The sequence below is a fragment of the Streptomyces sp. NPDC008238 genome (genome assembly GCF_042956445.1).
In the GTDB taxonomy this organism is placed as follows: Bacteria; Actinomycetota; Actinomycetes; order Streptomycetales; family Streptomycetaceae; genus Actinacidiphila.
Genome location: NZ_JBIBGK010000037.1, coordinates 1 through 57,671, shown reverse-complemented (window position 1 = coordinate 57,671; position 57,671 = coordinate 1). Strand labels below are relative to the sequence as shown.

The window sequence follows — 57,671 nt, the reverse complement described above, 5'->3', positions numbered from 1 at the left end:
CGGATGGGAGCGGCCCTCGTCGGCCTCGGGGTGGCGGGACTGGCGATCAGCGCCGCGCAGCTCCCGCCGCTCAGCCTCACGCCGGAGGAGGAAGAGGAGCTGCGCCGGCAGGCGCAGAGCTCGTCGTCCGGCGGAGGGGGCGAAGGCGGCGACGGCGGCTGGGACGACGGGGACTGGGACGACGACGGCGGTGGCTGGAGCGACGACGACTTCGGCTGACCCGGCGGGCCGGACCCCGGCGGCCGGCGGGCGGACCCGCCCGGCACGCGTACGCGGCGACTGGAAAGGACTCTCGGATGGCACGCTTCTGCGTCTGCCTCGCGCCGGGGACCGGGCCCGGCGGTGACCGGCCCGGGCCGGCCGACGCCCACCTCACGGCCATGGGCGCCCCGCCCGTCGCGCCGGGGCTGGCCCTCGTGCACGACGAACCCGGGCGCGCGCAGGGGCCGTTCGACGCCCACGGGATGCGGGCCGTCGGCGAGGCCACCCTGCACAACCGCGCCGAACTCCTCGACGCCCTCGCCGCCGGCGGCGCACCCGCCCCGGCCGGCACGAGCGACGGCGAACTGCTGCTGCGCTGCTGGGCCCGGCTCGGCGAACGGGGCGTGGCGCTGGCCGAGGGCATGTTCGTGCTCGCGGTCCTCGACGGCGACGACCTCGTGCTGATCCGCGACCACGTCGGCGCGCGCACCGTGTTCTACGCCCGCGCCGCCGGGGTCTGGGCGGCCTCCACCTCCCTGCGGGCCCTGCGCCGCTGGCCGGCGCTGGGCACCCGGATGAACCTGTCCGCCGTCCGTTCGTTCCTCACCTTCGCCTATCTGCCGGGTGACGAGACCCTGCTGGAGGGCGTGCGCGAGGTGCTCCCCGGCCGGGTGCTGCGGCTGGCGGCCGACGGGACCGTGACCGAGACCGTGCACTGGGAGCCCCGGGAGACGCCCGGCGGATCCGGCGACCCCGTCCTCACGCTGCGCGCCCTCCTCGAGGACGCCACCGCGCGGCGGCTGCCCGAGGCGGAGTCCGTCGGCGTCCTGCTCTCCGGCGGGATCGACAGCTCGCTCGTCACGGCGCTCGCCGCGAAGCTGCACGGGCAGCCGGTCCGCACCTACTCCATCAGTTTCGGCGACGAACTCCCCAACGAGCTGGGCTACTCGGCACTCGTGGCCGCCCACTGCCAGACCCGCCACCGGGTGCTGACGGTCTCCGGCGAGGCGGTCGCCGCCCGTCTCGCCGGCACCGCGGCCCTGCTCGACAGCCCGGTCGGGGACCCGCTGACGGTGCCGAACCTGCTGCTGGCCGAGGCCGTCGCCGGGGACGGGCTGGAGGTCGTCCTGAACGGCGAGGGCGGCGACCCGGTGTTCGGCGGGCCGAAGAACCTCCCGATGCTGGTGCAGGAGATGCACGCCTGCGCCCCGGGAGCCCGCGACGAGCCCTGGTGGGAGGACCGGGCCACCGCCTACCTGCGGTCCTACCGCAAGTGCTGGACCGACCTCCCGGAGCTGCTGACCCCCGACGCGCTGTCCGCGCTGGAGTCCGCGCCGGCCCCGCAGCGCTTCGTCGAGCCCTACCTGACGGGCCCCGGCCGGATGACGCACCTGCTCAACCAGTTGCTCCACTGCAACCTGCGGACCAAGGGCGCGCACCACATCCTCACCAAGGTCGAGCGGCTCACCGCCGCGCAGGGGATCGAGGGCCGTGCGCCGCTCTTCGACCGGCGCGTGGTGGACCACGCCTTCGCCACCCCTCCCGGGCTCAAGCTGCGGGGCACGGCGGAGAAGTGGGTGCTCAAGGAGGCCGTACGGGACCTGCTGCCCGCCACCGTCGTGGACCGGCCCAAGAGCGGCATGCGGGTCCCGGTGCAGCAGTGGCTCGGCGGCCCGCTGCGCGAGCTGGGCGGCGACCTGCTGCTGGGCCGGGCCGCCCGTCAGCGCGGGTTGTTCCGCCCCGGCACCGTCCGGACCTGGCTGCGCGGGGAGGGCACGCTGCTCCCCCGGCAGGGCGGGAAGTTGTGGCTGGTGCTCACGCTGGAGCTGTGGCTCCGGGCGTACGACCTGTGAACGAATCCCCGATGGAGGCGACCACCCGGTGAACACCACCCTCATCGACCCCCGCACCGGCCGTGTCCGGGGCAGTTCAGCCGTGGCACGCGAGGGCGAGGTGCGGTCCGCGGTCGCGGCGGCCCGCGCGGCGCTGCCGGGCTGGCGCGGGCTCACCCCCAGGGAGCGGTCCCGGCGGCTGGAGCGGCTGGCGGCACTGGTGGAGGAGCACGCGGACTCCTACGTCGCCCGGGAGGCCGCGGGGACGGGGAAACCTCTCTCCGAGACGGCGGGAGAGGTGGAGCAGGTCGCCGACCTCTTCCGCTTCTTCGCCTCCGCCGTCCGCACCCAGTCGGCACCGGCCGCCGGACGGCTGGTCGCGGGGCACGAGAGCTGGGTGCGCCGGGAGCCGGTCGGCGTCGTCGGTGTCGTCGTGCCCTGGAACTACCCGCTGATGATGGCCGCCTGGCGCTGCGCGCCCGCTCTCGCCGCCGGCAACACGGTGGTGGCCAAGCCCGCGGAGACCACCCCCGACACCCTGGAGTTCCTGGCGGAGCACGCCGCCGAGGCGCTCGGCCCCGCCGTCCTCACGGCCGTCCCGGGCGACCGGCGGACCGGCCGGCTGCTGGTCGAGGCCGACGTCGACATGGTCGCGTTCACCGGCAGCGCCGCCGCCGGCGCCGACGTGGCGGCACGTGCCGCGGGACGCCGCGTCAGTCTCGAACTCGGTGGGAACGCCCCGGTCCTGGTCCTCTCCGACGCGCCTGAGGACACCTGGACGGAGCTGGCCCGGGCCTGCACCTACAACGCCGGGCAGAGCTGCGCGGCGCCGGCCCGGGTCATCACGCTGCGGGAGAACCACGAGGAGGCGGTGGAACGCCTGGCCGCCGCGATGGGGGAACGTCTGGCGGGCAGGGACTTCGGCCCGCTCAACAACCCCGACCAGACGGCCCGTTACGACGGCCTGGTCAAGGCCTCCGCCGCCGGGCGGAACGTCGCGGCGGGCGTCGCCCCGGGGCCCGGCGAGGAGAACGGCCTCTGGCGTCCCGCCCGGGTCCTCGCCGACCTCCCCGACGACGACCCGGCGGTGGTGGAGGAGGTCTTCGGCCCGCTGCTCACCGTGCAGCGGGCGGCGGACGTGGACGCGGCCCTGGCACTGGCCGGCGGTGTCCCGCAGGCCCTGGCGGCGTCCGTGTGGACCCGGGACCTGGCCACGGGCCTCGACCTCGCCGGGCGCCTGGACGCTGGCGAGGTCTGGCTCAACTGCCACCTCGTGCAGACCGCCGAACTCCCGCACGGCGGCCGTGGCGCCTCCGGCCACGGCACGGACCTGAGCACCCTGGCCCTGCACGAGTACCAGCGTCCCAAGGCCGTCACCGCTCGCCTGTACGGGGGGAGTTGACGCGACCCCACAGACCGCCGCGGCCCGGCACCCCGCCAAGGGGGGGGTGCCGGGCCGCTGCGCGTGTGCCCGGGACGGGCGGTGCGCGAGGTGTCAGCCCGCGGTCTTCAGGAAGGCCGTCAGGCTGTCCAGGAGCATCGTGGTGCCCTGCTCGGCGAGGTCCCGCTCGTCGGCGGTGTCGCAGGTCTGGGACACCACGATCCGCGTCCCGCCGTCACCTTGCCCGGCGAGCTCGACGGTCATGAGCACCGGCTCGCTCCTCCCGTGCACGTCCATGCCGTACACCAGACGCCGGTTCTCCTCGACCTCGACGTACGAGCCGGTCAGCGGGAACTCCCCGCCGTCCGGGGTGACCATCGTCGCCTTCCACGCCCCGCCCGGCCGCGCGTCCATCTCGACGGAACCGGGGGCTGCGTAGGACCACTGCTGGTACTCCTCCGCGGTGGTCCAGGCGCTCCACACCGCGGACACGGGGGCCTCCAGCGTGCGCTCCAACGTGTAGGAGAAGCCCTCGCCCGTCGTGTGTTCCGTGGTCATCGCGTGCTCCCTGTCTCGCTCTTGTCGGGTCGTCGCACGGTAGACGGGGGCCGGTCCCGTAACTCATCGGTCCTCCGCTACCTTTTTCACGCCACCCCGGCGGCTGTTCCTAGAAAAAGCCGAGCTTCTTCGGCGAGTAGGAGACCAGGAGGTTCTTGGTCTGCTGGTAGTGGTCGAGCATCATCTTGTGCGTCTCGCGGCCGATGCCCGACTGCTTGTAGCCGCCGAAGGCGGCGTGCGCCGGGTAGGCGTGGTAGCAGTTGGTCCAGACGCGGCCCGCCTGGATGGCGCGGCCGGCGCGGTAGGCGGTGCTGCCGTCGCGGGTCCAGACGCCGGCGCCGAGGCCGTAGAGGGTGTCGTTGGCGGTGGCGATGGCGTCGTCGAAGTCGCCGAAGGAGGTGACGGCGACGACGGGGCCGAAGATCTCCTCCTGGAAGACTCGCATGCGGTTGTCGCCCTCGAGGATGGTCGGGCGGACGTAGTAGCCGCCGGCCAGTTCGCCGCCGAGTTCGGCGCGTTCGCCGCCGGTGAGGACCTTGGCGCCCTCCTGCTGGCCGATGTCGAAGTAGGAGAGGATCTTCTCCAGCTGGTCGTTGGAGGCCTGGGCGCCGATCATGGTGGCGGTGTCCAGCGGGTGGCCCTGGACGATCTTCTCGGTGCGGGTGACGGCCGCCTCCAGGAAGGCGTTGTAGTGGCCGCCCTGGATCAGCGCCCGGGACGGGCAGGTGCAGACCTCGCCCTGGTTGAGGGCGAACATCGTGAAGCCCTCGAGCGCCTTGTCGTAGAAGTCGTCGTCGGCGGCGGAGACGTCGTCGAAGAAGATGTTGGGGCTCTTGCCGCCCAGCTCCAGGGTGACGGGCTTCAGGTTCTGCGAGGCGTACTGCATGATCAGCCGGCCGGTGGTGGTCTCACCGGTGAAGGCCACCTTGGCGACGCGAGGGCTGGAGGCGAGCGGCTTCCCGGCCTCGACGCCGAAGCCGTTGACGATGTTGACGACGCCGGGCGGCAGCAGGTCGGCGATCAGGCTCATCCAGACGTGGAGGGAGGCCGGGGTCTGCTCGGCGGGCTTGATGACGACGGCGTTGCCCGCGGCGAGGGCCGGGGCGAGCTTCCACGTCGCCATCAGGATCGGGAAGTTCCACGGGATGATCTGCGCGACGACGCCCAGGGGCTCGTGGAAGTGGTAGGCGACGGTGTCGTCGTCGATCTCGGCGAGGCTGCCCTCCTGCGCGCGGATGGCGCCGGCGAAGTAGCGGAAGTGGTCGATGGCCAGCGGGATGTCGGCGGCGAGGGTCTCCCGGACCGGCTTGCCGTTCTCCCAGCTCTCGGCGACGGCCAGTTCCTCCAGGTGCGCCTCCATGCGGTCCGCGATCCTGTTCAGGATGGTGGCCCGCTCGGTCACCGACGTACGGCCCCACGCCGGCGCGGCCGCGTGGGCGGCGTCGAGGGCCCGGTCGACGTCCTCGGCGGTGCCGCGGGCGACCTCGGTGAAGATCTCGCCGGTGACCGGGGTCGGGTTGCCGAAGTACTCGCCGCGGGCGGGCGGCACGTACTCGCCGCCGATCCAGTGGTCGTAGCGGGACTGGTACTGCACGATCGCGTCGTCGGAACCGGGGTTGGCGTACCGGGTCATGGGGCGGCCTCCCATTGCGAGCCGCCCGCTCCGTCGCGGACGGCGGTTGGGGGGACCGTAGGAGGCGCAAGGTTGCAACAGGGTTGCGGCGGAGCGCCACCACGGAACTACACTCGGCAGCACCCCACCCGGTGCCGCCGGGCACCGGTCCGTGCCAACCCGGGGGGCCGGCCATGACAGTCTCGTACGCGGCGTCCTACGCGGCCTGGCCGCCGGGGACCGATCCGGACCTCCTGCGGCGGGACGTGGCGCGCGCCCACGAGGAGTTCCTCTCGACGGGACGTCCGCCGCGGCCGGTCCGTGACGTCGTCCGTGACTCCTGGCAGCGTTCGCTCAGCCGCGGCGTGGACCCGGAGGCCGACGGCCCCCGCTCCCCCGGCCTCGGCGCCGCGGAGCTGCGGGACTACCGGCGGCAGCACCCGATGGCGGCGGTGCTGCCCGTGGTGCGCAGCCTGCTCGTCGAACCGGCCCAGGACAGCGACCAGTTGGTGGCGGTCGGCGACGAGCACGCGCGGCTGCTGTGGGTCGAGGGCACGCCGGGGCTGGCGGCGCGGGCCGAGCGGATCGGCTTCGTCGCGGGCGCCGAATGGGCGGAGGACGCGGCCGGCACCAACGCCCCCGGAACCGCGGTCGCCCTCGGCCGGCCCCTGCAGATCTACGCGGGCGAGCACTTCATCCGTCCGGTGCACCCGTGGAGCTGCTCCGCCGCCCCGGTCCGCGACCCGGACACCGGCGCGGTGATCGGCGTGATCGACCTGACCGGCGGCGACCACATCGCGGCGCCGCACGCCCTGGCCCTCGTACGGGCCACCGTGGCGGCGGCCGAGGCGGAACTGCGGCTGCTGCGGCTGCGCGGCGTGCTCCCGGCCGCCCCGGCGCAGGCGGCACCGGGGGCTTCGGCGGGAGGGGCCCGGCTGGAGGTGCTGGCGCGGGACCGTGCGCTGCTGACCTCCCCGTACGGGACGGTCGAACTGAGCCCGCGGCACTCGGAGATCGTCTTCCTGCTGGCCCGGCATCCGCGGGGGCTGGGCGCCGACGCGCTCGCCGCCCGGCTGCACGAGCACGAGTCCGCGCGGGTCACCATGCGGGCGGAGATGTCGCGGCTGCGCAGGCTGCTCGGCCCGCAGGTACTGGGCTCGCGCCCGTACCGGCTGCTGCTGCCGGCCGCCACGGACGCCGACGAGGTCCGCGCGCTGCTCTCCCGCGGCGCCCACCGCCGGGCCCTGGCCCGCTACCCCGGGGCGCTGCTGCCCGCCTCCGGCGCCCCCGCCATCGTCGACGCACGCGAGGAACTGCACTGCGCGCTGCGCCGCGCCCTGCGCGACCGCGGCGACGTCAGACTGCTCCTCGACTGGCTGGAGCGGCCCGGCAACCGCCACGACGTCGACCTCCTCCAGACCGCGCTGCGCACCCTGCCCCGCGAATCGCCCCGGCGTCCCGTGCTGCGCGCGCTCCTGGACCGCGCCCGGCTGTGACCTGCGGGAACCGCCCGGTACCCGTAGGGGCACACTGGTGGGGTGGATGATCCGAACATCGCGCACGTGAGCGCCGCGTCCCGGCTGGCCGACCCGGCCGAGGGCATCGGCATGGACGAACTGGGCCTGGCGGCCCGCAACCACGCGCTGCCCCTGGAGGCCCTGCGCTACGACGTCACCCCACCCGGCCTGCACTACGTGCTGGTCCACTTCGACATCCCGCCGGCCGACGCCGCGACGTGGCGGCTGACCGTCGGCGGCAAGGTCCGCACCCCGCTGGAACTGTCCGTGGACGACCTGCGCCGCTACCCGGCCGTCACGCACCGGGTCACCATGGAGTGCGCCGGCAACGGCCGGGCCGGGCTGACCCCGCGCCCGGTCAGCCAGCCCTGGCTGAACGAGGCGGTGGGCACCGCCGACTGGACGGGTGTGCCGCTGCGCGTCCTGCTGGACGAGGCGGGCGTGGCACCCGGCGCCGTCGAGGCGGTCTTCACCGGCGCCGACCACGGTGTGGAGCGGGGGGTCGAGCAGGACTACCAGCGCTCGCTCACGGTGGAGGCCGCCACCGCCGGGGACCCCGAGGTCCTGGTGGCGTACGCGATGAACGGCGCGCCCCTCCCGCCGCAGCACGGTCACCCCGTCCGCCTGGTCGTCCCCGGCTGGTACGGCATGGCGCACGTGAAGTGGCTGCGCGACATCACGCTCACGGACACCCCGTTCACCGGTTTCCAGCAGGCCGTGGCGTACCGCATCCGGCAGGAGCCCGACGAACCCGGCGAGCCGGTGACCCGCATCGCGCCGCGCGCGCTCATGGTGCCGCCCGGCTTCCCCGACTTCATGACGCGCACCCGCGTCGTCCGGCCGGGACCGCAGCGTCTGGAGGGCCGGGCGTGGTCGGGCCGCGCGCCGGTTGTCGGCGTCGAGACGAGCACGGACGGCGGCCGCACCTGGCACGCGGCCGAGATGGACGACGCGGGCCACCACCCCTGGGCGTGGCGGCACTGGCACACCACCTGGGACGCCACGCCCGGCCGGCACGTGCTCAGCGTCCGCGCCACCGACGCGGAGGGCCACACGCAGCCGCTGGAACAGCCCTGGAACCGCGGCGGCTTCGCGAACAACCTCGTCCAGCGCGTCCCGGTGGTCTGCCTGGCGGCCGGCGCCTGAGGTCCGCGCGCCGCGGGGTCACCCGTCGAAGGCGAGCCAGTCGACGGCGTCGTGGGGCAGGGGGCTGAGGGCATCGGGGCGGGACCCGGGTTGTCGTCAGCCATGCGTCATGGTCCCAGGAGGCCACCTCGGGCCGCGCCGGGGGTCCGCCCTCCGGGCGGTGGGGGCACCTCCCGGCCGAGTACGCCTAGCCCTGCGTTCGCGGCGCGCGGACCAGCAGGAACAGGGTGCGGCGACGGAGGGTGAAGCCGATCGACCCGTACAGCCGCAGCGCGTTGGTGTTGCTCGCGGCGGCGTGCAGCACCGGGGTGTCACCGCGCTCCTTGATGCCCGCGGCGACGGCGCTCACCAGGCGGGTCGCCAGGCCGCGGCCGCGGTGGGCGGGGTCGGTGCAGACGGCGCTGATCTCGGTCCAGCCCGGCGGCTGGATGCGCTCCCCGGCCATCGCGATCAGCCGCCCGCCCTCCCGGATCCCCAGGTACGTGCCGAGTTCGAGGGTGTTCGGCAGGAAGGGCCCGGGCCGGGTCCGGGACACCAGGTCCATCACGTCGTCGACGTCGCCGGGGCCGAGCCGTACGGCCTCCGGGGCGTGCTCGGCGCGGAGCGCGGTGTCGACCATCTGCACACCCTCACCGCCCTCCACGACCTCCCAGTCGTCGGGGACCACCGGTGAGCCGGTGACCAGGGCGGTGCCGCCGGGCCCGAGCAGCTCGGCCAGGTCGTCCCAGGCGGCGCGGTCGGCCGGGTCGGCCAGGCCCGCGAAGAGGGACACGTCGGTCCGGTAGCGGGCGGCGCGGCCGTGGACCTCGGCGAAGCGGGAGTGCGGGCCGGTGAGCGCGGCCCACACGGGGTTGTCCAGGTGGGCGGCCGCGGCACCGTGGGGGGCGGGCTCGGCGGGCTGGGCGTGATCAACGGTGGTGGACATGGGTGGTGCGGTTCTCCGTCCATCGTGGGACCGGCGCTGTCGGGTGGGTCAACACCGTCGGCCCCGCCCGCAATCCCGGCCGGGCCGATCTCCCGCCCCCGGTGCTGCCGGTCGCGGAGCCCCGGCCGGGTTGCGCGGCACGGGCGGCGTAATAGCGTGGCCGGGAGGCGGGGGGCTCGCGCTACGAGGGAGATGGCGCATGGCCACACTGGTCGCCGTCAGCGTCGGTATGCCGAAGAACGTGCAGTGGCACGGCCGGACGACGTACACGGGCGTCTGGAAGGAACCCGTTTCGGGCCCCCGCATGGTCCGGCGGCTCAACATCGACGGCGACGGGCAGGGCGACCTCGGCGGGCACGGCGGCGAGCAGCGGGCGGTGCTGGTGTACCAGCTGGACTCGTACCGCCACTGGCGGAAGGAACTCGGCCGGGACGACCTGTCCTTCGGCCAGTTCGGCGAGAACTTCACCGTGGACGGGCTGCCCGACGACGAGGTGTGCATCGGCGACCGGTACCGCATCGGCGGCGCCGTCTTCGAGGTCACGCAGCCGCGGGTGACCTGCTACCGGGTCGGGATGCGCATGGCGGAGCCCAGGATGGCCGCGCTGCTGGTGGCCCACCGGCGCCCCGGCTTCTACCTCCGCGTCCTGGAGGAGGGCGAGGTCACCGCGGGCGACGAGATCGTCAAGCTCGGGACGGGGCCGGAGGCCATGACGGTCGCCGACATCGACGCCCTGCTGTACCTGCCCGGGCACCCTCGGGAGCAGGTCGAACGCGCCCTGCGCATCCCCGCGCTCAGCCCGGGGTGGCAGGCCTCGATGCGGGCGCTGCTCGACAGCCCGGCGGGCGACGGCGGCGGCCCGGCGGGGAACCCCGGCCTGACCGGGGCGGCGGCCCCTCCCCCGGCGTGGCCGGGCTTCCGCCCGCTGCGGGTGGCCCGGGTCCGGGACGAGAGCAGCAGCATCTTCTCCCTCACGCTGGCCGCGCAGGACGGCAGCCCGCTGCCGGCCGGGATGCCGGGGCAGTTCCTCACCGTACGGATGCGGCCCGACCCCGAGGGGCCGCCGCTGATCCGCACGTACTCCCTGTCGGGGCGGCCGGGCACGGCAGAGTACCGGATCAGCGTCAAGCAGGAGCCGCACGGCGCGGGCAGCGGCTTCCTGCGGCGGCACGTGCGGGAGGGCGACCTGCTGGACGTCGCCGCGCCGCGCGGCACCTTCGTCCTCGGCGAGGGCGACACGCCGGTGGTGCTGCTGTCCGCGGGGGTGGGCGCGACGCCGGTGATGGCGATGCTGTACGCGCTGGCCGACGCCTGCGGGCGGCGCGAGGTGTGGTGGCTGCACGTGGCGCGCGACGGCGAGAACCATCCGTTCGCGGCGGAGTCCCGGGCCCTGGTGGGGAAGCTGGCGGGCGCGCACGCCTACATCGCGTACAGCAGGCCGCGTGAGGGCGACCGCGCGGGCGCGGACTACACCGGGGCGGGCCGGCTCGACGCGGCGCGCATCGCGGCGCTGGAGCTGCCGCCGGACGCCGACGCGTACGTCTGCGGACCGCAGGCCTTCATGGACGACATGGCGGAGGCGCTGACCGCGGGGGGACTGTCCGCGGACCGCGTGCACACCGAGACCTTCGGCGCGCTGTCCTCGATCAACCCGGGCGTGGTCGATGCGACGGCCCGGCCCCCGCACGCGCCCACCGCCCCGCCCGGCGAGCCGACCGGGCCCTCGGTGTCCTTCGCCCGCAGCGGCCTCAGCGTCCCCTGGCACCCGGCGTACGGCACGCTCCTCGAACTCGCCGAGGCGTGCGACGTACCGACCCGCTGGTCGTGCCGCACCGGCGTCTGCCACACCTGCGAGACCCCGGTCCTGACCGGGGGTGTCGCGTACGCCCCGGAGCCCGTCGACGAACCCGCCGCGGGCAACGCCCTCATCTGCTGCTCGCAACCGCGCACGGACCTGGTCCTGGACCTGTAGGCCCCTGACACAGTGGTGCGGCCCCGGCCGGGGCCGCACGACCTCCTGGGGCATGGCCGCGTGACCGGCCTCAGAACCAGCGGGTCGGCCTCGCCGAACCGTCCGGTCTCGCCCATGGGCTGCTCGTGTGGGGCCGGGCCTGGCTGGGGCCGGTCCTCGTCCTCGACTGCAGGCCCGCCGCCGCACGCCGTCACGCCCGGGAGCAGGTGGTGGCCACGATGCAGGCGCGCCCGACCCGCGCCGCAGACCGGACCGCGGCCGACGGCCCCGCGGTCAGCCGCGGACGGCGGGCTGCGGGAGGTCCTGGGTCTCCAGGGACATGAGCTGGTCCGCGGTCGGGTCGTCGAGTTCGGCGACGCGCTGCGCCTGGCGTTCGGTCATCTCCTGGAACATCTGGCGTGCGGAGCGGCCGTTGCCGAAGCCCTCGCCGCGCGGGAGCAGCTCGAAGAGGCGGGTGAGCTCCTCGCGGGCGGTGGGGGTGAGTTCGTACTGGTGCTCCGTGGCCTGGTACTCGACGATCGAGACCAGTTCGTCGGCCGCGTAGTCCTCGAAGAGCAGCGTGCGGCCGAAGCGGGAGGACAGGCCCGGGTTGGAGCTGATGAAGCGGTCCATGTCGCCGGGGTAGCCGGCGGCGATCACAACGACGTCGTCGCGGTGGTCCTCCATCAGCTTGACCAGGGTGGCGACGGCCTCCGTGCCGAAGTCGTTGCCGGCTCCGACGGGGGCCAGGGTGTAGGCCTCGTCGATGAAGAGCACACCGCCGAGGGCCCGGTTGAACGCGGCGGTGGTCTTCGGGCCGGTGTGGCCGACGTACTCGCCGACCAGGGCCGTACGGTCGACCTCCACCAGGTGGCCCTCGCGCAGCAGTCCGAGGGCCTTCAGGAGCCGGCCGTAGAGGCGGGCCACGGTGGTCTTGCCGGTGCCGGGGTTGCCCGCGAAGATCAGGTGCCGGCTGAGCGGCGGGGCGGGCAGCCCGGCCTCCTCGCGGCGACGGACGGTCTGCATCAGCTTCACCAGCGAGCCGACGTCGTGCTTGACGCGGTCGAGGCCGACGAGGGCGTTCAGCTCGCCCAGCAGGTCCTCCAGGCTCTCCTCGGGCACGTCCTGCTCGTCGCCGCCGGCCGCGGGGCGCGTCGTCGCGGGCGGTGCGGCGGGGGCGCCCGGTGCGGCGGGCACCGCCGGGGTGGCCGCGGGTTCGCCGAAGGTCAGCGGCACGCCGTCGGCGGTGCAGTCGTCGAGCTCCGGCGCGGCGCCCTCGTCGGTGCCGAGCGCGTCCGCGCAGGCGCGGATCCGGCAGTGCCGGAAGACGGGGTCCGCGCCCGTGCCCACGTGGAGCGCGGGGAAGCCGGAGCCGGAGACCTCCAGGGAGGTGAAGGTGCCGGCGGCGCCCTCGGCGAGGAAGACGCCGTTCTTGGCGGGCCGGTCGATGCGCAGGTCCGCGACCGTGGAGCGGGCGCCGGTCCACACGACGACGCCGGAGCCGGCGCAGTCCTCGAGCGAGCCGCCGTTGAGGGTGGCCTCGGCGCCCTTGTCGACGACGACACCCGCCGCGCCGCTCCCGGTGATCCGGATGCCGGTGAGGACCGCGGTGCCGCCGGTCGCGACCTGCACCCCGATGTCCTTGGTCCCGGTGACCGTGGTGTGCTCGACGCGGCTCTCGGACGTCGAGCCGACGCCGATGCCCGTTGCCACGTCGTCGATGCGGCAGCCGGTGACCGTCGCCACGGCCTGCTCGGCCACGGCGACGCCGGTCATGGCGACGTTCCTGATCCCGCAGTCGGCCAGTTCGAGGCGGGCCTCGCCCGCCGCGTGGACGCCGTGCTCGGCTCCGTCACGGACGAGGCAGTCGGTCAGCCGGCCGGTGGCGGTGCCGGAGAGGTGGACGGCGCTGAAGGCGCTGCGATCGATCCGGCAGTCCGCGAGCCGGGCCTGCGCGGCGCCCGTGATCAGCAGCCCGTTGGCGCCGGCGTCCGCGACGGCGCAGCCGTGGGCGTTCAGCACCCCGTTGTCCTGGACGACGACACCGCTGGCCGACGCCCCGCGGATCCGGCAGTCGGTGAGCTCGGCGCGCGCCGTGCCGGTGACGTGCACACCGGCCGCGCCGGGCGACTCGATCCGCAGTTCGCCGGCCGTGGCCTCGGCGGCCTCCTCCAGCAGCAGCCCGGCCCGGCCGGTGCCGGTCAGCGTGGAGTCGGCGAGCTTCAGGCGCGCGCTGCCGCGCAGCCGGACACCGGAGCCGGTCGTACGGTCCAGGCGCAGGCGGGCCGCGTCCAGCCGGGCCTTGCCGGAGAGGACGACGCCCGTGCCGTCGACCCCCGTGATACTGGTGTCCTCGGCCCGGGCGCGGACCGCGCCGGCCAGGTGCAGGCCGGCCAGCCGGGCCCGCTCGAGGCGGCACCGCCGCAGGATCAGGGCGGTCGTCCCGCTCTCCTCGTCCTCCGGGCCGCGGGCCTGGACCCGGCCGCCCTCGACGGCGCAGTCCTCCAGCACCAGTCCGGCGCCCGGCGAGACGGCGATCGCGGGGGCCCCGTCGTCGGCGCCCCACACGGTGACGCCGTGCACGGCGCAGTCCGGCCCGTCGACGGTCAGCGCGGGCCGGTCCCCCGGCGGAGCGGCCAGCACGACGCTCCCCCGGCCGTGCTCCGCCGTGAGCACGACGGCGCGGTCCAGCACCACGGCCTCGGTCCAGGTGCCCGGGGCGATCACCACCACGTCGCCGGGGGCGGCGGCGCGCACCGCGTCGGCGATCCGGTGGAAGGTCCCCCGGCCACCCTGTCCTTTCGGTGCCACGGTGTGACGCGTCATGTTCCGGATCCTCTACTGCTTCTGCTCGGTGCCGGCCGGTGGTGCCTGGTACCAGGACGGGTTGATGCTCGCACGGTACGCACCGGTCAGGTAAACCGACTGGATCGACTTCTCGAAGATCTTGAAGGGTAGCTGGATCCAGAAGTCCGCGAAGCCCTGGCGATGGAAGAGCCGGCTTCCGCCGCCCAGCACCACCACGTTCTTCACCAGAGCGGTGGAGGCCGAGGTGGTCAGCGCCGCGGTGGCGTTGATGCCGCCGTCCAGGAAGGCGTCCGCGCCGCTGAGCTTGACCGTGGCGCCGTTGGCGTCGCTCACACCCCACACGGCGGCGTTCATGGCGCCGTTGACCCAGCCCGAGATCACGCTGGTGCCCGCGCTGAAGGCGAAGTCGTAGATGCCGCCGCGCCAGCGGGTGGGCGTCTCGTTCCCGGCCCACTCGTTGGTCCAGGTCTTGTCGTGGTTGAACGGCCGGCGCTGCGGGTGCTTGCCGCCGTCGACGTTGGCCAGGGTCGTCTTGAGGTTGCCGAGGTTCCGGAGCCCGGGAATCCGGTTCTCGTGCACCGCGATGCCGAGACCGGTCTTGACGCCCGAGGACACGGCGGCGTTGGCGAACGCCTTCAGCACGTCGTCCCCGTTGAACTTCTTGTGCTGGGCGGCGTCGACGATCGCGTTCACCACCAGGTTGGCGGCGAACTCCAGGACGAACTCCTGGCCGAACTCCACGGCGGCCTTGTAGGCCACGGTCCGCCAGTACGGTTCGTACCGGGCCTCGCGCAGCGCCGCACCAGCGCCGTCGGGGACCACCGTGCCGGACCACGGCATGCGCTGCGCCTCACGGACCCGGCGCCCCCAGCCGCGGATCTCGGTCAGCGCCCCGCGGTAGTCGTACTCGTTGCCGACCAGTCTCATCTGGTCGAACGGGCCCCGGCGCTCCCAGACCAGACCGCTGTCGGTGCGCTGGGCGACGAGCGCGCCGTCGGCGTCGTAGCGGTTCCACTGGCCGCGCCAGGCGTCGGTCTCCAGGTAGCCGCTGACGGTGCCGTCGGCGTCCCTCACGGCCTTGCGCTCGCGGACGACGGACTCGTGGTCGAACTCCTTCCAGACCGAGTGCGGGGTCGCTGCCGCCGGGTCGTACTCGCGCACCCGCAGCGGGCCGCCGAGGCCCACGGGGACCTCGCGGAGCCTGACGGTGGCGCCTTGGGTGCCGGGCAGCGGCCGCAGCTCGTCACGGAAGTGCCGCGCGCCGCGCGACCACTGGTCCTGCCACGACGTGCCGCTCCACCAGCTGCGCACCTGCCGGCCGGGCCCGGGGTCGATCGCGCGCCCGGTGCGGTCGTACGCGGCCGTCAGCCAGCGGTTGTCGTCGGCCGGGTCCCGCCAGGCCTGCACGTAGCGGCCCTTGTCGAGCATGCGGCGCTCGCGGACCAGCCGGCCGCCCGCGTCGCGGTCGCGGAAGGAGTCGTCCCAGGACAGCTTCGGGTCGCTGGAGCCGCGGAAGAACGTGCGGGTGCCGGAGGCGCCGAGCGGGGTGCCCTCGGCGTCCACCTCGCGCCACGTCCACCTCGCGGAGTCCGTCTTCCCCACACCCTCGATGAAGCTGTTCAGGGTGCCGTCGGGGTTCGGCTGCCGCATCCCGGTCAGGTTGCCGTGCGCGTCACGGGTGACCCACGTGCCGTGGCCGGGGGCGGCGTCCACGGCCCGCGGGGTGGTGTACTCGCGCACCACCCCGCCGGGGAGGCCCTCGCGGACAACCTGGACGCCCGCGGCGTCGCTGAACTCGTCCCGCCACAGCAGGCCCGTGGCCGCCGGGTCCTGCGGCACGCGGTAACCCCGCAACTGCCCGGCCTCCCACGGCTGGTGCCCCGCGGCCGCGGGTGCGTGGCCGGGACGTCCGGCGTGGTCGCCGACCTTTAGGGTCGTGCCGTCGTGCAGCTTGGTCGTCAGGCGCGCGAAGCGGCCGTCCGCGGTCAGGTCGAGGACTCCGCCGTCGAGGCCGACGTAGCGCACGCCCGAGGTGACCTCACCGGTCGCGGTGCCGATCGGCCGCTTCTGCCAGGTGAACAGCTGGTGGGCGTTGTCGCCCAGCACATGGGCGTACCCGCCCTCCGCGTTCCGCGCACCAGGCAGCCACGCCTTGCGGACCCAGACGGGCGGCCGCTGCTCGCGCCACCGCTCGGTGACCAGCAGGTGGCCGTCGACGACCTCGGCCCTGCCGACCTCCTTGCCGTGCGGGGACTGGCGCTGCCAGGTCCCGTCGGTCCGCCACCCGCCGGGCGCGGCGGCGTCCTGCACGATCTTGTGCTCCTCGTACTGCCCCGCGTGCTCCGGCAGCCGGCCCATGCCCCACTTGCGCTGCACGACGGTCCGCCCGTCGTCGGCGAGGTCGGTCCAGCCGGAGTCGAACCGGTCCGGGGTGCGCGGGCCCTCGGCGAGCTCCTTGCCGGCGCCGTCGAAGCGGTGCCAGCGCAGGTCGCCGTTCCGGTTCCGCAGCGCCAGCGTGTGGCCCGTGCCGTTGGTGTGCTTCTGCAGACCGGCCTGGTACTCGTGGACGACGTCGCCGCGTCCGTCGAGGTCGCGCCAGCCGGTGCCCGCCGTGTCGTACTCACGGATCCCCGAGCCGGAGAGGGCGGCCTCGTCGCCCCAGCGCGCCCAGCTCGTACGGGGGTTGGTACGGCCGAACGCGATGGTGTCGGTGCGGCGGAAGGAGTCGAGGAGCCCGCCGCCGGGCAGCACCCGGCGTTCGAAGACGGGAACCGGAGCCCCCGTCGCGCTGAGCAGCACCACCCTGCCGTTCGCGACGCCCGTCAGATCCGCCGTGCCGTGGTGGAAGACGCCCCGGGGGGCGCCGTCGGGGCCCCCGGTGCGGGCCCACGTGCCGCTCCGGTGGTCCAGGACGTACTGGTACGGGGCCGTCCTGCCCTTGTCGAGGACGTTGAAGCCCTGTCGGACGACAACGCCGTCCGGGTCCAGCTCCAGGAACTCCCCGCGGCGCGGGCCGCCGGGCAGCGTGCACTCGATCCGCACGCCGCCCGCCGGCTGCGTGGTGGCGTCCCAGTGCCGGATGGTGTTGCCCGCGGGGTCCTCCAGCCAGTGCGCGCCGTTCGGCTCGTCCGCGCTGGGCGCCCGCGTGACGAGGACGCGCCCGCCCGCCTCGTCCGGCAGCGGGGTGCCGTGGGCGGTCAGGGCGTCGGCCGCGTCGTGGCGGGCGAAGGAACCGTGTGCCGCGGTGACCTGCCGGCCGCCGCCGGGCAGCGGGGTGACCTCCTGGACCAGTTCCCCGGTCGTGCCGTGGAACACCTGGTGGCCGTTGCCGGGCCGGGCGATCTCGATGTGGCCGTTCCCGTGGACCGTGACGGCCCGCTGGGCGTCGGGCGCGAACGCGTCGTCCAGCCAGCGCTGTCCCCCGCCCGCGGCGCGGTCCAGGTGGCCCGCCGGTACGCCGCCGCGGCCGGTCAGGCGCAGGCCGTCGCCGGTGATGGCGCCGTCGGGGGCGAACGTCCGGTAGCCGGTGGCGTGGGTCACGCGGAAACCGCCGTTGCCCGGCAGTGCCTGGACGCCCTCGGGCAGGGCGGCGCCCGTGGCGTCGGTGAGCCGGTGGCCGTTCGCCGCGTCCGGGACGACGAAGCGGTCGCCGCGCGTACCGGCCACCGGGTCGGCGAGTGCCGTCCCGGTCTCGACGTGCCGGCCCTGGTCGTCGTGGAGCACGGACCGGCCCGTGGTGTCGTCGAACGTACGGAGCCGGCCACCGCCGACGTCCGTCACGCGCTCGGTGAGCGGCCGGCCCAGGCCGTCCGTGAGACGCAGCCCGCCGGCGCCGTCCGCGACCGCGACCCTGGCCCCGCGGACCCCGTCCGCCGGGTCCGCGAGGGCGGTCCCGGCGTCCTGCCGGCGGCCGTCCGGGGTGTATCGGGACGTCGCGCCGGTCCCGTCGTCGATGATCCGGAAACCGGCGTCCCCGGGAAGGACGGTGACGTCGCCGCGCTGCGGGACGCCGTGGGCGTTCGTCAGCGTGTGGGTGCCCGCACCGTCGCGGGCCAGGAACAGGTCACCGCGTCCGCCGTCCGCGCCGGTGAGCGACAGCCCGGTCTCCTGGAGCCGTCCGGCCCCGTCGTGGCGTACGGACGCACCACTGACGTCGTCCGTGATCCGGAAACCGGCGCCGTCCTCCAGGGGGGTCACCATGCGGGGCACGTCGCGCCCCTGGACGTCGGTGACGCGGGTGGTGCCGTCCTCACGCACCAGCACCAGGTCTCCCTCGGCCGGCGTCCCGTCCGCCCCGCGCAGCCGCAGGCCTCCGTCGACGGGGTGGCCGCCGGTGCGGTGACGCGTGGTCTCGCCGGTACGGGTGTCGGTGACGCGGACCGTCCCGTCCTCCAGCGGTTCCGCGAGGTGGTGCTCGGCGTCCGGGCCGGTGAGGCGGGTCGCCGCGGGGCGGCCGTGGCCGTTGAGATCGGTGTGCAGCCGCAGGCCGTTCGGGTCCCCGGCGGCGTTCCTGAGCGGCACCTCCTGGGCGGTCCTGATGCCTGACTCGTTGTACCGGACGACCGTGTCCGACGCGGTGTGCCGCACGTCGAACCCGCCGTCACGGAAGACGACCGTCCGGCCCTCGTCGGGCTCGAGCCCGCGACCGAGGACGCGGTGGGTCACGCTGCCGTCGTCGGCCGCGGTGCGCTCGATGACCAGTCCGTTGGCGCCCTCGACGCCGGAGTCGCTCAACTCGACGCGGGTGACGCTCCCTCCGGTGCCCTCGGGCAGGTCGCTCAGCTTCCCGGCGCCGGGGGTCGCGCCGCGCCCGACGGCGGCCTCCTCATGGACGTCCCGGATCCGGGTCTCGACCTGGTGCGGGTCGATCCCCTGCTCCCGCAGGCCGTCGATCGCGGACGTGACCCGGTCGCGGGCCGCCAGTGTGTCGGAGCGCAGCAGTTCCTCGATCGTGCTGATCCCCTGCGACGTGCTCGCCTCCCCGTGCGGCAGGGCGTCCTCCGCGGTGCCCAGGTCCTGCCGGGCCCGGGTCAGATCGGCCCAGCCCTCGCGGCGCGGATCGCCCTCGCGGCCGAGGAGTTCCTCCACCCGGCGGTAGTCCTCGGCCCAGGGCACGTCGTCGGCGCCGCGTCCCGCGGCGGCCGGGGCGGGGGCCGGCGCTGCCGGAACGTCGCTCCCCGCGAGCAGGCGCAGGGCGCCGGCCTGACGTTCGGTGCCGGTGAGCGCGTCCTGGAGCCGCACGCGGGTCGCCTGCGTGAGGTCGTCGCCCGCCAGGACGGCACGGACGCGGGTCGCCAGGTCGTCCAGGGCGGCCACGCCGCCGCCGTGGCCCGTACCGAACGCGGCGCGCTCCTGCAGCAACCGGTAGGCGCCGCTCTCGGCCCGCGCCTGGACCAGCGTGCGCTCGACGCCGACGGCACCCGGTGCGCCACGGTGGGCGGTGAGGAAGTCGTCTGCGGCCGCGGTCAGTTCGTCGAGCGCCGTGATCCGCCCGGCGAGGTCCGTTCCCTGCACGTCGTACAGCTCGGCCAGCCGACGTTCGACGGCGTCGATCGCCGTACCGGAGCCGGACGTCCGCGCCTTGAAGACGGCCGGGTCGAGCAGGTCGAGTTCGGCCGCGCCGCTGCCGCCGGGCGCGATCACGTCGTCCGAGGCGGCGGGGAGGTGCGGCACGTGGACGTGGTCGTGGCTCGCGACCTGGCCGTGGATGAGGTCCAGGTAACGCGGGCGCAGCCCGCCCTGCGACAGGCCCTCCGGGGCGGCGTTGTGGTAGTTGCCCATGAGACTGCCGTCGACCTCGGGCCGGTGCCCCGCCGTGGTGTCCCGGTATTCGTCCCGCAGACCCAGCTGATGACCCAACTCGTGCGCCAGATCCTGCTCCGTCGCATCGATCCGCCACTGATGCTGGTTCATCGCACCACGCGAACCACCCACGTTCACCGTGAGGTGCGCGTCGGACGCGTTCCCGGTGACCCGCTCCAACGTGACGTGCAGAACGCTTTCATCGCGCAACACCGCACCCGGACGGTTGAAGACCCGCTCCACACCCGACACCGCACGGTCCCACAACGCGTCCACCTCGGACGGCGACAACCCCTCCGCCGCCAACCGCACCCGCACCGTCAGATCCGTGACCGAGTGGTCGCCCAACTCGAACCGACGGACGTCATAACCAGCGCGGACCTCGTACCGCGGTGCATGAGCGCCCCCACCCCGCGGCGTCGACACCGGATCCACCCACGAATGCTTCACCGTGTTCGGCGCCACCGCACCACGCGCAGCGTCCCACTCAGCATCCAGCGTCAGATCCACCCGCCCCGCACCCGGAACCGCACCGTGGAAGAAGTCGTCCACCACACCGGCCGGTCCGTCCACCGCCCGCGCCGAGACACCAGCGGACTTGTCCTGCACCGGGAACGACTTGTCGCCCCGGAACTCCACCGTTATGACCTCGGAGGAGGAGGCATGGACGACGGCACGCTCCACGTCCCGCTGGAACAGGGCGACGGTGTCCGGCAGTTCGCCCGGCGGGAAACGGTTGTCGAGCGCCTTGATCAGGCTCTCCCTCGTGATGCCGAGCTCGTCCGCCAGGTTCTGGAGGTGACCGGCCCTGTTGTCCCAACCTGCCTTGGCGTTGCCCGGCCCCACATGGATCGAGTTGTCCGCCGTCAGAGCGGAGGGTCCGTGCTTGTCGATCAGGTCCTGCGCGGCCTTCGAGCGCGCGGTGAGATGGAAGTCCGACGCGTTGAGCGTGACCGACGTCCCGTCGAGCCTCCCGCTCGGGGTGACCATCACATTGAGGTGGACGGCCACCTGGACCGCCTTGTCCCCCTCGGTGACCGTCATCAGCACGGGCCGCGAGATGAGGTTCGTGCTCCCCGTGTCGCGGACCTTTCCGAACTCGAAGCCGGCGAGGGTGCGCCGGGAGCCGTCGACCGTGCCCGAACTCGTGATGCTGTCCAGGATCCGGACGGCGTCAGGGGTCAGCCGCCCGCCCGTACCGGCACCCGCGTGGGCGGCCGTGGACGTACTCGCACTCGGGGCGGACGGGGAGACGGACCGCGGCAGGGGGGCGATCCCGTCGACCGCGTCGACGCCGACGTGCGGCACGTGGACGTGGTCGTGACTGACCACCTGGCCGTGGATGAGGTCCAGGTAGCGGGGGCGCAGCCCGCCCTGCGACAGGCCCTCCGGGGCGGCGTTGTGGTAGTTGCCCATCAGACTGCCGTCGACCTCGGGCCGGTGCCCGGCCGTGGTGTCCCGGTACTCGTCCCGCAGACCCAGCTGATGGCCCAGCTCGTGCGCCAGATCCTGCTCGGTAGCGTCGATCCGCCACTGATGCTGGTTCATCGCACCACGCGAACCACCCACGTTCACGGTCAGATGCGCGTCGGAGGCATTCCCCGTGACCCGCTCCAACGTGACGTGCAGAACGCTCTCATCGCGCAGCACCGCACCCGGACGGTTGAAGACCCGCTCCACACCCGACACCGCACGGTCCCACAACGCGTCCACCTCAGACGGCGACAACCCGTCCGCCGCCAACCGCACCCGCACCGTCAGATCCGTGACCGAGCGGTCGCCCAACTCGAACCGACGCACGTCGTAACCCGCACGCACCTCGTACCGCGGTGCATGAGCGCCCCCACCCCGCGGCGTCGACACCGGATCCACCCACGAATGCTTCACCGTGTTCGGCGCCACCGCACCACGCGCAGCATCCCAACCCGCATCCAGCGTCAGATCCACCCGCCCCGCACCCGGAACCGCACCGTGCAGGACGTCGCCCGCCCCACCGGACAGGCCGGTGACGGCGGGGGCCGACACGCCCCCGGAGTCCCCCCGGACGGGGAACGACTTGTCACCCTGGAAGTGGACCCGCACGTCCTCCGCGCCGGAGCCGTGGACGACGGCACGCTCCACGTCGTCCTGGAAGCGGTGGATCGTCTCGACCAGTCCGCTCGGCGGGAACCGGTTGTCGAGTGCCTCGATGAGCTTCTGTTCCGAGACGCCGAGGGACTGCGCGAGGTTCCTGGTGTTGCCCGGCCTGCTGTTCCAGCCGGTCTTGGCGTTGCTCGGCCCCACGTGGATGGACTTCGACGCGGTGTCGCTGGACGGGCCGTGCAGGTCGATCAGGTTCTGGTCGGTGTGCGGTCTTGCGGTGAGGTGGAACTTGCTCCCGGTGATCGTGACTTCCGTGGTGTTCGCGAGCTTCCCGCCCGTCACCGTCACGTCGGCCTCGTTGCCCGAGCTGAGCATCACGTTCAGGTGGACGGCCACGTCCGCTTCCGTCCCGCCGTCCTTGACGGTGACCACGACCGGCCGTGACACGAGGTTCTTGCCGTCGTTGCTGCGGGTGCCCGCGCCGAACTCGAAGCCGCCGAGGGTGCGGCGTTCGTCGCCGTTGCGGCCGCCCGTGCCGACGACGACGTTCAGGATCTGGTCGTCGGTCAGTTTCGCGGTGCCCCCCGAGGCGGCCGGTGCCGCAGGGGAGACGAACGAGGCGTCGCTGGACCGCTCGACGCGCGCGGCCGTGTCCGTGAAGAGGTCCGCCCTGGGCACGCCGCCCTCGTCGAGGAGCGAGGCCGCCAAGCGGAGGTCCGCGTAGTTCTCGTGCAGTTCGTCGGCCGCGGAGCCGGGCTTGCCGCCGCCGGGGGCCGGAGGCGTGTCGGGGGTGCCCGGGTGGCCGCTCGCCGGGCCGGGCCCGTGCGCCGTCGAGGGCCCGGGAGCTCCGGTGCCGCCCGGGTGGGTGCCGCCGGCGGCAGGCGGTGCCGGGGGCGCGGGGTGCACTCCGGAGCCGGAGGCCGCGCCGGGACGCGCGTTGTGGACCTCGACCGTGAAGGACAGCCCCTTGTCCTTGGCGAACTGCTCGAGCTGCAGCTTCCGCGCCTGGAGCGCCGGGTCGAAACCGTCGTCCACGAGCACGACGCGATCCAGGTCGTCCCACTTCACGCCGCCGTGGAGCTGGGCCTCGAAGTACCTGCCCAGCCGGCGTTCCAGCGTTCCGGCGTCGCGGAAGCCGCGGAACGCGTCGTCGAACTGGAAGTCGGTCGCCTCGGCGAAGGCCAGCCGCACCAGGGGCTCGGGACCGTGGTTGAGCAGCGGCAGCATGTTGCCCCGGCCGGTGACGCTGCGGGCACCCTCGACGCCCTCGATGAAGCTGTCGGCGGGGGTGAACGTGGCCCGTTCCATCAGGTTGGGCTTGAGGTGGAAGACCGCCTGCCCGTACATCTTCACACCGCCGGGCCGGTACTTGGAGGTGAGGGCCGCGTAGTTGGGGAGGTCCGTGAGGTCGGCCGCGGTCGGGGCGAAGGACTTGCCGCCCTGGCCCGGGTAGATCCCGGAGGCGTCCGTCGTCCGCTTCACGGAGGCCGGCAGGCCGAGGGCCTCCTCCGTGTTGCCGCGGGTGACGTAGTACCCGGCGCCGGCGTTGTCGATCTCCCATGCGTTGCGGAGCAGTTGCTGGTCGGCGGTCATCGCGTCCAGCAGCGTCCCGCCGCCCGGCACCTGGTTGCCGAGCTTGAGGTTCACCGTGAGCGAGAGCTCGTCCTGAAGGTGCCGGTGGACCTTGGCGATGAGCTCACCGGCGTCCGCCCCGTCGAGCCGGTAGCCCTTCGCCCAGTCCCAGTCGCCGCCGCGCAGCTTGGTGGTCAGGGCGTCCGTGTCCGCCGCGAGCGTGCGCAGCGCCCGCCGCTCGGCCATCACGATCGCCGAGAGCTGCGGCATGCTCAGGTCGCGCAGTTCCGTGCGGCCCTCCAGGGCGTGGAACAGCGCGACGTTCTCCAGGAACGACTCCTGCTGCTGCGTCAGCACACGTGTCAGGTCGTCGTTGTGCTCCGCGCCGGCCAGGCCCTTGGTCAGCACGTCCTGGTGCGCCTTGAGGTCGCCCTCGTACGCCTCCTTGCCGTTGCCCTTGGGCCGGCCGTAGGCGGACTGCGGGTCGTCCAGCCAGTGGGCCACCGTCAGGTCCTGGCCGCTGGGCACGAGGGCGTGGCTGAGCTTGCCGCCCTCCAGCGGCGTCACGACGTGGGTCGCCGACGGGACGTGGTCGACGGACTGCACGACGCCCTCGGGCGCCGGCGGGACCGCGTCGCCGCGGCCCTTGAGGTGCAGCAGCGAGCGCAGGCCCTCCGGCAGGCGCGGCGCTCCGCCGCCGAGACCGTGGCCGGCGTAGGACTGCACCTCGGGGAGCGGCGCTCCGCCGGTGAGCTCGTCCCAGTGGGCCTCCGCCTGGGTCAGCGCGGCTTCGGCCTGCCGGACCTGTTCCCACGACTCGAGGTAGCGGACGCCGTCGACCTCGGCGGAGGTGCCGGCGCCGTCGACGTAGCGTGTCTGCAGGTCGTCGCGGATCGCGCGGGCGTTGATCAGGTCGCGGCGGGCGTCGGTGATGGCCGCCGCCGCGTCGATCTCCGACAGGTCGTCCCCGAAGTCCCCGCGGACGCCGTCGTGGTCCGGCCGGGCGCCGGAGGAGCCGGCGATGTCGGCCGGCGCCTTGCCCTTGCCCTTGTCCACGGCCGGGGTGTGCGGTTCCGCGCCGGTGCCGACGTGGACGTCGCCGCCGGCGCCGGGGTGGACGGGTGACGGGGGACCGGAGGGCAGGTCGTCGAGCGAGTGCCGGAACAGGCCCATGTCCTGCAGCATGTCGTCGATCTCGGCGAACATGTGCTGCACGTCGGAGGCGTACTGCACCGGGGACTGCGGCGGCAGGTGTCCCGCGGAGTCGCCCGCGCCCGAACCGCCCGCGGACGACCCGCCGGGGCTCGGCGCCGGCTCCGGCACGCTGTCCACGGAGCCCCGGCCGGCCCCCGGGAGGGAGTCGCCGGTGACGGACCCGGTCACCGAAGGGCCCGGCAGGTCGGACAGCCCCGGGCGGAGCGTGCCGTACGCCTCGCCCAGCTGCCGCGACAGCAGGCGTCCCGCGTCCTCGCCGGAGGTGAGGATCGTGTGGGTGATCATCTTCTCGAACTGGTCGAGGATCAGCAGGCGTTCCTTCTGCGGAGCCGTCGCCAGATTGCCGTCGATCAGGGGGCGCTGGTGGTCGAAGAGCACGAAGTGCTTCGCCTGGTCGGTGGCGCCCTCGAACCGGACATGGTCGCTGAGCCGCCAGTCCTCCACCTCGCCGAAGGCGTTCTGGTACCTGATGGTGTCGTCGGCGGTCAGCTTGGCCACGGGCGACGTGCCGTCGGCCCAGTGCCAGGCGCCGTCACGGCGCAGCATGGTGTCGACCAGGCGGTACGGGGCCGCCACCCACAGGTCCGCCACGGACTTCCCGAGCGCGGCGGAGACGAAGCCCTCGGCGAACCGGACGCAGTTGTAGCGGAACAGGTCGTACACGGCGCCGGAGTTGGCCATCGCGTAGCGGTACGCCTCGAACAGCTGCTCCGCGGTGATCCGGTAGGTGCCCAGCACACGGACGTGCCCGGAGAGGAGGTACTCGGCGTCGTTGACGATGGCGCCCGGGTTGCCGAAGAGGTTCCCGTCCTCGGGGTAGAAGCCGATCGTGAGCGGCTTGCGCTCGCCCGGCAGCATAACGGAGACCATGGCGTGGCCCACGTCGTCGGAGAACTCGCGCCAGGTCCGGCCTCCGGGGCTGGCCACGAGGGCCACCTCGATGTCCGCCGCGGGGTTGTCAAGGGCCCGTTCGATGTGCTGCCGCAGCGGGCGGATGAGGTCCACGAACTCCGAGAAGCCGTCCAGGTCCTCGGTGCCGTGCTCCCCGACCGGGGACCCGGGGACCGAGTCGTCGTCGAAGTCGAAGCGCGAACCCAGCGGTGCCCCGGTGTCGTCCGGGAGCACGTCGTCGAGCCCGTCGAGCAGGCCGCTCGCCGGCCGCGGCGGCCTCGGCGGGGCCGGCGGGGCGTGGTGCCCGCCCGGGGTGGGCGCGTCGTGCGTGTGGTCGCCGTCCCTGACGCCGCCGGGGAGGTGCCCGCGTTCCGGGCCGGCGAGGTGGACGGCGAGCTGGTCGGCCTGGGCGCGGATGTCGACCTTGGTGAAGGCGGCGCCGCGGAGGTCCTCCAGCACCTGGCGGGCGGCGGTGACGGCCTCCACCGTGACCGTGCCCGACCCCATCTTGCCCAGTTTCAGGTTGACCTCGTGGAGCAGGTCAGCCTCGCGGGAGAGCACGTGACCGCCGCCCGACGCCGAGGGCCGGACCGGTACCGGGTCCTGACGCAGCGGCACCGCGACGTTCCCGTCGCCGGTGACGGCCACCTTGTCGTGCGTGCCCGGGGCGACGACGACGTCGTCGGTGCTCTTCGCGGGCGCGCCGGCGAAGGCGTGGCCCGCGTCGGTGTCCACGGTCCTCCCGGCTCCGGGTGCGCCGGCGAAGGCGGGCCCGTCGACCGGCCGGGCGCCCCGGCCGTCGTCGAGGAGGTCGAAGGCGGAGCGGGCCGCGTCCTTGGGCGCGATCCCGTGCACGCCGGCCTTGGGCGCACCGGGAGCGGGAGCGCCGTGCGCGGAGGGGCCGGGCACGGTGTCGGTGACCACGGAACCGGGGCGGCCGCCGCCGGCCGGGCGCACGATCTCGTCGAGGGTCAGATGGGCCTGGTTCGCGCGGGCGGCGCCGGCGACGTTGTCGTCGAGCGAGGACCCGAAGTGCGTGGGCACCGGGTTGTTGGGCGTCCCCTTGGAGCCGCCGGCCAGCACGTCGAACGCGGACCCCCCGGCGCTGGTGCCGCTCTGGTGCCCGGGGACCCCGGTGAGGGGGCCGTGGGCGCCGGTCGTTCCGCCCGGGGCGGTCAGCAGGTCGTGCACCCCGGCACCGCTCGGTGGCGCCTGGACGCCGGTCAGCGCGGTGTGCGCGGCGCCCGTCCCGGCGCCCGGGGCACCGGGGGCGGCGAGCAGGTCGTGGACCGCCGTGGTGCCCGGGGCGGGGGCGGGCACGCCGGTGAGGGCGGTGTGCAGGGCGTTGGTCCCGCCGGGCGGTGCCGTCAGCACGCCGATCGTGCCCTGGGAGAGCAGGCTGCCGTTGCCGTGCGCGGCGAGAGCGGTGATGTCCACGCCTTCGTGCACGGCCGGGGTTCCCGCCGAGCCCGGCACGTACAGGCCGGAGGAGTGCGTCACGTGGCCGCCCGGGGCCGCCGCGCTCACGCCGAGTCCCTCGCTCATCTGACCGGGCGTCACGCCGAAGGCGTCGATCTTCATCCCGCTCAGCTGCGTACCGGCGATGTCGACCACGTCGTCCATGTGCCGGACGGCCCGGAAGCCCGCCGTCGAACCGTCGACCAGCGAGGTCGCCCCGTGCACCGAGACCGGGTTGAGCGTGCCGACCCGCAGCCCGCTCAGGTCGACGGTGTCGATCGGCGCCACGGAGAAGGAGGCGGGGCGGATGGACGTGTGGGTGTCGGCGAAGTTGCCGAAGCGTACGTCCGCCAGGTCCACCCGGGCCACGTTGATGTCGGCGTGCGCGACGTCGAAGTGCGGGGTGGCGCCGTGCGGGCCGATCGGGACGGCGCTCGCGGTGTGCGCCGCCGTGCCGCCCACCGGCAGGTCCCAGACGCCCCGGCCCATGACGCCGCGGTCCCAGAAGCCCATGCGCAGGGCGCCCTTCAGCCCGTACTCCGCGATGTCGGTGTGCGTCACGGGCAGGAGCAGGCGCGTCCACTTGCCGCCGGCCATCTGGCTGCTCCAGGTCTCCTGCGCGAAGAGCTGGAAGTTCTTCCACGCGCCCGGGGCGCCGGCCCGTACCGCCGTCGTCCAGCCGCGCACCACCACGGGGATGGAGCGGACGCCCTGGATGACGACGAGCCCGTTCTTGACGATCACCGACCCGCCGAGCGCGGGCAGGTTGTGGAAGTTCTGCATGACCCACAGGCCGCCCTGGCGCACCCAGGTGAGGCTCATCCGCGCGACGTCCCGGAGGCCCGTGAAGACGGTGGCGAACCGGAACCCGCTGATGATGTCCCGCAGGGACAGGATGCTGCCGCGGCCCCACTGGATGCCGGCGGTGACACCGCCCTTGATGAGCTTGCCGATGCTGAAGATCGGCAGCGCCTTGGTGGTGGGGGCGATGATGCCGAGCCCGGCGAGGAACAGGTCGAGGAAGCCGATGTCCCCGCGGGCGAAGTCGATGGCCGCCTTGACGAACAGCGTCATGTTGACGCCGAAGGCGAGCAGGGCGATCGGACCGCCGAAGATCAGCGCCGGCACGATGAGGATGATCGCCAGGATCTGGAACATCTCCCAGAAGACCTGGCAGTCCGAGATCGGCAGCCGGATGTCGGAGGCCTTGTTGATCACGCCGGCGACGGTGCTGCCGTGCTCACCGAGTTCCGCACCCGCGCTCTCGGCTGTGTGCCGGTGCACCTCCAGCTGCGGGTCGTCCTGCGGCAGGCCGCGGGCGGCCGACAGGGCGCCGTCGGCCTTGCCCTGGGCCTCCTCGACCCAGTTCGCCCAGTCGCCCAGGGTGCGGGAGACCTCCTCGAAGGAGTTGGCCACGTCGTTGATGTGGTTGCGCAGCCGGTCGTCGATCTTGCCGCGCAGGGCGTCCGCGGTCTGCCCGGCGAAGACGCTGCTGTCGGCGGTGTTCATCACCTGGTCGATGGCCGTCGCGATGAACCTCGCCTGCGAACCGATCGTGGACAGGTCCGTGACCAGCTGACGGATCTGGACCGGGTCCCCGGGGGTCGGGTCCCCGTGCAGACCGACCACGTTCCAGTCGCTCGGGCGAGGCATGTGGGGGATCCCTCCCAGTTCGGAGCGGAGGAGCCCGGCGGAGCTCTCCACGTGGACCACGCGCGAGGCTCACGCGTGGTTCATGTGACCTGCGTCAAACCTGCGCGCGGCGGTGAACCGGCGGGGGGCGTGGTGCGTGGTCGAGGTGACCGGATTCTCCAAGGACCGTCCGGAGGTCCCCCGTGCCCGAGATCAAAATCGACTACGACGTCCTCAACGACGCCAAGCAGCGCCTGGAAGCCCTGGCGGGCGAGATCGACCCGCTCATCAAGAAGGGCATCTTCGGACGGCTGAGCTCGGGCTACGGCGAGGCGCAGGCGGTCCTCGGCCATGAGGCCGTGGCCACCGCGATGTCCACCTTCCACACCAACGCCACGAGCACGATGGGGCGCGCGGACAAGGGCATCAAGGAGCTCGCCGCGGCCTTCGGTTCCGTGGGCGAGGCGTTCCGGGAGTTCGACTCCGAGCTGGGCGCCCAGGTCGGTGTGATGAGCGCCAACCTGCACGTGCAGAACTGGAAGCAGCAGAAGGCCCAGTGGGAGTACAAGCAGCAGCACCTGAAGGAGTGCGAGGGGCCCGGCGAGCTGCCGGACTTCTGCTCCGCCACGGACCCCGGTGACACCCCGCCCGACTTCCACCTGGACACCAACCGCGGTCACATCGACTCGCACGTGGAGGTCGACGCGGACGGCAAGGTCACCAAGGAGGTGACCACCGTCGAGTACGACGGCAAGAAGTACACCTCCACCACCAACTACAACGGCGACAGCTACACGACGGACACCACGTACCCGGACGGCAGCACCGCCCACACGGTGGCCAACATCAACGGCGACGGCAGCGGCACCATGACCGTCACCAACAGCGACGGCGGCCACACCGAGTACACGCGCGGCCCCAAGGGCTCCGACGGCAAGTCCCCGGAGTGGACGTACTCCGGCGGCGACAAGCCCGGCGGGGACCCCGACGACCCGAAGAACCCCAACAACCCGGACACTCATCCGCAGAACCCGGGTACCCACGGCGGAACCAACCCCAAGATCGCCTGATCGGGAGCACCCCCCCACAGGCTCATCAGAACAGAAAGGCGATGCAATGCCTGCGATTCACATCGTTCCCGAGGACGTCCGGCAGCGGGCGGCGGCGCACGCGTCCACCTGCACCGAGTGGATGGCCCGGCTCGAGGGCCTGAAGGGCCAGGTCGAGAGCATGCTCAACGACGAGCTGGTGCTGCCCCAGGCCAGCGGGGCCATCCGTGACGCCTACCAGCAGTTCACCGGCAGCCTCACCCAGGCCATCCACGGCCTGGAGAACTTCGGCGAGGCGTTCACCTCGATCGCCAAGGGCGCCGAGGACTTCGACACCCAGGTCGCGAGCAACTTCAAGAAGTAGCGGCCGCACGCGAAGGGCCGGGCGGGACATCGTTCCCCGCCCGGCCCTTCGTCGTGTCCGGGGCCCGTGCCGTGGTCCGCACCGCAGCGCGGACCACGGCGCGGGGATCACTCCGTGCGGAGCGAGGTCAGCGGCACCTGCAGCGCCATCACCTCGCTGCCCCGTCCGGCGGTCCAGCCGCGGCCCGCGTGGGGTGCCACCCGTGTGACGGCGTGCGGGAGCCGCACGCCGATCAGGTCTCCCTCGGTGATGCTCTTCGGCCCCAGCAGCAGACCGCGGCGGGCCTTGCGGGCACTGGACATCCAGCCGCTCATGCCGCCCTGGACGCCGTCGGCCGTCGCGGCGTAGACGAGACCGAGGCCCTGGTCGCGGCCGGACACCGTGATCTCCTTGAGGAGTTTGTCGGCGCCGGACATCGCCAGCAGGTCGGCGTCGTCGACCATCACCACCCGCGGTCCGGGCAGTTCGGCGAGCGCCGAGCGCACCGCCTCCTCGGTCGGCTCGCTGTCGGTGATCACCCGCACGGTGGTGTGCCGGCTGAGCCCCCGCAGCGGGGACTCACGCGGGGTGAGGACGACCAGTGAGGTGCCGCCGGCGAGCAGCGAGACCGCCAGCGAGGCCAGGGTGTTGCTGCGTCCGGAACCGGTGGGGCCGATGACGCCGAACACCGCGGACGCGCCGGCGAGGTCCACGCCGACCGGTTCGCCCTCGTCGCCGCCGATGCCGAGCAGACCCCACAGGGGACGCCGCTGCTCGGCGGGCACCTTGTCGTAGACGTCGGCGAACTCCGCCGACCGCGGCAGCGAGGCCACCGCGAAGGGGCGCCGCGCCTGCGGCACCCGCGCGTCGCGCTTGAGCGCGGCGGCACCGATCTTGCGGAGCGCCTCGACCTGCTCGGTGCCGCCGCCCGCCGCGAGCAGCGCGACCTGGGTCTCGGTACCGGTCAGCACGTGCCAGCCGCGGCCGGGCGGGATGTCCGCCGGCAGCTTGCCGGGCTTCATGCCGACGGCCTGGACGTCGGAGCGGTCGCCGGGCCGCAGCAGCAGCCGGTGGTCGTTGTGGGCCGCCATTCGGCCGCCCAGCAGGGCGCGTTCCGAGGTGCCGACGAAGTGGATGCCCGCTCCGGCGCCCTCGCGGACCAGGCGGACCATGTCCTGGTACATGTGGCTGTACTCGTGCTCGTCGAGCATGGCCGACAGGGCGTCCCAGCCGTCGACCAGCAGCAGGATGTGCGCGGGGCGCTCGGCCTTCGGCAGCACCTTGCGCAGTTCGCCGATGCCGGTGGCGTTGTGCTGCTGGGCCAGTTCCTGGCGGTTGACCAGCTCCTGGTTGAGGCGGCGCAGCAGGCGCTCCAGCCGTTCGGTGTCGTGCCGGGGGACGACGGCACCGCAGTGCGGGAGCGTCGTGAGCGCGGCCAGGCCGCCGCCCGCCGCGTCGATGCCGTAGAAGTGCACGTCGGCGCTGCTGTGGTGGCGGGCGGCGGAGCCGGCCAGGGTGCGCAGCACCTGGGTGCGGCCGGACCTGGGCGCGCCGACGACGTACAGGTGGCCGAAGCTGCTGAGGTCGGCGGCGGCGACGTGGCGCTGCTGCAGCTGCGGCACGTCCTCCAGGGCGTAGGGGATGAGCAGCCGTCCCTCGCGGACGGGGTTCATCGCGTCGAGGTCGTCGAGCAGGACCTTGCGCTCCAGCGCGGGCAGCCACGGGCTGGGCTGCGGGACGTAGTCCTCGAGCCGGTCCACCGCCCCGCGGATCTCGTCGACCAGGACCTGGAGGTCGGTGGGCGCGGGCGCCTGGGCGCTCTGGGTGAACACGACTTCGGACGCGGCCGGCGCCGCGGCCCGCCCGAGGGCGTCCCAGGACAGTTCCGCCGCCACGACGGGCTTGCGGGCGCCGCTGTCGGCCTCGGTCTCCTCGTCGGTCCTCGGCCGCGGCCGTTCGGCGCCCACCCAGGCGGTCTGGAAGGGCTCCGCGGACTTCGGGCCGCGCCGCACCAGGGCGCGGCCCGGGGTGCCGGCGGAGATGTCGACGGCGTCCGTGACGTCGATGACGTCCTGGCTCTCGGACTGGTCGGTGACGCGCAGCGCGATCCGCAGGTTGGTGTTGGCCCGGATGTCGGCGGTCACCACACCGGCGGGCCGCTGGGTGGCCAGGACGAGGTGGATGCCGAGCGACCGGCCGCGCTGGGCGATGCTGATGAGGCCCGGCACGAAGTCGGGTACCTCGCGCACCAGGGTGGCGAACTCGTCGATGACCAGCAGGAGCCGGGGAAGCGGCGCGAGCGTGGGGTCGGCGGCGCGCTTGGCCTGGTACTCGGGGAGGTCCTTGGAGTTGGCCGCGGCGAGGACGTGCTCCCGGCGCATCAGCTCGGCGCCCAGCGACTCCAGGGCCCGTTCGACGAGGTGGGCGTCGAGGTCGGTGACCATGCCGAGGGTGTGCGGGAGCTGCGCGCACTCCTTGAAGGCGCTGCCGCCCTTGTAGTCGACGAGGACGAAGGTCAGTTCGTCGGGCCGGTTGGCGGCGGCGAGGGAGGCGACGAAGGTCTGCAGCAGTTCGGACTTGCCGGAGCCGGTGGTCCCGGCGACGAGGCCGTGCGGACCGTCCTGGACGAGGTCGAGGGAGAACGGGCCCTCGAAGCCGCTGCCGAGCACGAAGGAGGTGGTGGAGGGCCGGGCCCGCCAGCCCGCCAGGAGCGTGTCGGCGCTGGGCGGTTCCTGGTTCAGCAGGTCGAGCAGCTTCACGCGCTGCGGCAGTCCCGCGTCGTGCTCGGGGCTGACGTCGCGGACCGGCGCCACCGCGCGGGCGACCTGCTCGCACCACTCGGGCGTGACCTGGTCGGCGCGGACCGCCGGGACGTCGGGCGTGCCGGGACGCTTGACGGTGAGCCGGCCGGCCTCGGCGAGCACCACTCCGGTGCTCTCCTCGGGCAGCAGCCGCTCCTGCTCGTCGAGGCAGACGCTGAAGACGCGCGTCGCCGGGCCCTCGGTGAGGACCTGGACCATGCCGGGCACGTCGCGCAGCCGCCGGGCGCCGTCGGCGATCACCAGGATGTCGGGGCCGACGACGGCCGCGTTGCGGTCGTGGCTCGTGGCCCGCTTGCGGACCTGGATCTGCGCGACCAGCTCCGAGACCCGGGCCGCGGTCGACTCGGGGTCGTTGCCGATGAGGACGAGCGGGCCGCCGGCCGCCGCGGGCCGCACGTGCGGGAGCCAGCGCACCCAGGCCCAGTCGTCGGCGCGTCCCGGTTCGGTGAGCAGCACGATCCGCAGGTCGCGGGGGCTGTGCAGCACCGCTGCCTGCACGGCCATCCAGCGGGCGAGCGGCTGCACCTGCGCCGCCGGTCCCGCCACGCCGACCACTCCGTGGCCGCTGAGGTCCACCGCGATGGGGGCGTCGGGGATGTTCCAGCGGATGGTGCGGTGGTTCTCGTCGCGGGCGGGGTCCTCGAGTTCGCGCAGCGAGGGCTGGTCGGCGGTGCCCAGCCGCAGGACGAGGTGGTCGGGGTCGTGGCGGCGCCGCTCCCACAGCCGGCTGCCCGGCCCGGTGGCCATCAGGGCGACGGCGGCGGGGTCGGGGCCGGTGACGTGGCGCACCCGGCGCTCGCGGGCGACGGCCTCGCGCACCCCGTCCTCGACCGCGACGCGCCGCCGGTTGTACTGGCGGTCCGCCTCCTCGTAGTCCTTGCGGGCGGTGCGGCGGCCCGTGACCCAGTTGGAGAGCATCATCATCGGGCCGAGCGCGATGAAGACGACGAAGTAGTACGACTTGAAGATGGCGACCATGAAGAAGCCCATGATCACCGGGGCGATCATCATGGCCGCGGGGAAGGGGCGCTTGCCCGGGGCCGAGGGCGGCGAAGGCAGCCGGACCCGCTCGCCGTCCAGGTGCGGGGCGATGCGCGGCGGGCGGTTGTAGTCGATGCCGAAGCCGTCCGCGGACGGGGTGACGGCGGCGTCCGCCTCGACCGGCGCGCTCATCCGCAGCAGGACGGAACCCGCGGTCAGGTCCTCGCCGGGCGGCCAGGGCACCGGCTGTCCCGGGGCGGCGGTCCGCTCGGTGGTGACCCCCTGCGGGCGGGTCCGGCGCAGCGCGGTGACGGCGTCGTCCGGCGGGGGCGCGGGGACCCGGCCGCGCACCTCGTCGCCGGGCGCGGTACGGGTGCGGTGCCAGTGCGCCGAGCCGTCGGCACCCACCGTCACCCACAGCCCGCCCTCGGGGACGCCGTAGCCTTCGAGGCGGATCGCGCACAGCGGTCCCGAACCGATCTCGTGGCTGCCGAAGCCGAGCAGCCAGGTGCGCCCGGCCTGCGGTCCGGAGACCACGTGGACCTCGGCGAGCACCGGCCCGGCGTCGGTCTCCGCGCCGACCCGCACCCGGTCGGGGTCCGTTCCGGCGGCGCCGAGGCCCAGGACGCCGCCTTCGCGCAGTCCGGCCGAGGCGACGGGCGCGTCCGGGTCGAGCCGGCGGCCGTCGAGGTAGAGGTCGCGGGCGCGCGTCCCGTCCACGGCCTCAGCGAGGTCCGCGACGGTGGTGCGCGGCGGCAGCCCTACGAGGTGGTCGCGGCGCGCACCGTCCGCGCCGTCGACGGTGGTGATGGTGAGGTTCACGGTCTTCCCAGTTCGGGCGTCACGAGGACGAGGAGCGTGCGGTGGCTGCGGAGACGCCCGCCGGTCCGAATGCGGCCGGCTCGGCGAGGTCGTCCTCGTCGCCGGGTTCCGCGGCGGCGGCGGTGGCGGGGGCCGTGGCGGGTTCGGGGCGGGGGGCGGTCGCGGAGACCGCCATGGCCGCGGACGGGAGCCCGGACTCGACGAGGTCGTCGTCGGCGGACAGGGTGTGGAGCGCCTTCGGCGGGTTGGGGCCGGCGCCCTCGTCGTCCCCGGGCACCGGCGGCAGGGCGTGCACCAGCCGGGCCACGGCGCGGGCCAGGGGCAGCGCGTCGACCGTGAGGGCGGGCGGGCCGCCGTGCAGGCGAAGGTGCCCGTCGCGGTCCGCCTCCAGGATCAGGGTGCTGTGGTGGGCCACGCCGAGGGTGAGCAGGCGCACGCCGGCCGGCCGGTTGCGGTCCGGCGCCTCGGCGCTCACGGCGTAGGCGGTGCCGGGCCGTTCGAAGACGTCGTCGGGCCCGTCGTGCCGGGGGTGCACCCCGGCGCCGACCACGACGCGGCCGGCGGGCAGGCGGGCGTCGAGCTGGGCGGCGAGGGCCTGGAGCACGGCGCGGGCGGTGCGCCGTTCACCGGTGACGGAGACCGCCGGGGGAACGGCCGTCAGGTCGAGCAGCACCGCGTCGGTGCCGGCCCTGCCGAGGCAGACCAGGACGGGGGCCTCGCGGCGCCCGGTCTCCGGTGCGGTGCCGAGGTCGGCGCGGCCGATCCACCACAGGCGCGGTTCGGCGGCGTCGCGGGCCCACGGTTCGGGCAGGACGCCCTCCCCGCCGTGGCCGTGGGCGACGTACACGCCGATGACGTCGGTGCCCAGGAGCGCCGCGTACGGCCGGGCGCCGGGGCGTTGGGCGGCGGCGCGGCGCAGCGCGGTCGCGGCGTCCGCCCACCCGGAGGGGTCGCGGAGCAGGCGGCCGAGCACCCGCAGGCCGCGGCGGTGCCGCAGCTGGGTGCGGACGGGTGTGGCGAAGGCGCGGGCGGCCGTCGTCAGTTCGCGGACGACGCGACGGCGCAGCGCGCCCCAGCCGCCCTTGCGGCGGACGATCCAGTGCGCCAGGACGACGACGAGGATCAGCAGGCCGACGAGTCCGATGAGCCGGGTCCAGCCGGTGGGGACGTTCACGCGGCCACTCCGTCCACGCCGCGGCGGGCGAGTTCGGCCCGCAGGGCCCGCACGCCGTGGTGGGTGCGGGACTTGACGGTGCCGCGCGGCACACCCATGTCGGCGGCGGCGTCGGCTCCGCTCTGGTCCATGACGTGGACGCGGACGACGGCCTCGCGGTGGGCCGGCGGGAGGGCGCTCAGCGCGGCGAGCAGCACGGAACGGTCCTCGACGAGGCCGGCGTGGTCCCCGGAGTGCTCGAGCGCGGTGCCCGCGAAGTCGGCGGCGGTGATGCCGACGGGCACGGCGCGGTCGCGGCGGCGGTGGTCGACCACGAGGTTGCGGGCGACCCGGAACAGCCACATGCGGACCGGCCGCTCGTGCACGTCCAGCCGTCCGGCGCGCTGCAGGGCGCGCAGCAGGGTCTCCTGCAGCACGTCCTCCGCGGCGTGCACGTCACGGCCCATGAGGCCGGTGACGAACCTCCGCAGGCTGTCCCGCTCGGCGATGATCAGGCTGGCGACAGCTCTGCGTTCGTCGGCGCCGCCGGTGTCGTGCCCGGCGAGGACGTCCGCCCCGCCTTCACGACAGTCGGACTCGTTCACACACATGGCGTAAAGATTAAGCTGCTGAACGAGATGCTCTGACCACAGTGTTGGCGCATATTCGATCATTCGCTGTCACACTTGGTGAAATCTTAAACTATTGTTCACCCTGCCGAAAGCAACGGGCGGACGCGCCCCCTACGCTTCCGCGCAGATTCCCGAGCCGACAGGAGACCACGTGCCTCCCCATCCCGATCCACGGGACCCCGAGGTTCTCGACGGGGCCGAGCCCCGTTTCGCGGACACCTTCGCCCGACGCCCCTCCCTGCCGCACCGGCGGCTGCTGCCGGACCGGCGGGCGTGGAGTGTGCTGGCGACCACGTCGGCCGTCATCGGCTGCGCGGTGCTGGTCGTGCCGCTGATGGCACGCATCGACCTGCTGCCCGACAAGGGCGGCAAGGGTGACCCGGTGGCGGTGGCCGAGCCCAGCACGTTGCAGAGCGGCGTCCTGCCGGCGTCGCCCGGCACGAACGGCACCAAGGCCTCGCCCGCCGCGGGCGGCAACGTCCCGCCGGCCTCCGGGTCGCAGGGCGGCCCGAACGGCGGCGGTTCGGCGGGCGGCACCGGCACCGGCGGCGGCGGTCTGCCGCCCGTGGGCGACGCCCCGGGCACCACCGGTGGCGGCGGAAGCGCCGGTGGCGGCGGGACCGGCGGCGGTGGCGGTTCGGCCACCGGCGGCTCCGGCAGCTCCGGGGGCTCCGGCGGTTCGTCCGGCTCCGGGTCGGGTTCGTCGGCGGGCAACCCGACGCCCTCCAAGACGCAGCAGACGGCCACCGTGCCCGGCGTGCGGATCCGCAGCGTGCAGAGCGGGCGCTGCGTCGCGGTCAGCGGCGCCAAGAACAGCACCGGGCGTGACGGCGCCCGGCTGCAGATCCAGGACTGCGACGGCGGCGCCTGGCAGAAGTGGGACTTCCGCTCCGACGGGACCGTCCGCGCCTTCGGCATGTGCATGGACCTGGCCGGCGCCTCGTTCACGGACGGCGCGGTCATCCAGCTGGCCCGCTGCAACGGCGGCTGGGCCCAGCAGTTCAGGCTGAACGGCTCGAACGACCTGACCAACAAGAACAAGTGCGTCGACGTGCTCGACAAGGGCACCTCCGCCGGCACCCCGCTCCAGTTGTGGACGTGCTACGGGACGCCGAACCAGAAGTGGGCCAAGGCCTGACGGTCCTCGTGTGATGCCGTCCCCGCCCCTCCCCGGGGCGGGGGCGGCATTCGCCTTCCGGCGTACGGACGGCGTCCCGGCCCGGCCTCAGCCGCGGTCGTCGGCGAGGACCACCGAACGCGTGAGGTGCCGGGGGGCGTCCGGGTCGAGGCCGCGGGCCGCGCCGAGGGCGGCGGCCAGCCGCTGGACGACGACCAGGTCGGCGAGCGGATCGCGCCCCAGGGCCACCAGCCGGCCGCCGGTGCGCGCGATCTCCCCCTCCAGTCCCGCCGGGAGGTCCCCCGGGTCGCCGAACCACCACGCCACCCGGCCGGGCCCCGTGACGCTGATCGGGCCGTGCCGGTACTCCATGACCGGGTACGCCTCCGTCCAGGCGCCGGCCGCCTCCCGCATCTTGAGCGCCGCCTCCTGTGCGACGCCGTAGGCCCAGCCTCGGCCGAGGAAGGTGAACTGCTCGGTCTCCAGCAGCCCGTCCGGCAGCGGCGCGGCGAGCGCGGCCTCCGCCTGGGCGGGCAGCCCGGCGAGTTCCTCCCCCAGCAGGGCGCGCAGCAGGACGAGTTCGGTGGTGGCGAAGCGGGTCTGGACGACCGAGGTCTCGTCCGCGAAGTCCAGCACCACCGCCGCGTCGGCCAGTTCCATCACGGGAGTGGCGGGATCGGCCGTGACGGCCACCGTCGGAACGGTGCCGCGCAGCCGGGCCAGCACCCCCAGCACCTCGGTCGTCGTGCCCGAGCGGGTGAGGGCGACGACCCGGTCGTAGGCCCGGCCGGCCGGCATCTCCGATGCGGCGAAGGCGTCCGTCTCCCCCTGGCCGGCGCTCTCACGCAGCACCGCGTAGGCGTGCGCCATGAACCACGAGGTGCCGCAGCCCACGACCGCGACCCGCTCGCCGGGCCGGGGCATCGCGGCCCGCCAGGGCGCCTCCGCGTCGCCCGCGAGGGCGATGGCGCGGCGCCAGCAGTCCGGCTGGGCCGCCGTCTCGGTCTCGGTCCTGCTCGGGTTCGCGTCCTGTGTCCGGATCTGGGTCCGGCTCTGGCTCTGGCTCTGGCTCATCGGTGGACTCCCCTCCCCGGCCGGCGGGCTGCCCTTGACACCGAGCACGTCCGGTCGAGCATCATGTGTGAAGTTGCTCGACTCTAGCAATTTTCCTGCAGAAAGTTGCATGCTGCTTCATGGGGTGGGCGGGACGACGGAAGGGGGAGGTGGCCCGTGCGACGGCAGGCCCGGTCAGGCGCGGACGACCTCCACGCCGGCCGCCGCGAAGGGCTCGACCAGCGCGGCCGGCGCACTCCCGTCCGTCACCAGGACGTCGACCTCCTCCACCGGGCAGATCCGGGCGAAGGCCCGCCGCCCCAACTTGGACGCGTCGGCGACCACCACCACCCGCTCGGCGCGCCGGGCGAGCGCCTGGTTGACGCTGGCCTCGCCCTCGTCCCGGGCCGCCGCGCCATGGGTGACGTCGAGGGCGTCCACGCCGAGGAACACCACGTCGAGGGTGAGCTGCGCGAGCAGTTCCGCGGCCAGCGGCCCGGTCAGCTCGTACGAGGCCGGGCGGGCGACACCGCCGGTCACCACCAGCTTCACGTGCCGCCGGACGGCCAGTTCCCCGGCGATGTTGAGCGCGTTGGTGACGACCGTGAGCGCGGTCTCGGCGCCGCTGTCGGCGAGGTCGGCGCGTGCGGCGAGGGCCCGGGCGACCTCCGTTGTCGTGGTGCCGCCGTTGAGCCCCACCACCGCGCCCGGCTTCACCAGGGCCGCGGCCGCCCGGGCGATGCGCTCCTTCTCCGGGGCGTTGCGGGCGGCCTTGTACCGCAGCGGCAGGTCGTAGGCGATCGCGTTGATCACCGCGCCGCCGTGGGTGCGGGTGACCATGTTCTGCCGGGCCAGTTCGTCCAGGTCGCGCCGGATCGTCGCGGCGGAGACCGCCAGTTCGGCGGCGGCGGGCTCGACCTCGACGCTCCCGTCCCGGGTCAGCATCTCCAGCAGCGCGCTCCATCGGGCCTGTGGTCCCGCCATCTCCTCGTCCCCTGTCCTCGGGTGGGCCGGCCCGGCCCGGCGCCCGCGTGTGGTCACGCGCCGTCACGCGTGTTTCTGCGGCTTTTCCAGGCGGAACCGTCACGTTCACGCATCATCATCCCATCCTCGAGAGGTCGCCACGTCATGCCGCTGGTCCCCACCGCCGAACTCGTCCGCGCGGCCTACGCCGACGGGTGCGGGATCGGTGCCTTCAACGTGATCACCCTGGAGCACGCGGAGGCGGTGGTCGCCGGCGCGGAGGCCGCCGGGCGGCCCGCGGTCTGCCAGATCAGCGAGAACGCCGTGCGCTTCCACGGCGGTGCGCTCGCCCCGATCGCCCGCGCGACGGCCGCGGTCGCCGAGTCCGCCGCGGTCCCCGTGGGCCTCCACCTCGACCACGTCACCGACGAGGACCTGCTGCGCCGCGCCGCGGACTGCGGGTTCGGCTCCGTGATGTACGACGGCTCGGCGCTCCCCCACGACCGCAACGTCGCCGCCACCCGCGCCGCCGCGGACCGGGCCCACGACCGCGGTCTGTGGCTGGAGGCCGAACTCGGCGAGATAGGCGGCAAGGACGGCGTGCACGCCCCGGGCGCCCGTACCGACCCCGCCGAGGCCGCCGCCTTTGTGGCCGCCACCGGGATCGACGCCCTCGCCGTGGCGGTCGGCAGCTCCCACGCCATGACGACCCGCACCGCACGGCTCGACCACGATCTGATCGCCCGTCTGCGCGGAGCGGTGCCCGTGCCCCTGGTCCTGCACGGCTCCACCGGGGTACCCGACGAGGAGCTGCGCCGCGCCGTCGCCGGGGGCATGGTCAAGATCAACATCGGCACGGCGCTGAACATCGCCTTCACCGGCGCGGTACGCGACTTCCTCGCGGCGGACTCCGCCACCGTCGACCCGCGCCGCTACCTCACCTCCGCGCGCACGCGCATGGCCGCGGCCGTGGAGAGCGCCCTGCGCGTCCTCGGCTGATCCTCGGTCGCGGGGCGCGGGCGCGGTCGGCGCGCGGGCCCGGTCAGCGCCGCCCCGCCGCCTGGAGCCGCCTCAGCGTCCACCCGCGCCCGCCCGGGTCGAGCGGGCGCGTCGCGGCGGTGAACAGCTCCGCCGCACGCCGGTAGGACAGCCGTCCGCGGCCGGTGCGGAACAGCGGCCCGTCGACGCGCCCCAGCACGAGCAGCGGCAGCAGCCGGGCCGAGCCGTCCCCCCAGCGCAGCGGCTCCCCCACGCGCTCGCGGGTGCGACGGCCGGGCAGGACGAGGTCGTCGACGTCGAGCGCCAGGAGCCGTTCGATGGGCGCCCCCGTCTCGTGGAGCAGGTGCCAGAAGGCCTGCTCGCGCAGTGGTGCCCTCAGCCGCAGAACCTCGCGCACCTGCTCGGCGTCGAGGCCGGCCTCGGCACGGCGCGGCTTCGGCACGGGCAGCGCCCGCAGGCCCTCCGTGGGGTCCGCGGACAGCCAGCCCGCCGCGCGCCACCACGCCACGGCGCTGCACAGGACGGAGAGTTCGCGGTTGGCCGTACGGGCGCCGACCGCCGCGGACCGTGCCGCGAAGGCGTCGCGGAGCCGCCCCGCGGTACCCGGTGCGTCGAGCAGGGCCAGCGGGACCGCCGGGGGTTCGGCGTTGCGGCGGCCGCCGCCGACCGGCGGGGGACGGTCGACGAGTCCCCAGGCCCAGGTGGCCAGCGCGATCCGGTAGACCCGCCGCGATCCCTCGCCGAGCCCGGAAGCGGCCAGGAAACGTTCGACGGCCACGGCGTACTCCACCGGCTGGGTCATAGGGCGTCCACCCCTCCCCCGTCGATCCTCCGCAACGGCTGAGCAACGGGCCGCCGCGATCGACCGCAGTAAATCACTCTTCACCCTGACCCGCAGCCATCATAAGTTGATTCGACCCGACTCAATAGTTTCCGCCACGGGCCTGGCGTGTCGCCGACCGCCCCCGGCACGCTGCGCCCATGGCACTCCCCCACCTCCCCGCGGTCCTGCGCGAACGCGACTTCCGTCGCTTCTTCATCGGCTACGCCACCTCGCTGTTCGGATCGTCGATGGCGTCCGTCGCACTGGCCTTCGCGGTCCTGGAGACCGGCGGCGGTGGCACCGAACTCGGCCTGGTCCTGGCGGCGCGGATCCTGCCCCTGGTGCTGGTGCTGCTCGCCGGCGGCGTCCTGACCGACCGCTGGGGCAGCCGGCGGGTGATGCTCGCCGCCGACGTCACGCGCTGCCTCACCCAGGCGGGCCTCGCCCTCGCCCTGCTGGGCGGCGCACCGCACATGGCGACGCTGATCGGGCTGGTCGTCGTCTGGGGCGCCGCCGAGGCGCTGTTCACCCCGGCGCTCGACGCGCTCGTCCCCCGCCTCGTACGGGGGGACGCACTCGCCGACGGCAACGCATTGCTGGGCGTGGCCCGGTCCGCGGCCTCGATCGCGGGACCGGCGCTCGCCGGCGTCCTCACGGCGGTCGCGGGCGCCTCCGCGGTCCTCGCCGTGGACGCCCTCAGCTACGGGGTGAGCGTCGTCGCGCTGCTCCTGTTGCCGCGGACCGTCCGGGCCGGTGGGCCCGCCGCGCCCTTCGTGGCGGAACTGCGCGAGGGCTGGACGGAGTTCCGCTCGCGGACCTGGCTGTGGGTCACCTCGGTCCACGTCTGCCTGTTCAACCTCCTGGTGTGGGCGCCGTTCCTCGTCCTCGGACCGCTCGTCGCCCAGCGGGAACTCGGCGGCCCGGGCTCCTGGGGCCTGATCATGGCCCTGTACGGGGCGGGCGCGGTTGCCGGCGGCACGGCGATGCTGGGGCGCCGGCCGCGCCGCCCGCTGTTCATGGGCACGGCCGCCACCCTCGGCTGGGCGATGCCGTCGGCCGCCCTCGCCAGCGGGCTGCCGCTGCCGTGGATCTGCGCCGCCGCACTGGCGGCCGGTGTCGGCTCGGCCGTGTGCGGCACCCTCTTCGCGACGGTCACCCAGTCGCAGGTGCCGCCCGGCGCCCTCGCCCGGGTCAGCGCGTACGGCGCCTTCGGGGCCTTCGCGCTCGGGCCGGTGGGACTGGCCGCCGCCGGTCCGGTGTCGGTCCTGTTCGGCGTCGCGGGGGTGCTGGGCTTCGGCGCGGTCTGGCAACTCGCGGCGGTGGCCGTGGTCCTGGCGCTTCCCGCCGTACGCTCCGCGCTGCCGCGACCGGAGACGGCGGCGGCCCCGGCCTGCGGCGGGAACCGGGACGCGGGCAGCCCCTCCCCCACGACGTGAAGCCCGCGGCGCGCCCGACGTGTCCGCGGGTCGCGTGCGTCGCGGCGACCCCGCACCCCGCCCGGCACGCGGCAGGTGACGGGGCGCCGGGCGTCAGCGGCCCGCGGACTGGCCGCCGTCGACCGGGAGCACCACACCGGTGACGAACGGCGCCCTCTCGAGGTAGAGGACGGCCTCCACGATGTCGTCGATCTCCCCCATGCGCCCCACCGGGTGCAGCCCGGCGAGCGCGTCGTGGCTCTCCACCGGGTGCATCGGGGTCTTGATCGTCCCCAGCGCCACCGCGTTCGCCCGGATGCCCCGGGTGGCGTACTCGGTCGCCAGCGCCTTCGTCGCGGACTGCAGACCGCCCTTCGTCAGCGACGCCAGCACCGACGTCACCTTCACGTCCGGCTGGTCCCCCAGACTGCTGGAGATCTGGACGACGTGTCCCCCGCCCTGCTCCAGCATCCGCTCGACGGCCCGTTGCGTGACGCGGAAGAACCCGTCCAGGTTCACCCGGAGCACCGCCCGGTAGTCGTCCTCGGTGTACTCGGTGAACGGCTTCGCGACGAAGATGCCCGCGTTGTTGACCAGCGTGTCCACCCGGCCGAAGCGCTCCACCGCCGTCGCGATCACCCGCTCGGCCGTCTCCCGTTCGGCGATGTCGCCCCGGACGGTCACCACTTCCGGGTCCGCGGACGCGCCGATGTTCCGCGAGGTGGCCACCACCGCGTACCCCAGCTTGCGGTACCCCTCGACCAGCCCGGCACCGATGCCCTGCGAGGCACCCGTGACGACGGCGACCCTCTGACCCTGAACGCTCATGGCCTGCTCCCGGTGGACTGCGGTGGGTGGACTTCACCGGCGGGACGGCCGACGGGTCAGCCGCGACCCTGACGGCCGGACGACCGGACGGCAATTCCGGCGGATCGGAGGAAATCTACCGCTTGTAGGGGTCCCCGTCGGGGAGCCAGGCGTCCGGACGGTGGATGCCGAGGTCGCCCACGCCCCCGGTGAGGGCGTCCACCACGGCCAGCACGGTCTCGCGGACCTCGTCGGCCCGCCAGACCAGCGACCAGGTCCAGTACACCTCGGGGGCCACCACCGGGCGCTTGACCAGGTCGGGCGGCAACGGACTGGTCTGGCCCTTGGGGCTGTTGAGGACCGGACCGCGGATGCGGCGGACGTGGTCGAAGAACCCGCTGCCGGTGACACCGCCGTCGGAGATCCGGACCGCGCGCGCCCCGCTGTCGGCGGCGAGCCGCTCGGCATAGAGGTTCCACGACAGCCAGGAGGTGGTGTCGTCGTCGAGGAGGAGGACGGTGTCCTCGGCGCGGACGGCACCGGTGTCGTCGCCGGTGGAGACCGCGTACAGGCGGTCCGCACCCAGGAGCCGGGACCGCAGTCCGTGCCGCTCCAGGTCCTCGGTCCGCACCCAGGTGACGGCGAGGTCCAGGCCGCCGTCGCCGACCCGGGCGGCCTGGGTGTGCGAGGGCGCGATCCACGCGTCGACGTGCAGCCGGGCCACCGCCGACGCGCGGGCCGCCAGGTCGGCGGGGAGCCAGTTGACGTAGCCGAGCCGCACCGCTTCCGAGCCGCCCAGTTGCTTCGCCCGCCGCCCCACGTCGTCGGCGCGCTCCAGCAGCGCCCTGACGTGCGGGAGCAGCGCCGAGCCGGCGGGCGTGAGCGACACCGAGCGGCGGTCACGGTCGAAGAGCCGGACCCCCAGATCGCGTTCGAGCGCCTTGATCTGCTGGGACAGGGAAGGCCCAGCGATCAGGAGCCGTTCGGCCGCCCTCCCGAAGTTCAGTTCCTCGGCGACGGCGACGAAGTACCGAAGTTGACGCAGCTCCACGCCGCCATGCTAGGGCCTGGTCGAGCGGATCTCCGCACCGCCGGGCCCGAGGGAGGCTCCGCCTCCCAGGAGGGAGGAAACGGGTCCTGGCCGGTGGACCGCCGCCGGACCCACCCTGGGGACCGGTCGGGGCTCCCGGCCCGGAAGCGGCGGAGCGAGCCGGTCGACCAGCTATAGTCGATCGGTCGTATACTGTTGCCATGGGACGCACGAGTGATGCCAGGGAGAAGATCATCACTGCCGCGCAGACGCTCATCGAGCAGCGCGGCTACTCGGCCCTGGGGGTGGCCGAGATCTGCAAGGCGGCCGCGGTGCCCAAGGGCAGTTTCTACTATTTCTTCGAGTCCAAGGAAGCCCTCGCGCTGACCGTCATCGACGAGCACTGGGCGGCGCAGAAGCGCGAGTGGACCCGCATCCTGGGCGCCGACGCGGCCCCTCTGGAGCGGCTGCGCCGGCTCTTCGAGGCGACCGAGGAGGTCCAGCACGCGGGCCAGGAGTCCTGCGGCACGGTGTCGGGGTGCATGTTCGGCAACCTGACGCTGGAGATGAGCAACCAGACGGAGTCCATCCGCCGGCGGCTGCAGGAGATCTTCGACACGCAGGTCGGCATGATCGACGAGCTTATCGGCGAGGCCCGTGAGCGGGGCGAGGTCACCGTCGCGGACACGCACGCGGCGGCGGTGTCGGTCGTCGCCCAGCTCGAGGGGCAGGTGCTGTTCGCCAAGCTCTACAACGACACCGGCCGCCTCAGCCCGCTCTGGACGAACTGCCTCGCCATCCTCGGCGTGCCCGCGCAAGCCGAGGCCGTGGCCGCTTCCTGACGGCCGCCGCACCGCGGGCCCGGGGCCCGCGGTGCGGCGCCCCGGGGGTCAGCGGCCCGGCAGCCGTTCGGTGATCTCCTGGAGCACCCACTCGTTGCCGTCGGGGTCGGCGAACGAGGCGAAGGAGCAGTAGCTGCGCCGCTGCGCGTCGGGACCCGGCACGCGTCCTTCCGTCCCGGCGCGGTGGAACACCCCTCCGGCGTCGTGGAACACCTCGCTGACCTCGACCCCCCGGCCCACCAGCTCCTCCCGGGCGGCCACGACGTCCTCCACGACCAGGTGCAGGCCGCGGGCCGAGCCCGGCTCGGTGCCGCTGACGCCGGTGCCGAAGATGACCGCGCAGGGCGAGCCGGGCGGGGTCACCTGGACCACACGGAAGTCGTCGCCGGTGGTGACGTCCGCGTCGAGGCGCCAGCCGAGGCCCACGTAGAAGTCCTCGGCCCGGTCGACGTCGGCGACGGGCACCACCACGACCTCGAGTTTCATGTCCACAGGGGTTGCTCCTTTCTCTGGCCCCGTCCGGCGCGCGGGCACGCCGGACGCCACGGTCCGCGGGATCCGTACCCCCGCGCCACCGCGGGCGGACGCCGCGGACCGCACCGCCACCGCGTTGGCGGTGCGGACGCCTCAGCGCGCGAGGAAGGGGAGCAGCGCCGCGGTCACGTCGGCGGGCGCCTCCAGGGCGACGAGGTGGGCCGCGGCCGGGAACTCGACCAGGGTGGCGCCGGGGATCGTCGCGGCGTAGCGGCGGGCGATGTCCCGGAAGTCGGGCAGGTCCAGGAGGCCGACACCGACCAGGGCCGGCACGGAGAGGACGGCGACGTCGCCGTCCGCGCGGCCGCGGGAGTGCGCCTCCACCGTGCCCTGGTGGGTCAGCGCGGTGCGCATCGGCCCGCGCACCCGGTCGGCCACCCCGGCGGGCACCTCGTCACGTCCCCGGGCCGGGCCGTACAGCAGCGTCTCCAGGTTGACGCGGACGGCGGCGTCCAGGTCACCCGCGGCGAGCGCCTCGCTCTCGGCCGCGTCGTAGGCGACCATCCGCGGCGACCAGTCGTACCCCGGCCACGGCGGGGCGAACACCGCCAGGGAGCGGACGCGCGCGGGATGGGTGAGCGCGAAGTCGATCGCCACGCGGCCGCCGAAGGAGGCGCCGACCACATGGGCCCGCTCGTGGCCGAAGTGGTCCAGGACCCGGCGCAGGTCGTCGTGCTCGCTGAACGGCGCCGCGGGTGGCGGGGACTGGCCGAAGCCGCGCGTGTCGTAGCGGATGACGGTGTGGTGTTCGGCGAGGCCTGGCACGACACCGTCCCACATCCGGTGGTCGGCGACGCCGGCGTGCACGAGGACGACGGGCGGGCCGTCACCGGTCACCGTGCAGGCGAGGCGGCCGAGTTCGTCGGCGAGGGTCAGCATCCGCCGATGCTCGCACGACGCCATGGCCGGACGCCCGAGAATTCCGCGCGGGCGGCCCCTGCCGCGCGGGGCACACCCTGCGCTCACCACGGGAACGTCGCGGGGAGGGGCACCCGCACGTCCGGCGCGTCCGCCGTGTCCGCGACGCCGGAGCGCGCCACTGACCCCGGTGCCCGGCCTGCGTCGTCCTCAGCGCGTCGCGTAGGTGAGGTAGGCGAACTGACCGACCTGCTCGACGCCGGTCAGCCGCAACCGGGCCGCGGTCAGCCGCCTCGGCAGCAGCGGCGCGCCGGCGCCGAGGGTGACCGGAGCGACGCCCAGGACCAGGTCGTCCAGCAGTCCGTGGTCGGCGAAGGAGCCGACGAGTTCGCCGCCTCCCACGAGCCAGATGTCCTTACCCCGGGCGGCGACGGTCATCGCGTCGTGGACGGGGCGGACGTCGTCGCGCACGAAGGTGACGTCCGCGCCGGGGAGGGCGGGCAGCTCCCGGTGGGTGAAGACCCAGGCGGGGGTGGTGCCGTAGTACTCCGCCCACTTCCCGGGCCGCTCCAGGAGCCGGTCGTGCTCCAGGATCCACTCGTACGTGGTGGCGCCCATGGCGAACGCCCCGACACCGGCGAAGAAGGCGGTGAACCGCGCGAATCCCTCCCCCTCGACCTCGAAGAGCCAGTCGAGGGAGTTGTCCGCGTCCGCGATGAAGCCGTCGAGACTGGTCGCGGTGAAGTACCGGGTCCTCGTCATCCCCTCAGCCTGGCAGACGGGGACGACCGGCATCCGGCACTACAGCAGTCCTTCCGCGACGGGCCCCAGGGACAGGGCGGGCAGGAAGTTCAGCAGGGCCAGGATCAGGGCGGCGCCGACGGCGAGGACGAGGAAGTTGACGCCGTGCGGGCGCAGGGTGCCGACCGTGACCGCGCCCGCCCGCTGCCGTGCGAGGCGGCCCGCGAGGGCGAGGACGAACACCATGGGGACGTAGCGGCCCACCAGCATGACCACCACCATCAGCAGGTTGTGCAGGTCGGTGGCGCCGTTGAAGCCGGCCATCGCGCTGCCGTTGCTCGCCGCGTTGCTGGTGTACGCGTAGATGAGCTCGGTCAGGCCGTGCGGTCCCGGGTTGCCCATCGAGGAGCGTCCTCCGGGCGGGGCCACGGCGATCGCCGACGACACCAGGATGACGGCGGGCGCCACGAGCGCGTACAGCGCGACGAGCCGCATCTCACCGACGCCGATGCGCTTGCGCAGGTACTCGGGGGTACGGCCGACCATCAGCCCGCCGACGAAGACGGCGACGAGGATCACCATCAGGAGGCCGTACAGGCCGCTCCCGGTGCCGCCGGGGGCGATCTCGCCGAGCATCATCCCGGCCAGGAGCACGCCGCCGCCGAGGCTGGAGAAGCTGTCGTACGAGGCGTTGGCCGCACCGTCCGCCGACGCGGTCGCCGACACGCCGAACAGGGTGCTCGCCGGGACGCCGAAGCGGGTCTCGGTGCCCTCGGTCTGGCCGCCCACCGCGACGCTGACGGTGCCGGTGTGGGCGCTCTGGGCCAGGTTGCCGGCGGCCAGCAGCAGGCCGAAGAGGATGCCGACCACCGCGAGGAGGGTCCAGCTCTGCTTGAGGCTGCCGACGAGCCGGCCGTAGGTGCGGATCAGGGCGGCCGGCACGAGCAGCATGAGCACGATCTCAAGCGTGTTGCTCCAGGCCGAGGGGTTCTCCAGGGGGTGGGCGCTGTTGGCGTTGAAGACCCCGCCGCCGTCGCCCGACATCAGCTTGATCGACTCCCAGGAGCCCACGGGGCCGGCGAGCTGGTCGCTGCCCGAAAGATGCTGCGGCACGCCGAGGGCGATCAGCAGGAGGCCGGAGACGACCGCGAGGGGCAGGAAGACGCGGAGGACGCCGCGGACGAGGTCGACCCAGAAGTTGCCGAGCCGGTCGGTGCTGCGCCGGACCAGACCGCGGACGAGGGCGAGCGCGACGCAGATGCCCACCGCGCCGGACGCGAAGGCCTGGGTGCCCAGACCCGCCATGACGGCGAGGTGGCCGGTGGTGGACTCACCCGCGTAGTTCTGCCAGCTGGTGTTCGTGGTGAAGCTGACGGCGGTGTGCAGGGCGAGCCGCCACGGCATGCCGCCGCGGCCCAGCGACCACGGCAGCCGGTCCTGCAGCGAGAACAGGGCGAACAGCGCGGCGATGCTCACGGCCGAGAAGGCCAGCAGCGCGAACAGGTAGTGCCGCCAGTCCTGTTCCTTGTCGGGGTCGACGCCGCACATGCGGTACAGGGCGCGTTCGGGCGCCAGATGGCGGCCGCCCTCGAAGGCGCGTGCCATGTAGTCGCCGAGGGGGACGTGGAGACCGGCCACGACGGCGATGACGAGGGATGCCTGGATCCAGCCGTACATGTCTGCTCTCACGCTCCGGGCATGGGGTCGGTGCGGTCCAGGGCGGCGTTGAGCCCGACGACGTCGACGGCGGGCCCGCCGAGCACGCCGAGGGCACGGCCCGTGGTGTATCGCGCGATCAACGCGCGCACGGCGTCCTCGCCGATCCCCCGCTCACGGGCGACCCGGGGTGCCTGGATCCCGGCGTACGCGGGGCTGATGTCGGGGTCGAGACCGCTGCCGCTCGCGGTGACCGCGTCGGCGGGGACCTCGGGCCGGGCCGGGGCGTCGCCGCGCACGGGGGTGACGACGGCCCGGGAGTAGTCGGCGCCGGGTTCGGCGCAGCGGACCTCCAGGTGCTCGTAGGCCGTGAGGAACGGCCGGGCGGGGCACGGCTGGTTGAGGCTGACGACGCCGGTCGCACGACCGGTGGTGCCGCCCTCGCGGAGGACGCCGAGCACGGCTCCCACACCGTCGGGGGTGCAGTAGGGGCGGGCGCCGTCGACGTGCTCGCGTTCTCCGACCTCCTTGCTGCGGGCGCACACCTGGCTGAGCAGGCTGGTCCTGTCCGAGGCGTCGACGACGCTCTCGGCGCCCTGGTTGCCGGCGCCGGAGGCCACCGTGTCGTAGCCGTCACCCGCGTTGGAGGGGCGCGACTGGAAGTAGCCGGGCAGGGCGGCCCCCTTCGCGTCGGTGTAGGACCTGCCGATGAGGGTGTCGCGTGCGGAGGCGTCCCGCAGGCCCGGCAGCTGGGCGAGCAGGGTCATGCCCAGGGGATAGGCCAGTCCCACGAGGAGGGTGAGGGCGAGCACCACGCGGACGGCCGCGAGTTGGTGCGCCGCCCAGCGGGGCGGCGTGAAGGTGCGAGGCATGGTCAGATCCCGGGGACCAGGCGGACGAGGGTGAGGTCGATGATCTTGATCGCGAGGAATGGCACGACCGCCCCGCCGAGGCCGTACACCCACAGCGTGCGGGTGCGTGACGAGGCGGCGCGGCCCCGCCGGTGACGGACGCCACGGAGGGCGAGCGGGATCAGCGCGGCGATGACGACGGCGTTGAAGACGACGGCCGAGAGGACCGCCGAGCCCGGCGAGTGCAGCCGCATGAAGTCGACGGCGTGGAGCGACGGGTAGAGCCCGCCGAAGACCGCCGGGATGATCGCCAGGTACTTGGAGATGTCGCCGGCGATCGAGAAGGTCGTCAACGCGCCACGGGTGAGCAGGAGTTGCCTGCCCATCTCGACGATCTCCACGATCTTCGTGGGGTCGGAGTCGAGGTCGACCATGTTCCCCGCGTCCTTCGCGGCCGAGGTGCCCGCGTTCATGGCGACGCCCACGTCCGCCCGGGCCAGCGCCGGGGCGTCGTCCGTGCCGTCGCCCGTCATGGCGACACGGTGACCGCCGGCCTGTTCGTGCCTGATCAGGGCGAGCCTGTCCGCCGGGGTCGCCTCGGCGAGGAAGTCGTCCACGCCCGCCTCCTCGGCGATGGCGCGGGCGGTCACCGGGTTGTCGCCGGTGACCATGACGGTGCGGACGCCCATCCGCCGCATGGCCTCGAAGCGTTCGCGCAGCCCGGGCCTGACGACGTCCTCGAGGTGGATGACGCCCAGGACGCGGGCCGGGCCGCCGCCGGCCGGGGATTCCGCGACCGCGAGAGGCGTCCCTCCGGCCGACGACACCCGCTCGACGTACACGTCCAGTCCGGCGGGTACGGTGCCGCCGCGTTCACGTACCCAGGCGGCGAGGGCGGCGGACGCTCCCTTGCGCAGCTGCCTGCCTCCGGGGAGGTCGACCCCGGACATGCGGGTGGTGGCGCTGAAGGGCACCCACTTCGCGTCGGGCAGGTCGATCTCGTCGGCCTTGTGGTGGGAGAGCGCGTAGTGCTCGCGGGCGTGGGCGACGACCGCGCGCCCCTCGGGGGTGTCGTCGGCGAGGCTCGTCAGGAGCGCGGACTGGGCGAACCACTCGGGCTCGACGCCGCCCAGCGGCAGGAACGCGCCGGTCCTGCGGACGCCTTGGGTGATCGTGCCGCTCTTGTCGAGCAGGAGGGTGTCGACGTCCCCGGCGGTCTCCACGGCCCGGCCGGAGGCCGCCAGGACGTTGCGCCGCACCAGGCGGTCCGTTCCGGCGATGCCGATCGCCGACAGCAGGGCGCCGATCGTCGTCGGGACGAGGCAGACCAGCAGCGCGACCAGGACGATCCCTGTGACGCCGTCGGCGGTCCCCGAGGCGGCCCCGGCACCGTCGCCCGGGCCGGCGGAGAAGACCGCCATGGGCCGCAGGATCACCACGGCTGCCAGGAAGACGACGGTCAGCACCATGAGCACCAGGTTGAGCGCGACCTCATGCGGCGTCTTGTGCCGGTCGGCGCCCTCCACCAGGGCGATCATGCGGTCGAGGAAGCTCTCCCCCGACTGCCGGGTGATGCGCACGACGATGCGGTCGGACAGCACCTTTGTGCCGCCCGTGACCGCCGAACGGTCGCCGCCCGCTTCACGGATGACCGGTGCGGACTCACCGGTGACGGCGGACTCGTCGACGGCGGCGACGCCTTCGACGACGTCGCCGTCACCAGGGATCGTCTCCCCGGCCCCGACGACCACGGTGTCGCCGCGGCGCAGGGCGATGGCGTGCACGACCTTCTCGCCGTCCTTCGTCAGCCGGCGGGCCGTGGTGATCGTGCGGGACCGGCGCAAGGCGTCGGCCTGGGCCCTGCCGCGGCTCTCGGCGACGGCCTCGGCGAGGTTGCCGAGGAGGACGGTGAGCCAGAGCCAGGCCGTGGTGAACCACCCGACGACGGTGGGGTGGACGAGGGCGAGCCCGGTGGTCAGTGCGGCGCCGGTCCCGGTGACGAACATGACCGGGTTGCGGACCAGCGTGACGGGGTTGAGCTTGCGCAGGGCCTCCGGGAGGGCGAGCCGCAGCTGTCCGGGCGCGAGCGGGCCGCCGCCGGGGGCGTTCTCGTGCGCGGCCCCGCCGGGAAGGGCGGGGTTTCCACGGTCCGGCCTGACGGGCGCGGGCGCGGTGGTCATCGGACGCCCTCCGCGACGCTCATGCGGACGGTGTGCTCCACACTCACCGGACTTCTCTCTTCTCGTGCGTCGGGCCCGAGGATCGGGACCGTGGTTCGGGGGCGGTCGTGCGGGCCCCCTGGTCGGGGGCCGGCGGACCGGAACGGCCGTGGCGCACCTCCGGGCAGGGGGACGCGGGGACATCACCTGCCCGGAGGGCGTTCGGGGGCGTCGGGCGACGCGGCGGGCTCGCGGGTCCCGCTCAGAGGCCGATGTCGCGGACGCGGAAGTCGGCGAGCGATTCGCGGCGGACCAGCAGCCGCGCCCGGCCCTCGTGGACGGCGACGACCGGCGGACGGCCGACGAGGTTGTACGTGGACGCCATCGACAGGTGGTAGGCACCCGCGACCGGCACCGCCAGCAGGTCCCCGGGCCGGACGTCGGCGGGCAGCGGCACCGCCGAGGCCAGGATGTCCCCGGCCTCGCAGTGCCGGCCGACCACGGTCACCAGGACCGGCTCCTCGGTGGAGTGACGGCCGATCAGCCGCGGTGAGTAGCGCACCCCGTACAGCGCGGGCCGGGGGTTGTCGCTCATGCCCCCGTCGACGGCGACGAAGGTCTGGCCGCCGGTGCGCTTGACCGACAGCACGTGGTACAGCGCGACACCGGCGGGGCCCACGATCGCACGGCCCGGCTCCACCGTCAGCCGCGGCACCGGCAGCCCGGCGGCCGCGCAGCCCTCGGCCAGTTCGGACCGTATCCGCGCGGACAGCGTCGTCAGGTCCATCGCCGCCTCGCCGGGGCGGTAGGCGACCGCGTGGCCGCCGCCCAGGTCGAGTTCCGGCAGCGTGACACCGTGCTGCCTGCGCACGGCGGCCAGCAGGCCGACCAGCCGGCGCACGGCCGACAGGTACGGCTTGACGCTGCTGATCTGCGAGCCCAGGTGGCAGTGGAGGCCGACCAGTTCCAGCCGGGCCTGGTCCAGCACGCGGGCGATGGCGTGCTGCGCCGACCCGTCGGCCAGGGACAGCCCGAACTTCTGGTCGTCGGTGCCGGTGCGCACCGCGTTGTGGTGACCGGCGGCGATGCCCGGCACGATGCGCAGCAGCACCTTCTGCCGGTCCCCCGGCGGGACGTGGGCGGCCAGCCGGGCGATCTCGCCGGTGCTGTCGATCACGATCCGGCCGACGCCCAGGCGCAGCGCCGTGGCCAGGTCCTCCGGGCTCTTGGCGTTGCCGTGCAGGAGGATTCGCTCCGGCGGGAAGCCGGTGACGACGGCGAGTTCGAGCTCCCCGGCCGAGCAGACGTCGAGGCCGAGGCCCTCCTCGTCCACCCAGTGGGCCATGGCGCGGCACATGAAGGCCTTGGCGGCGTACAGCACGTCGCCGTCGGGGAAGGCCGCGCGGTAGGCGCGGCAGCGGTCCCGTACCTCGCCCTCGTCCAGGACGTAGGCCGGGGTGCCGAAGCGTTCGGCGACCTCGGTCAGGGGGACCCCGCCCACGGTGACCTCACCGTGGGGGGCGGAGGAGGCGGACGCGGGCCACACCGACAGGTCGGCGTCGGGGTTCGCGGTCTCCAAGTGCTCGGTGACGGCGGTCATGACGGCGCTCCTTTCAGCCGATCCACAGGGCCAGGGCGTCGACCAGCGCGACCGCGCCGGTGACCCTGAGGACCCCGAGGGTCTGGGGGTCGAGACGGCGGCCGGTCTCGTCCGGTGCGTCCGACACGGCGGGTGCGGCGAGCTGCGGGTCCACGGTGAGTGCCGTGACGCCGAGCGGGCGGGCCATCGACCGCAGCGCGAACTCCGAGAGGGTGATCCACTGCTGGTCGGGGCCGAGCGTCTCCGCGAGACGCTCCGGGGTGGTGAAGCCGACGGCCGTACGGCCGCCCAGGGGCGTGCGGAACATGCGCGCGACGCATCCCACGGGTCCCGGCCGGACGGGGACGTACAACGTCTCCCGGTGTCGTCCGGCCGGGGACGGATCCGAAGGTTCCGGGTCGTCCCCGTACATGAGCTCTGTCATGGCTTCCTCCTGGTGAGGCACCTGCTGTGGTTCCTGGGGCGCCCCGGCCGCAGCCGGCGGTCCGGGACGCATCAGGGACGCTATGCCCGGGGTCAGGGGGGTGAGGGCGGTCCCTGACGCGACGTTGACGGCGAGCGGGCGAACGTTAACGGCGCGGGTCGCCGGGGTGGTGCGGGCGGCGTCAGGATCGCGACAAAGGCCTCCGGTCCGGGTGTTCCCGGGCGTTTCATGGAGGCATGAACGAGGTCCGCGAAGAGTGCGTCGTGGTGGGCGTCAGCGGCTCCCCCGGGAGCGTGGCGGCGTTGCGCCGGGCCGCCGCGGAGGCCCGGCGCCGGGAGTGCGTGCTGACCGTGGTGACGGCCTGGGAGGCGGCGTGGGACACCGCTTCCGGGACGCGGAGCAGGTGGCCGCCGCTGCCGCCGGAGCCGGACCGGTGGCGCCGCCCGGCCCGGCGCAGGCTCCTCATGGCGCTCGACGCCGCCTTCGACGGCGACCTGCCGCTCGACCCGCCGCTGCGCCCGGTCCTCGCGCTGGGGCGCCCGGGACCGGCCCTCGTAGAGGTGGCCGCCGAGGGGGCGGGGCTGCTGGTGGTCGGCACCGGTTCGCGCGGTCCCTGGCAGCGGCTCTTCGCGCCGTCCGTCGCGGCCCACTGCTTCGCGCACGCCCGCTGCCCGGTCCTCGCCGTACCCTCCGAGCCGCCGGGCGTGCCGCCGGCCCGCGGCCGATCGGGCGGCCGCCGCTTCGGCCCCCGGTGGAGCCCGCGCGGCTTCGTGACGCCGTGAGCCCGCGCCCGGCCCGTCGGTGTCCTGTGCGGCGGACAGCTCGCGCGGCCCCGGTCTCCGCCGCTTCCGGCGGGCTCCGCCCCGGTGGGGCGGAGCCGGGGCCCGGGGCACGCGTAAGGCTCCGGGCGGAAGGGGCGCCGAGAAGGATCGGCCCATCTGCCCGGAGCCCTGTGGTCTGCAGCGCGCGGCCCGCCGCCGACGGTTCAGCGGCAGGACCTCACGAGGTGACGCGCAGGTGGCGTCGTTCGGCCAGTTCCTCCTCGCCGACCACGGTCAGCACCGGGCTCCCGGGCGGTGCGAACATGACCACCACCAGCTGGGACTGCGCGTCGGCGAGGTTGTTGGCGCCCTGGTAGTGGATCACGTCGCCGCCCGGCTCGAAGAGGGCGTCACCGGCCTTGAGCACCCGGGGCGCCTGACCCTCCAGCTCGAAGAGGATCTCGCCCTGCGTCACGTAGCCGAAGACCGGCCCCGGGTGCCGGTGCGGCGGAGCACCCGCGTCACCGGGCGGCAGGGTGACCCGGATGGTCCTCGCCTCCGCGCCCGCCGGGATCCGCCCCGCCGCCTCCGGCAGGCTCCCGACCAGTTCGACGCCGGGGGGCAGGTGTGCGTGCTCAGCGCTCATGTGTTCCTCCAAACAGGGACTGTCCGAGGAAGGACAGGACGGCCGCCGCTTCTGTGACATCCCCCGCGCGGCAATCCCGCCCGGCCGCGCGGGTGTTCCCGCTCCCGGCGGCCGCCCCGCGGGGGAACGGGCGCGGGCTTGGCGCGCACCCCAAACGCGATATAGCGTTAGTTCGCGAAGATGTATCGCGTCTTGCGCAACCACCGACCAGAACGGGGTGAGGACATGCCGGGAGAGATCCGGCCCACGGGTGCGCCGTCCCCTACGGACACGCCCCTCGCGCCGCCCCCGTTGCGGGCCTCGCACGCGGACCGGGACCGGGTGGTGGACGTCCTGACCGTGGCCGCGGGCGACGGGCGGCTGTCGGCCGCCGAGCTGGACGAACGCCTGGAGGCCGCGCTGTCGGCCCGGACGCTCGACGAACTGGCCCCGCTCACCGCCGACCTGCCGGCGGCCGCGGGGACGCCGGGCACGGCCGCGGAGGACGTCAAGGACGTGGTCCGGGTCGACAACCGCGGCGGCTCGTTCCGCCGTGTCGACCGGTGGGTCGTGCCGCGGCGCATGGAGGTCCGCTCGGAATGGGGCGAGGTGGTGCTCGACTTCACCCACGCCGTGATCACGCAGGACACCCTCCGCATCGACATGGACGTCCGCGGCAGTTCCCTGGTGCTCGTCACCCGGCCCGGCATCGTGGTCGACACCGACGGACTGGCCGTCGAATTCGGCACGGTGGACGTCCGGCCCGCGGCCGGCCCGGCGGCACCGGTGGCACTGCGCGTGGAACTGGCGGGCGAGCTGGAGTACGGGAAGGTACGGGCGCGTCCGCCGCGGCGGACCTTCCTGCGGTGGCTGTTCCGCCGCCCGGCCGCGCTTCCGGCGCTCACCGGCTGACCCGGCGCGCGCGCCCTGGCGCGCGGTCCCCGCGGGGCCGCCCCCGGGTCGTCCGACTCGTCCCGCGGGCGGACGGGAGTCGCGATACTGACCCGCGATGAGCCTCCGCATCGCGCCCCCGCGCCTCCGCACGCCCTACGGCGCACCCTCCAGTGGTCCGTCGCGGGAGGTCTACGTCCCGCCCGCGGAGGCGGGAGGCGGCGGGCTGGGCGAACTGCTCGTGTCGGCGCAGGGCGTGGTGGTCTGTGTCGTCGCCGCTCTGCTGCTCGTCTTCCTGGTGACCGACCGCCGTTCCCCGAGGCGCCGCGCCCGCCACCGCCGTTGACGCGGCCGGTTCAGGCGGCGCCGTCCGGCTCCCGGGACCCCTCGGCGGGGAAGAGGATCGGGCTGACGAGGTGCCGCATCCGCCCGGGCGCCGGTCCGTTGGCCAGCCGGGGCAGCAGGACCCGCCGCAGGTCGGCGATGAGTCCGGCACGCTCGTCCTCGCTCAGCCAGAGCGCGTGCTGGCGGTAGCCGACAAGGTCGGCCGCCGGATCGGCGCCCTCGCGGTCGAGGTAGGCGTCGAACTCGGCCATCAGCGCCGCCATGGCGACGGCGAAGACCCTCCGGTGGTCCTCCCGCGAGACCGACGCCGCCGTCTCCGCGTCGACCACGACCCGTTCCCGGCGCAGGCGGTAGTGGCGCTCGACGGCTCCGCGCACCCTCTGTTCGTCCTCGACCTCGAGCACTCCCGCGTCCGAGAGCAGACCGACGTGGCGGTAGACGGTGGCCTTGGAGACGTCCGGCAGGAGGCCGCACAACTGTGACGTGGTGAGGGTCCGGTTCCCCGACATGGCGTGCACGATGCGCAGCCGCACGGGGTGCAGCAGGAGGTCGACCGTGTCCATGGACACACGATCTCATGTCGGATACCTTTCTCAAAGTTGAGAACGTATGGGAGGGGACCGGAGATGACCCGTCAGCAAGCTCGCCGCGCCGACGCCGCCGTCGTGGGGGGGGGGGCCCCCCCCCGGGGCCCCCCCCCCCCCGGGGGGGGGCCGGGGGGGCCCCCCCCCCGCCCCCCCCGCCCCCCCCCCCGGGGGGGCCCCCGGGGGCGGGGGGGGGGGGGGGGGAGAT

Annotated in this window: 38 protein-coding genes (1 of these 38 running past the window's edge); 15 read left to right on the top strand and 23 right to left on the bottom strand. The window is 74.3% G+C overall.

All coding sequences use genetic code 11. The features are described from left to right. The 3 genes from ACFZAU_RS38285 to ACFZAU_RS38275 form a co-directional block, all read left to right on the top strand. Window positions 1–219 carry the final stretch of a hypothetical protein gene (locus ACFZAU_RS38285; protein WP_500556040.1) on the top strand. The gene continues 288 nt to the left of window position 1, outside the view, so only the last 219 of its 507 coding nucleotides appear in the window; its start codon lies beyond the left edge, outside the window; it ends in the stop codon at window positions 217–219. Window positions 220–296: 77 nt separating this feature from the next. Further along, window positions 297–2,054, top strand: coding sequence for an asparagine synthetase B family protein (locus ACFZAU_RS38280; RefSeq protein WP_500556039.1), 1,758 nt, complete (start codon window positions 297–299; stop codon window positions 2,052–2,054). Between the two features lie 28 nt (window positions 2,055–2,082). Further along, window positions 2,083–3,435, top strand: coding sequence for an aldehyde dehydrogenase family protein (locus tag ACFZAU_RS38275; protein ID WP_500556038.1), 1,353 nt, complete (start codon window positions 2,083–2,085; stop codon window positions 3,433–3,435). A 93-nt stretch (window positions 3,436–3,528) separates the two neighbouring features. Here ACFZAU_RS38275 and ACFZAU_RS38270 read toward each other — a convergent pair whose 3' ends face one another. Further along, window positions 3,529–3,972 carry an SRPBCC family protein gene (locus tag ACFZAU_RS38270; protein ID WP_500556037.1) on the bottom strand — a complete coding sequence of 148 codons (444 nt, stop codon included), beginning with the start codon at window positions 3,970–3,972 and terminating at the stop codon, window positions 3,529–3,531. A gap of 109 nt (window positions 3,973–4,081) precedes the next feature. Then, window positions 4,082–5,605, bottom strand: coding sequence for an acetaldehyde dehydrogenase ExaC (exaC, locus tag ACFZAU_RS38265; RefSeq protein WP_500556036.1), 1,524 nt, complete (start codon window positions 5,603–5,605; stop codon window positions 4,082–4,084). 173 nt (window positions 5,606–5,778) lie between these two features. On the opposite strand from exaC, the gene ACFZAU_RS38260 reads away from it, so the two are divergent. Then, the gene (locus ACFZAU_RS38260) at window positions 5,779–7,080 is read left to right on the top strand and encodes a GAF domain-containing protein (RefSeq protein ID WP_500556035.1); all 1,302 of its coding nucleotides are present in this window, start codon (window positions 5,779–5,781) and stop codon (window positions 7,078–7,080) included. 111 nt (window positions 7,081–7,191) lie between these two features. Next, a complete protein-coding gene (locus ACFZAU_RS38255) occupies window positions 7,192–8,247 on the top strand; it encodes a sulfite oxidase (protein ID WP_500556046.1) in 1,056 nt (351 codons plus the stop codon). A gap of 187 nt (window positions 8,248–8,434) precedes the next feature. Here the strand turns inward: ACFZAU_RS38255 and ACFZAU_RS38250 are convergent, their stop codons facing one another. Beyond that, window positions 8,435–9,172: a GNAT family N-acetyltransferase gene (locus ACFZAU_RS38250; protein ID WP_499610058.1), complete on the bottom strand. Its 738-nt coding sequence runs from the start codon at window positions 9,170–9,172 to the stop codon at window positions 8,435–8,437. 199 nt (window positions 9,173–9,371) lie between these two features. Here ACFZAU_RS38250 and ACFZAU_RS38245 point away from each other — a divergent pair, with 199 nt between their 5' ends. Beyond that, entirely contained in the window at window positions 9,372–11,144 is a 1,773-nt protein-coding gene (locus ACFZAU_RS38245; RefSeq protein WP_500556034.1) for an MOSC domain-containing protein, read from the top strand. Window positions 11,145–11,417: 273 nt separating this feature from the next. Here the strand turns inward: ACFZAU_RS38245 and ACFZAU_RS38240 are convergent, their stop codons facing one another. Then, complete coding sequence (locus tag ACFZAU_RS38240) at window positions 11,418–13,949, bottom strand: right-handed parallel beta-helix repeat-containing protein (protein ID WP_500556033.1); 2,532 nt, start codon at window positions 13,947–13,949, stop codon at window positions 11,418–11,420. A 12-nt stretch (window positions 13,950–13,961) separates the two neighbouring features. Then, window positions 13,962–28,604 carry a hypothetical protein gene (locus ACFZAU_RS38235; RefSeq protein ID WP_500556032.1) on the bottom strand — a complete coding sequence of 4,881 codons (14,643 nt, stop codon included), beginning with the start codon at window positions 28,602–28,604 and terminating at the stop codon, window positions 13,962–13,964. 182 nt (window positions 28,605–28,786) lie between these two features. On the opposite strand from ACFZAU_RS38235, the gene ACFZAU_RS38230 reads away from it, so the two are divergent. Beyond that, a complete protein-coding gene (locus ACFZAU_RS38230; RefSeq protein ID WP_500556031.1) occupies window positions 28,787–29,653 on the top strand; it encodes a lipocalin/fatty acid-binding family protein in 867 nt (288 codons plus the stop codon). 46 nt (window positions 29,654–29,699) lie between these two features. Continuing rightward, window positions 29,700–29,996, top strand: a complete 297-nt coding sequence (locus tag ACFZAU_RS38225) for a hypothetical protein (protein WP_354801257.1) — start codon at window positions 29,700–29,702, stop codon at window positions 29,994–29,996. A 107-nt stretch (window positions 29,997–30,103) separates the two neighbouring features. Here the strand turns inward: ACFZAU_RS38225 and ACFZAU_RS38220 are convergent, their stop codons facing one another. Genes ACFZAU_RS38220 through ACFZAU_RS38210 form a run of 3 tightly spaced genes read right to left on the bottom strand, consistent with a single transcriptional unit; the run spans window position 30,104 to window position 36,364 of the window. Continuing rightward, entirely contained in the window at window positions 30,104–34,600 is a 4,497-nt protein-coding gene (locus tag ACFZAU_RS38220; RefSeq protein ID WP_500556030.1) for an FtsK/SpoIIIE domain-containing protein, read from the bottom strand. Between the two features lie 19 nt (window positions 34,601–34,619). Beyond that, window positions 34,620–35,774 carry a hypothetical protein gene (locus ACFZAU_RS38215; protein ID WP_500556029.1) on the bottom strand — a complete coding sequence of 385 codons (1,155 nt, stop codon included), beginning with the start codon at window positions 35,772–35,774 and terminating at the stop codon, window positions 34,620–34,622. Further along, the gene (locus tag ACFZAU_RS38210) at window positions 35,771–36,364 is read right to left on the bottom strand and encodes a sigma-70 family RNA polymerase sigma factor (protein WP_499610039.1); all 594 of its coding nucleotides are present in this window, start codon (window positions 36,362–36,364) and stop codon (window positions 35,771–35,773) included. The genes ACFZAU_RS38215 and ACFZAU_RS38210 overlap by 4 nt, the downstream gene beginning before the upstream one ends. A gap of 172 nt (window positions 36,365–36,536) precedes the next feature. On the opposite strand from ACFZAU_RS38210, the gene ACFZAU_RS38205 reads away from it, so the two are divergent. After that, window positions 36,537–37,523, top strand: coding sequence for a ricin-type beta-trefoil lectin domain protein (locus tag ACFZAU_RS38205; protein ID WP_500556028.1), 987 nt, complete (start codon window positions 36,537–36,539; stop codon window positions 37,521–37,523). An 87-nt stretch (window positions 37,524–37,610) separates the two neighbouring features. Here ACFZAU_RS38205 and ACFZAU_RS38200 read toward each other — a convergent pair whose 3' ends face one another. Both ACFZAU_RS38200 and ACFZAU_RS38195 read right to left on the bottom strand, forming a co-directional pair. After that, entirely contained in the window at window positions 37,611–38,576 is a 966-nt protein-coding gene (locus ACFZAU_RS38200) for an SIS domain-containing protein (protein WP_500556027.1), read from the bottom strand. A gap of 174 nt (window positions 38,577–38,750) precedes the next feature. Next, window positions 38,751–39,539, bottom strand: a complete 789-nt coding sequence (locus tag ACFZAU_RS38195; protein WP_500556026.1) for a DeoR/GlpR family DNA-binding transcription regulator — start codon at window positions 39,537–39,539, stop codon at window positions 38,751–38,753. 144 nt (window positions 39,540–39,683) lie between these two features. Between ACFZAU_RS38195 and ACFZAU_RS38190 the strand changes: the two genes are divergently transcribed. After that, a complete protein-coding gene (locus tag ACFZAU_RS38190; RefSeq protein WP_500556025.1) occupies window positions 39,684–40,517 on the top strand; it encodes a class II fructose-bisphosphate aldolase in 834 nt (277 codons plus the stop codon). Between the two features lie 43 nt (window positions 40,518–40,560). Here the strand turns inward: ACFZAU_RS38190 and ACFZAU_RS38185 are convergent, their stop codons facing one another. After that, window positions 40,561–41,319, bottom strand: a complete 759-nt coding sequence (locus ACFZAU_RS38185; protein ID WP_500556024.1) for a site-specific integrase — start codon at window positions 41,317–41,319, stop codon at window positions 40,561–40,563. A 179-nt stretch (window positions 41,320–41,498) separates the two neighbouring features. On the opposite strand from ACFZAU_RS38185, the gene ACFZAU_RS38180 reads away from it, so the two are divergent. Next, window positions 41,499–42,776 carry an MFS transporter gene (locus tag ACFZAU_RS38180; RefSeq protein WP_500556023.1) on the top strand — a complete coding sequence of 426 codons (1,278 nt, stop codon included), beginning with the start codon at window positions 41,499–41,501 and terminating at the stop codon, window positions 42,774–42,776. A gap of 93 nt (window positions 42,777–42,869) precedes the next feature. Here ACFZAU_RS38180 and ACFZAU_RS38175 read toward each other — a convergent pair whose 3' ends face one another. After that, window positions 42,870–43,583 carry an SDR family NAD(P)-dependent oxidoreductase gene (locus tag ACFZAU_RS38175; protein ID WP_500466071.1) on the bottom strand — a complete coding sequence of 238 codons (714 nt, stop codon included), beginning with the start codon at window positions 43,581–43,583 and terminating at the stop codon, window positions 42,870–42,872. A 115-nt stretch (window positions 43,584–43,698) separates the two neighbouring features. Beyond that, on the bottom strand, window positions 43,699–44,613 hold the full coding sequence (locus ACFZAU_RS38170) for a LysR family transcriptional regulator (RefSeq protein WP_500556022.1): 915 nt from the start codon (window positions 44,611–44,613) through the stop codon (window positions 43,699–43,701). A 200-nt stretch (window positions 44,614–44,813) separates the two neighbouring features. On the opposite strand from ACFZAU_RS38170, the gene ACFZAU_RS38165 reads away from it, so the two are divergent. Then, window positions 44,814–45,434, top strand: coding sequence for a TetR/AcrR family transcriptional regulator (locus ACFZAU_RS38165; RefSeq protein WP_500556021.1), 621 nt, complete (start codon window positions 44,814–44,816; stop codon window positions 45,432–45,434). Between the two features lie 48 nt (window positions 45,435–45,482). Here ACFZAU_RS38165 and ACFZAU_RS38160 read toward each other — a convergent pair whose 3' ends face one another. From ACFZAU_RS38160 to ACFZAU_RS38125, 8 genes are all read right to left on the bottom strand, one after another. Continuing rightward, complete coding sequence (locus tag ACFZAU_RS38160) at window positions 45,483–45,926, bottom strand: VOC family protein (protein ID WP_500466068.1); 444 nt, start codon at window positions 45,924–45,926, stop codon at window positions 45,483–45,485. A gap of 135 nt (window positions 45,927–46,061) precedes the next feature. After that, a complete protein-coding gene (locus tag ACFZAU_RS38155) occupies window positions 46,062–46,847 on the bottom strand; it encodes an alpha/beta fold hydrolase (protein ID WP_500556020.1) in 786 nt (261 codons plus the stop codon). A 189-nt stretch (window positions 46,848–47,036) separates the two neighbouring features. Further along, window positions 47,037–47,588 carry a dihydrofolate reductase family protein gene (locus ACFZAU_RS38150; RefSeq protein WP_500556019.1) on the bottom strand — a complete coding sequence of 184 codons (552 nt, stop codon included), beginning with the start codon at window positions 47,586–47,588 and terminating at the stop codon, window positions 47,037–47,039. A gap of 39 nt (window positions 47,589–47,627) precedes the next feature. Continuing rightward, window positions 47,628–49,256 (bottom strand): potassium-transporting ATPase subunit KdpA, encoded by a 1,629-nt coding sequence (kdpA, locus tag ACFZAU_RS38145; RefSeq protein ID WP_500556018.1) that lies wholly within the window; start codon window positions 49,254–49,256, stop codon window positions 47,628–47,630. Next, on the bottom strand, window positions 49,253–50,095 hold the full coding sequence (locus tag ACFZAU_RS38140) for a potassium-transporting ATPase subunit C (protein WP_500556017.1): 843 nt from the start codon (window positions 50,093–50,095) through the stop codon (window positions 49,253–49,255). Before ACFZAU_RS38140 ends, kdpA begins: the two co-directional genes overlap by 4 nt. Window positions 50,096–50,097: 2 nt before the next feature. Then, window positions 50,098–52,254, bottom strand: a complete 2,157-nt coding sequence (gene kdpB / locus ACFZAU_RS38135; RefSeq protein WP_500556016.1) for a potassium-transporting ATPase subunit KdpB — start codon at window positions 52,252–52,254, stop codon at window positions 50,098–50,100. A gap of 241 nt (window positions 52,255–52,495) precedes the next feature. After that, on the bottom strand, window positions 52,496–53,833 hold the full coding sequence (lysA, locus tag ACFZAU_RS38130; protein ID WP_500556015.1) for a diaminopimelate decarboxylase: 1,338 nt from the start codon (window positions 53,831–53,833) through the stop codon (window positions 52,496–52,498). 13 nt (window positions 53,834–53,846) lie between these two features. After that, on the bottom strand, window positions 53,847–54,257 hold the full coding sequence (locus tag ACFZAU_RS38125; RefSeq protein ID WP_500466061.1) for an SAV_915 family protein: 411 nt from the start codon (window positions 54,255–54,257) through the stop codon (window positions 53,847–53,849). Window positions 54,258–54,493: 236 nt separating this feature from the next. Between ACFZAU_RS38125 and ACFZAU_RS38120 the strand changes: the two genes are divergently transcribed. Then, window positions 54,494–55,039 carry a universal stress protein gene (locus tag ACFZAU_RS38120; RefSeq protein WP_500556013.1) on the top strand — a complete coding sequence of 182 codons (546 nt, stop codon included), beginning with the start codon at window positions 54,494–54,496 and terminating at the stop codon, window positions 55,037–55,039. A 217-nt stretch (window positions 55,040–55,256) separates the two neighbouring features. On the opposite strand, the gene ACFZAU_RS38115 is transcribed toward ACFZAU_RS38120, so the two are convergent. Next, window positions 55,257–55,664: a cupin domain-containing protein gene (locus tag ACFZAU_RS38115; protein WP_500556012.1), complete on the bottom strand. Its 408-nt coding sequence runs from the start codon at window positions 55,662–55,664 to the stop codon at window positions 55,257–55,259. A gap of 225 nt (window positions 55,665–55,889) precedes the next feature. Here ACFZAU_RS38115 and ACFZAU_RS38110 point away from each other — a divergent pair, with 225 nt between their 5' ends. Then, on the top strand, window positions 55,890–56,555 hold the full coding sequence (locus tag ACFZAU_RS38110; RefSeq protein WP_500556011.1) for a DUF1707 SHOCT-like domain-containing protein: 666 nt from the start codon (window positions 55,890–55,892) through the stop codon (window positions 56,553–56,555). 97 nt (window positions 56,556–56,652) lie between these two features. Then, the gene (locus tag ACFZAU_RS38105; RefSeq protein ID WP_500556010.1) at window positions 56,653–56,880 is read left to right on the top strand and encodes a hypothetical protein; all 228 of its coding nucleotides are present in this window, start codon (window positions 56,653–56,655) and stop codon (window positions 56,878–56,880) included. A 10-nt stretch (window positions 56,881–56,890) separates the two neighbouring features. Here ACFZAU_RS38105 and ACFZAU_RS38100 read toward each other — a convergent pair whose 3' ends face one another. Further along, window positions 56,891–57,442 carry a helix-turn-helix domain-containing protein gene (locus ACFZAU_RS38100; RefSeq protein ID WP_500556009.1) on the bottom strand — a complete coding sequence of 184 codons (552 nt, stop codon included), beginning with the start codon at window positions 57,440–57,442 and terminating at the stop codon, window positions 56,891–56,893. Window positions 57,443–57,671 lie beyond the last annotated feature (229 nt).

Bases quoted from the DNA above. Each gene is read 5' to 3' on its own strand.
- ACFZAU_RS38250 (WP_499610058.1), bottom strand. From the start codon at position 9,172: ATGTCCACCACCGTTGATCACGCCCAGCCCGCCGAGCCCGCCCCCCAC.
- ACFZAU_RS38190 (WP_500556025.1), top strand. From the start codon at position 39,684: ATGCCGCTGGTCCCCACCGCCGAACTCGTCCGCGCGGCCTACGCCGAC.
- ACFZAU_RS38260 (WP_500556035.1), top strand. From the start codon at position 5,779: ATGACAGTCTCGTACGCGGCGTCCTACGCGGCCTGGCCGCCGGGGACC.
- ACFZAU_RS38120 (WP_500556013.1), top strand. From the start codon at position 54,494: ATGAACGAGGTCCGCGAAGAGTGCGTCGTGGTGGGCGTCAGCGGCTCC.
- ACFZAU_RS38155 (WP_500556020.1), bottom strand. From the start codon at position 46,847: ATGCTGACCCTCGCCGACGAACTCGGCCGCCTCGCCTGCACGGTGACC.
- ACFZAU_RS38180 (WP_500556023.1), top strand. From the start codon at position 41,499: ATGGCACTCCCCCACCTCCCCGCGGTCCTGCGCGAACGCGACTTCCGT.
- exaC (WP_500556036.1), bottom strand. From the start codon at position 5,605: ATGACCCGGTACGCCAACCCCGGTTCCGACGACGCGATCGTGCAGTAC.
- lysA (WP_500556015.1), bottom strand. From the start codon at position 53,833: ATGACCGCCGTCACCGAGCACTTGGAGACCGCGAACCCCGACGCCGAC.
- ACFZAU_RS38175 (WP_500466071.1), bottom strand. From the start codon at position 43,583: ATGAGCGTTCAGGGTCAGAGGGTCGCCGTCGTCACGGGTGCCTCGCAG.
- ACFZAU_RS38195 (WP_500556026.1), bottom strand. From the start codon at position 39,539: ATGGCGGGACCACAGGCCCGATGGAGCGCGCTGCTGGAGATGCTGACC.
- ACFZAU_RS38125 (WP_500466061.1), bottom strand. From the start codon at position 54,257: ATGACAGAGCTCATGTACGGGGACGACCCGGAACCTTCGGATCCGTCC.
- ACFZAU_RS38115 (WP_500556012.1), bottom strand. From the start codon at position 55,664: ATGAGCGCTGAGCACGCACACCTGCCCCCCGGCGTCGAACTGGTCGGG.
- ACFZAU_RS38240 (WP_500556033.1), bottom strand. From the start codon at position 13,949: ATGACGCGTCACACCGTGGCACCGAAAGGACAGGGTGGCCGGGGGACC.
- ACFZAU_RS38270 (WP_500556037.1), bottom strand. From the start codon at position 3,972: ATGACCACGGAACACACGACGGGCGAGGGCTTCTCCTACACGTTGGAG.
- ACFZAU_RS38140 (WP_500556017.1), bottom strand. From the start codon at position 50,095: ATGCCTCGCACCTTCACGCCGCCCCGCTGGGCGGCGCACCAACTCGCG.
- ACFZAU_RS38105 (WP_500556010.1), top strand. From the start codon at position 56,653: ATGAGCCTCCGCATCGCGCCCCCGCGCCTCCGCACGCCCTACGGCGCA.
- ACFZAU_RS38245 (WP_500556034.1), top strand. From the start codon at position 9,372: ATGGCCACACTGGTCGCCGTCAGCGTCGGTATGCCGAAGAACGTGCAG.
- ACFZAU_RS38100 (WP_500556009.1), bottom strand. From the start codon at position 57,442: ATGGACACGGTCGACCTCCTGCTGCACCCCGTGCGGCTGCGCATCGTG.
- ACFZAU_RS38235 (WP_500556032.1), bottom strand. From the start codon at position 28,604: ATGCCTCGCCCGAGCGACTGGAACGTGGTCGGTCTGCACGGGGACCCG.
- ACFZAU_RS38150 (WP_500556019.1), bottom strand. From the start codon at position 47,588: ATGACGAGGACCCGGTACTTCACCGCGACCAGTCTCGACGGCTTCATC.
- ACFZAU_RS38210 (WP_499610039.1), bottom strand. From the start codon at position 36,364: ATGTGTGTGAACGAGTCCGACTGTCGTGAAGGCGGGGCGGACGTCCTC.
- ACFZAU_RS38280 (WP_500556039.1), top strand. From the start codon at position 297: ATGGCACGCTTCTGCGTCTGCCTCGCGCCGGGGACCGGGCCCGGCGGT.
- ACFZAU_RS38110 (WP_500556011.1), top strand. From the start codon at position 55,890: ATGCCGGGAGAGATCCGGCCCACGGGTGCGCCGTCCCCTACGGACACG.
- kdpB (WP_500556016.1), bottom strand. From the start codon at position 52,254: ATGACCACCGCGCCCGCGCCCGTCAGGCCGGACCGTGGAAACCCCGCC.
- ACFZAU_RS38255 (WP_500556046.1), top strand. From the start codon at position 7,192: ATGGACGAACTGGGCCTGGCGGCCCGCAACCACGCGCTGCCCCTGGAG.
- ACFZAU_RS38165 (WP_500556021.1), top strand. From the start codon at position 44,814: ATGGGACGCACGAGTGATGCCAGGGAGAAGATCATCACTGCCGCGCAG.
- ACFZAU_RS38185 (WP_500556024.1), bottom strand. From the start codon at position 41,319: ATGACCCAGCCGGTGGAGTACGCCGTGGCCGTCGAACGTTTCCTGGCC.
- ACFZAU_RS38225 (WP_354801257.1), top strand. From the start codon at position 29,700: ATGCCTGCGATTCACATCGTTCCCGAGGACGTCCGGCAGCGGGCGGCG.
- ACFZAU_RS38200 (WP_500556027.1), bottom strand. From the start codon at position 38,576: ATGAGCCAGAGCCAGAGCCAGAGCCGGACCCAGATCCGGACACAGGAC.